The sequence below is a fragment of the Ancylobacter sp. FA202 genome, from assembly GCF_000380205.1.
Lineage (GTDB): Bacteria > Pseudomonadota > Alphaproteobacteria > Rhizobiales > Xanthobacteraceae > Ancylobacter.
This window is the reverse complement of the sequence record NZ_KB904818.1, coordinates 3,920,864-3,975,794: the sequence shown is the minus strand read 5'-3', so window position 1 is coordinate 3,975,794 and position 54,931 is coordinate 3,920,864. Positions and strand designations below refer to the sequence as shown.

At 67.4% G+C, this 54,931-nt stretch carries 57 protein-coding genes and 1 pseudogene (2 of these 58 cut by a window edge); 31 read left to right on the top strand and 27 right to left on the bottom strand.

Annotation, left to right across the window (positions count from 1 at the left end; translation table 11 throughout):
• The 7 genes from A3M1_RS0118325 to A3M1_RS0118295 form a co-directional block, all read left to right on the top strand.
• Positions 1-160, top strand: partial view of an ABC transporter permease gene (locus tag A3M1_RS0118325; protein ID WP_018390451.1) — the final stretch only. 677 nt of this gene lie to the left of the window's left edge; 160 of the gene's 837 nt are visible here — the last part of the coding sequence; the start codon falls outside the window, past its left edge; the stop codon is at positions 158-160.
• The gene (locus tag A3M1_RS0118320; RefSeq protein WP_018390450.1) at positions 157-1,008 is read left to right on the top strand and encodes an ABC transporter ATP-binding protein; all 852 of its coding nucleotides are present in this window, start codon (positions 157-159) and stop codon (positions 1,006-1,008) included. Before A3M1_RS0118325 ends, A3M1_RS0118320 begins: the two co-directional genes overlap by 4 nt.
• A 23-nt stretch (positions 1,009-1,031) precedes the next feature.
• Positions 1,032-2,351 (top strand): M20 family metallopeptidase, encoded by a 1,320-nt coding sequence (locus tag A3M1_RS0118315; RefSeq protein WP_018390449.1) that lies wholly within the window; start codon positions 1,032-1,034, stop codon positions 2,349-2,351.
• Between the two features lie 71 nt (positions 2,352-2,422).
• On the top strand, positions 2,423-3,442 hold the full coding sequence (locus A3M1_RS0118310) for an NrtA/SsuA/CpmA family ABC transporter substrate-binding protein (RefSeq protein ID WP_018390448.1): 1,020 nt from the start codon (positions 2,423-2,425) through the stop codon (positions 3,440-3,442).
• 11 nt (positions 3,443-3,453) lie between these two features.
• Positions 3,454-4,251, top strand: a complete 798-nt coding sequence (locus A3M1_RS0118305; protein ID WP_018390447.1) for an ABC transporter ATP-binding protein — start codon at positions 3,454-3,456, stop codon at positions 4,249-4,251.
• Positions 4,238-5,011 (top strand): ABC transporter permease, encoded by a 774-nt coding sequence (locus A3M1_RS0118300; RefSeq protein ID WP_026221383.1) that lies wholly within the window; start codon positions 4,238-4,240, stop codon positions 5,009-5,011. Before A3M1_RS0118305 ends, A3M1_RS0118300 begins: the two co-directional genes overlap by 14 nt.
• Entirely contained in the window at positions 5,008-5,400 is a 393-nt protein-coding gene (locus tag A3M1_RS0118295; RefSeq protein ID WP_018390445.1) for a RidA family protein, read from the top strand. Before A3M1_RS0118300 ends, A3M1_RS0118295 begins: the two co-directional genes overlap by 4 nt.
• Before the next feature lie 85 nt (positions 5,401-5,485).
• Here the strand turns inward: A3M1_RS0118295 and A3M1_RS0118290 are convergent, their stop codons facing one another.
• From A3M1_RS0118290 to A3M1_RS0118275, 4 genes are all read right to left on the bottom strand, one after another.
• Positions 5,486-6,268 carry a MetQ/NlpA family ABC transporter substrate-binding protein gene (locus A3M1_RS0118290; protein ID WP_018390444.1) on the bottom strand — a complete coding sequence of 261 codons (783 nt, stop codon included), beginning with the start codon at positions 6,266-6,268 and terminating at the stop codon, positions 5,486-5,488.
• Positions 6,269-6,291: 23 nt separating this feature from the next.
• A complete protein-coding gene (locus A3M1_RS0118285; RefSeq protein WP_018390443.1) occupies positions 6,292-6,969 on the bottom strand; it encodes a methionine ABC transporter permease in 678 nt (225 codons plus the stop codon).
• A complete protein-coding gene (locus A3M1_RS0118280) occupies positions 6,962-8,152 on the bottom strand; it encodes a methionine ABC transporter ATP-binding protein (RefSeq protein ID WP_018390442.1) in 1,191 nt (396 codons plus the stop codon). Before A3M1_RS0118280 ends, A3M1_RS0118285 begins: the two co-directional genes overlap by 8 nt.
• 90 nt (positions 8,153-8,242) lie before the next feature.
• Positions 8,243-8,473: a hypothetical protein gene (locus A3M1_RS0118275; RefSeq protein WP_018390441.1), complete on the bottom strand. Its 231-nt coding sequence runs from the start codon at positions 8,471-8,473 to the stop codon at positions 8,243-8,245.
• A 440-nt stretch (positions 8,474-8,913) separates the two neighbouring features.
• Between A3M1_RS0118275 and A3M1_RS0118270 the strand changes: the two genes are divergently transcribed.
• Both A3M1_RS0118270 and A3M1_RS0118265 read left to right on the top strand, forming a co-directional pair.
• Positions 8,914-9,714: a MetQ/NlpA family ABC transporter substrate-binding protein gene (locus A3M1_RS0118270; protein WP_018390440.1), complete on the top strand. Its 801-nt coding sequence runs from the start codon at positions 8,914-8,916 to the stop codon at positions 9,712-9,714.
• A 116-nt stretch (positions 9,715-9,830) separates the two neighbouring features.
• Positions 9,831-10,616, top strand: coding sequence for a hypothetical protein (locus tag A3M1_RS0118265; RefSeq protein ID WP_018390439.1), 786 nt, complete (start codon positions 9,831-9,833; stop codon positions 10,614-10,616).
• A gap of 86 nt (positions 10,617-10,702) precedes the next feature.
• Here the strand turns inward: A3M1_RS0118265 and A3M1_RS0118260 are convergent, their stop codons facing one another.
• From A3M1_RS0118260 to A3M1_RS0118220, 9 genes are all read right to left on the bottom strand, one after another.
• A complete protein-coding gene (locus A3M1_RS0118260) occupies positions 10,703-11,491 on the bottom strand; it encodes an ABC transporter ATP-binding protein (RefSeq protein ID WP_018390438.1) in 789 nt (262 codons plus the stop codon).
• A 52-nt stretch (positions 11,492-11,543) separates the two neighbouring features.
• On the bottom strand, positions 11,544-12,923 hold the full coding sequence (locus tag A3M1_RS0118255; protein WP_018390437.1) for an ABC transporter substrate-binding protein: 1,380 nt from the start codon (positions 12,921-12,923) through the stop codon (positions 11,544-11,546).
• A 103-nt stretch (positions 12,924-13,026) separates the two neighbouring features.
• Positions 13,027-14,361 carry an ABC transporter substrate-binding protein gene (locus A3M1_RS0118250; RefSeq protein WP_018390436.1) on the bottom strand — a complete coding sequence of 445 codons (1,335 nt, stop codon included), beginning with the start codon at positions 14,359-14,361 and terminating at the stop codon, positions 13,027-13,029.
• 70 nt (positions 14,362-14,431) lie between these two features.
• Positions 14,432-15,484 carry a branched-chain amino acid ABC transporter permease gene (locus tag A3M1_RS0118245; protein WP_018390435.1) on the bottom strand — a complete coding sequence of 351 codons (1,053 nt, stop codon included), beginning with the start codon at positions 15,482-15,484 and terminating at the stop codon, positions 14,432-14,434.
• Between the two features lie 4 nt (positions 15,485-15,488).
• Positions 15,489-16,370 carry a branched-chain amino acid ABC transporter permease gene (locus tag A3M1_RS0118240; protein ID WP_018390434.1) on the bottom strand — a complete coding sequence of 294 codons (882 nt, stop codon included), beginning with the start codon at positions 16,368-16,370 and terminating at the stop codon, positions 15,489-15,491.
• A gap of 7 nt (positions 16,371-16,377) precedes the next feature.
• A complete protein-coding gene (locus tag A3M1_RS0118235) occupies positions 16,378-17,172 on the bottom strand; it encodes an ABC transporter ATP-binding protein (RefSeq protein WP_198291143.1) in 795 nt (264 codons plus the stop codon).
• Between the two features lie 10 nt (positions 17,173-17,182).
• The gene (locus tag A3M1_RS0118230) at positions 17,183-18,151 is read right to left on the bottom strand and encodes an AMP-binding protein (protein WP_018390432.1); all 969 of its coding nucleotides are present in this window, start codon (positions 18,149-18,151) and stop codon (positions 17,183-17,185) included.
• Positions 18,152-18,195: 44 nt separating this feature from the next.
• Positions 18,196-19,314: a dimethylsulfone monooxygenase SfnG gene (sfnG, locus tag A3M1_RS0118225; RefSeq protein WP_018390431.1), complete on the bottom strand. Its 1,119-nt coding sequence runs from the start codon at positions 19,312-19,314 to the stop codon at positions 18,196-18,198.
• A gap of 146 nt (positions 19,315-19,460) precedes the next feature.
• Positions 19,461-20,834, bottom strand: coding sequence for an LLM class flavin-dependent oxidoreductase (locus A3M1_RS0118220; protein WP_018390430.1), 1,374 nt, complete (start codon positions 20,832-20,834; stop codon positions 19,461-19,463).
• A gap of 322 nt (positions 20,835-21,156) precedes the next feature.
• Here A3M1_RS0118220 and A3M1_RS0118215 point away from each other — a divergent pair, with 322 nt between their 5' ends.
• The 6 genes from A3M1_RS0118215 to A3M1_RS0118190 are packed head-to-tail and all read left to right on the top strand — an operon-like array spanning position 21,157 to position 27,793.
• Positions 21,157-22,227, top strand: a complete 1,071-nt coding sequence (locus A3M1_RS0118215; RefSeq protein WP_018390429.1) for a methionine ABC transporter ATP-binding protein — start codon at positions 21,157-21,159, stop codon at positions 22,225-22,227.
• Positions 22,217-22,876 carry a methionine ABC transporter permease gene (locus tag A3M1_RS0118210; RefSeq protein WP_018390428.1) on the top strand — a complete coding sequence of 220 codons (660 nt, stop codon included), beginning with the start codon at positions 22,217-22,219 and terminating at the stop codon, positions 22,874-22,876. Before A3M1_RS0118215 ends, A3M1_RS0118210 begins: the two co-directional genes overlap by 11 nt.
• Positions 22,877-22,896: 20 nt before the next feature.
• Positions 22,897-23,709 (top strand): MetQ/NlpA family ABC transporter substrate-binding protein, encoded by an 813-nt coding sequence (locus A3M1_RS0118205; RefSeq protein ID WP_018964020.1) that lies wholly within the window; start codon positions 22,897-22,899, stop codon positions 23,707-23,709.
• 60 nt (positions 23,710-23,769) lie between these two features.
• Positions 23,770-25,050 carry an SfnB family sulfur acquisition oxidoreductase gene (locus tag A3M1_RS0118200; protein WP_018390426.1) on the top strand — a complete coding sequence of 427 codons (1,281 nt, stop codon included), beginning with the start codon at positions 23,770-23,772 and terminating at the stop codon, positions 25,048-25,050.
• Between the two features lie 44 nt (positions 25,051-25,094).
• Positions 25,095-26,513, top strand: coding sequence for an LLM class flavin-dependent oxidoreductase (locus A3M1_RS0118195; protein ID WP_018390425.1), 1,419 nt, complete (start codon positions 25,095-25,097; stop codon positions 26,511-26,513).
• Positions 26,514-26,539: 26 nt separating this feature from the next.
• A complete protein-coding gene (locus A3M1_RS0118190) occupies positions 26,540-27,793 on the top strand; it encodes an acyl-CoA dehydrogenase family protein (protein WP_018390424.1) in 1,254 nt (417 codons plus the stop codon).
• Positions 27,794-27,868: 75 nt separating this feature from the next.
• Here the strand turns inward: A3M1_RS0118190 and bioD are convergent, their stop codons facing one another.
• From bioD to A3M1_RS0118155, 7 genes are all read right to left on the bottom strand, one after another.
• Entirely contained in the window at positions 27,869-28,507 is a 639-nt protein-coding gene (gene bioD / locus A3M1_RS0118185) for a dethiobiotin synthase (protein WP_018390423.1), read from the bottom strand.
• The gene (gene bioB, locus A3M1_RS0118180; protein WP_018390422.1) at positions 28,504-29,577 is read right to left on the bottom strand and encodes a biotin synthase BioB; all 1,074 of its coding nucleotides are present in this window, start codon (positions 29,575-29,577) and stop codon (positions 28,504-28,506) included. The genes bioD and bioB overlap by 4 nt, the downstream gene beginning before the upstream one ends.
• A complete protein-coding gene (locus A3M1_RS0118175; protein ID WP_018390421.1) occupies positions 29,574-30,140 on the bottom strand; it encodes a biotin transporter BioY in 567 nt (188 codons plus the stop codon). Before A3M1_RS0118175 ends, bioB begins: the two co-directional genes overlap by 4 nt.
• 86 nt (positions 30,141-30,226) lie before the next feature.
• Positions 30,227-30,895 (bottom strand): GntR family transcriptional regulator, encoded by a 669-nt coding sequence (locus tag A3M1_RS0118170; RefSeq protein WP_018390420.1) that lies wholly within the window; start codon positions 30,893-30,895, stop codon positions 30,227-30,229.
• A 118-nt stretch (positions 30,896-31,013) separates the two neighbouring features.
• The gene (locus tag A3M1_RS0118165) at positions 31,014-31,793 is read right to left on the bottom strand and encodes an amino acid ABC transporter ATP-binding protein (RefSeq protein ID WP_018390419.1); all 780 of its coding nucleotides are present in this window, start codon (positions 31,791-31,793) and stop codon (positions 31,014-31,016) included.
• Positions 31,790-32,470, bottom strand: a complete 681-nt coding sequence (locus A3M1_RS0118160) for an amino acid ABC transporter permease (RefSeq protein WP_018390418.1) — start codon at positions 32,468-32,470, stop codon at positions 31,790-31,792. Before A3M1_RS0118160 ends, A3M1_RS0118165 begins: the two co-directional genes overlap by 4 nt.
• Positions 32,471-32,626: 156 nt before the next feature.
• A complete protein-coding gene (locus A3M1_RS0118155; RefSeq protein ID WP_018390417.1) occupies positions 32,627-33,406 on the bottom strand; it encodes an amino acid ABC transporter substrate-binding protein in 780 nt (259 codons plus the stop codon).
• A 255-nt stretch (positions 33,407-33,661) separates the two neighbouring features.
• Between A3M1_RS0118155 and epsC the strand changes: the two genes are divergently transcribed.
• The 14 genes and pseudogenes from epsC to A3M1_RS27130 all read left to right on the top strand — a co-directional run bounded on the left by epsC (position 33,662) and on the right by A3M1_RS27130 (position 47,577).
• The gene (epsC, locus tag A3M1_RS0118150; protein WP_018390416.1) at positions 33,662-34,684 is read left to right on the top strand and encodes a serine O-acetyltransferase EpsC; all 1,023 of its coding nucleotides are present in this window, start codon (positions 33,662-33,664) and stop codon (positions 34,682-34,684) included.
• 11 nt (positions 34,685-34,695) lie between these two features.
• The gene (locus tag A3M1_RS0118145; protein ID WP_018390415.1) at positions 34,696-35,640 is read left to right on the top strand and encodes a family 2A encapsulin nanocompartment shell protein; all 945 of its coding nucleotides are present in this window, start codon (positions 34,696-34,698) and stop codon (positions 35,638-35,640) included.
• Complete coding sequence (locus A3M1_RS0118140; protein ID WP_018390414.1) at positions 35,615-37,600, top strand: family 2A encapsulin nanocompartment cargo protein cysteine desulfurase; 1,986 nt, start codon at positions 35,615-35,617, stop codon at positions 37,598-37,600. The genes A3M1_RS0118145 and A3M1_RS0118140 overlap by 26 nt, the downstream gene beginning before the upstream one ends.
• Positions 37,601-37,756: 156 nt before the next feature.
• Positions 37,757-38,014 carry a hypothetical protein gene (locus A3M1_RS26505; RefSeq protein ID WP_157626324.1) on the top strand — a complete coding sequence of 86 codons (258 nt, stop codon included), beginning with the start codon at positions 37,757-37,759 and terminating at the stop codon, positions 38,012-38,014.
• Positions 37,974-38,228, top strand: a pseudogene (groEL, locus tag A3M1_RS0118130) (chaperonin GroEL); the annotation flags it as partial. The gene A3M1_RS26505 and the pseudogene groEL, both read left to right, overlap by 41 nt.
• Before the next feature lie 63 nt (positions 38,229-38,291).
• Complete coding sequence (locus A3M1_RS0118125; protein WP_245261739.1) at positions 38,292-39,905, top strand: FAD-binding protein; 1,614 nt, start codon at positions 38,292-38,294, stop codon at positions 39,903-39,905.
• A complete protein-coding gene (locus A3M1_RS0118120; protein WP_018390410.1) occupies positions 39,902-40,240 on the top strand; it encodes a 4Fe-4S binding protein in 339 nt (112 codons plus the stop codon). Before A3M1_RS0118125 ends, A3M1_RS0118120 begins: the two co-directional genes overlap by 4 nt.
• 28 nt (positions 40,241-40,268) lie before the next feature.
• A complete protein-coding gene (locus tag A3M1_RS0118115; RefSeq protein WP_018390409.1) occupies positions 40,269-41,303 on the top strand; it encodes an ABC transporter substrate-binding protein in 1,035 nt (344 codons plus the stop codon).
• Positions 41,300-42,079, top strand: coding sequence for an ABC transporter ATP-binding protein (locus A3M1_RS0118110; protein WP_018390408.1), 780 nt, complete (start codon positions 41,300-41,302; stop codon positions 42,077-42,079). Before A3M1_RS0118115 ends, A3M1_RS0118110 begins: the two co-directional genes overlap by 4 nt.
• Positions 42,076-42,951, top strand: coding sequence for an ABC transporter permease (locus tag A3M1_RS0118105; RefSeq protein WP_018390407.1), 876 nt, complete (start codon positions 42,076-42,078; stop codon positions 42,949-42,951). Before A3M1_RS0118110 ends, A3M1_RS0118105 begins: the two co-directional genes overlap by 4 nt.
• Position 42,952: 1 nt before the next feature.
• Positions 42,953-44,623, top strand: a complete 1,671-nt coding sequence (locus A3M1_RS0118100; protein WP_245261738.1) for an amidohydrolase — start codon at positions 42,953-42,955, stop codon at positions 44,621-44,623.
• 59 nt (positions 44,624-44,682) lie between these two features.
• Positions 44,683-45,924: an SfnB family sulfur acquisition oxidoreductase gene (locus tag A3M1_RS0118095; RefSeq protein WP_198291142.1), complete on the top strand. Its 1,242-nt coding sequence runs from the start codon at positions 44,683-44,685 to the stop codon at positions 45,922-45,924.
• 11 nt (positions 45,925-45,935) lie between these two features.
• Positions 45,936-47,204, top strand: coding sequence for an SfnB family sulfur acquisition oxidoreductase (locus tag A3M1_RS0118090; protein ID WP_018390404.1), 1,269 nt, complete (start codon positions 45,936-45,938; stop codon positions 47,202-47,204).
• On the top strand, positions 47,101-47,577 hold the full coding sequence (locus A3M1_RS27130; protein ID WP_371258760.1) for a YeeE/YedE thiosulfate transporter family protein: 477 nt from the start codon (positions 47,101-47,103) through the stop codon (positions 47,575-47,577). The genes A3M1_RS0118090 and A3M1_RS27130 overlap by 104 nt, the downstream gene beginning before the upstream one ends.
• A gap of 54 nt (positions 47,578-47,631) precedes the next feature.
• On the opposite strand, the gene A3M1_RS0118080 is transcribed toward A3M1_RS27130, so the two are convergent.
• From A3M1_RS0118080 to A3M1_RS0118050, 7 genes are read right to left on the bottom strand one after another with little or no spacing between them, the layout of a single operon-like run.
• A complete protein-coding gene (locus A3M1_RS0118080; RefSeq protein WP_018390402.1) occupies positions 47,632-48,591 on the bottom strand; it encodes a sulfonate ABC transporter substrate-binding protein in 960 nt (319 codons plus the stop codon).
• 28 nt (positions 48,592-48,619) lie between these two features.
• On the bottom strand, positions 48,620-49,477 hold the full coding sequence (locus A3M1_RS0118075) for an ABC transporter permease (protein ID WP_018390401.1): 858 nt from the start codon (positions 49,475-49,477) through the stop codon (positions 48,620-48,622).
• A complete protein-coding gene (locus tag A3M1_RS0118070) occupies positions 49,474-50,286 on the bottom strand; it encodes an ABC transporter ATP-binding protein (protein ID WP_018390400.1) in 813 nt (270 codons plus the stop codon). The genes A3M1_RS0118075 and A3M1_RS0118070 overlap by 4 nt, the downstream gene beginning before the upstream one ends.
• Positions 50,287-50,290: 4 nt before the next feature.
• On the bottom strand, positions 50,291-51,298 hold the full coding sequence (locus tag A3M1_RS0118065; protein ID WP_018390399.1) for an ABC transporter substrate-binding protein: 1,008 nt from the start codon (positions 51,296-51,298) through the stop codon (positions 50,291-50,293).
• Positions 51,299-51,331: 33 nt separating this feature from the next.
• A complete protein-coding gene (locus A3M1_RS0118060) occupies positions 51,332-52,105 on the bottom strand; it encodes an ATP-binding cassette domain-containing protein (RefSeq protein ID WP_018390398.1) in 774 nt (257 codons plus the stop codon).
• Positions 52,102-52,959 carry an ABC transporter permease subunit gene (locus tag A3M1_RS0118055; RefSeq protein WP_018390397.1) on the bottom strand — a complete coding sequence of 286 codons (858 nt, stop codon included), beginning with the start codon at positions 52,957-52,959 and terminating at the stop codon, positions 52,102-52,104. Before A3M1_RS0118055 ends, A3M1_RS0118060 begins: the two co-directional genes overlap by 4 nt.
• Positions 52,959-53,543 (bottom strand): NAD(P)H-dependent oxidoreductase, encoded by a 585-nt coding sequence (locus A3M1_RS0118050; protein ID WP_018390396.1) that lies wholly within the window; start codon positions 53,541-53,543, stop codon positions 52,959-52,961. Before A3M1_RS0118050 ends, A3M1_RS0118055 begins: the two co-directional genes overlap by 1 nt.
• Positions 53,544-53,642: 99 nt before the next feature.
• On the opposite strand from A3M1_RS0118050, the gene A3M1_RS0118045 reads away from it, so the two are divergent.
• Both A3M1_RS0118045 and ssuD read left to right on the top strand, forming a co-directional pair.
• Positions 53,643-54,092, top strand: coding sequence for an Rrf2 family transcriptional regulator (locus A3M1_RS0118045; RefSeq protein WP_018390395.1), 450 nt, complete (start codon positions 53,643-53,645; stop codon positions 54,090-54,092).
• 166 nt (positions 54,093-54,258) lie between these two features.
• Positions 54,259-54,931 carry the 5' portion of an FMNH2-dependent alkanesulfonate monooxygenase gene (gene ssuD, locus A3M1_RS0118040; protein ID WP_018390394.1) on the top strand. The gene runs 515 nt beyond the window's last position, so the window shows 673 of its 1,188 coding nt (coding positions 1-673); its start codon is at positions 54,259-54,261; its stop codon lies off the right edge, out of view.

Below are 54,931 nucleotides of genomic sequence, written 5' to 3'. Positions count from 1 at the left end.
CGGCTACTACACATGGGAATCCTACACGCTCCAGAATTACCCCGACATCGTGGTCGGCATGGTGCTGATCGGGCTGATGGGCATGGGTTCCAGCGCCCTGCTGCGCCGCGCCGGGGCCCGGCTCACGCCGTGGCACTCGACCGACGAGGCCCGCCGGTGAGCGGGCACGAGCGGCGCGCGCATGGCCACGCCGAACAGGGCCGGATCGACGCGGAGGGCGTCTTCATCCGGCTGGGCCAGGGGGCGGAGGCGTTTGAAGCCGTGCAGGACGTGTCCTTCACGGTGCCGGCGGGCGAATTTGTCTGCGTTCTCGGGCCCTCGGGCTGCGGAAAGTCGACGCTGCTCGGCGCCCTCGCCGGCCATATCGCCCCCGCCCACGGCGCGCTCACCCTTGATGGCGCGGCCATTTCCGGCCCGCATCCCGACCGGGGCATCGTGTTCCAGCACCACACGCTGTTTCCGTGGAAGAACGTGCGCGACAACATCGCCTTCGGCCCCAAGATGCGCGGCATCCCGAAAGCGGAGCGGCATCGACAGGCCGACGAGATTCTCGAACTGATCGGCCTGGGCGGGTTCGCCGGGCGCTATCCCAAGCAGCTCTCCGGCGGCATGCAGCAGCGCGTGGAGATTGCCCGCGTGCTGGTCAACCATCCGCGCCTGCTGCTGATGGACGAACCCTTCGGGGCGCTCGACGCGCTGACGCGGATGATGATGCAGGAGCTGCTGCTCGACATCTGGACCCGCCTGCGCACGACGATCGTCTTCATCACGCATGACATCGACGAAGCGCTGTTCCTGGCCGACCGGGTGCTGGTGATGAGCCCGCGTCCGGGCCGCATCGTCGAGGATATCACCGTGCCCTTCGAGCGACCGCGGCGCGCCGAGATTGTCGCCGAACCGCCGTTCGGCCGCCTCAAGCGGCATTGCCTCGATCTGCTGCGCCCCCGGCCGGGAACCGACACGCTTCCCCGCCTCAGCCCCCTCGGCGCGCCCCCGCACGCACGCTGAGCCCCTGTCTCAGGACCGACATCATGAACGCTGCCGTCGCCGCCCCCCTGTCCGAACGCGAAGAGCGCATACTCGCCCGCATCACCGAGGAGGCGTGGCTCGCCCTTGCGGTCGAGCTGGTCGGCATCGGCCAGCCGGCCGCCGAAAACCCGCTCGACCCCGATCTCCCCGGCGCGCAGGAGGAGGCGATCGCGCTGCATGTCGCCGGCCAGCTGCAGCTGCTTGGCTTCGCGGTGACGCGGCCGACCAAGACCCCCGGGCGGCCGAATGTGATCGGTGTCTGGCCGGGCGAGGACGGCGGCAAGGTGCTGATCGTCAACGACCATCTCGACACCTACCCCGCCGGCGATCCGGCGGCATGGACCCGCACCGGCGGGCAGCCTTTCCAGGCGACGCGGGACGGCGACCGGCTCTACGGTCGCGGCACGTCCGACACGCGCGGCAATGTCGCCGCCATCCTGCTCGCCCTGAAGGCGATCCGCGCCGAGGGCCTGCACTTTCCGGCGACGCTGAAGGCGGTGTTTACCAGCGACGAGGAGCGCCACGGCACGGACGGCGCGATCTACCTGCTTGATGAGCTCGGCCTGACGGCGGATTACGAGATCACGGTCGAGCCCACCGCCTGGACCGGACCGGAAGGCGACTGGGGGGTGGATATCGGCGTCGCCAATGCCGGCAATTGCCTTGTCGAAGTGACGACCACGGGCGTGAAGACCCATCTCTGGCGTCCCGACACCGGCATCAATGCGCTGGTCAAGCTGGCGGACCTCATCAAGCGGCTGGAGACGCTGGAATTCACGCACATACCGCCGCGCCTTTATGGCGGGACGCCGCCCCGCGTCGCGGTGGTGCGCGCGCGCGGCGGCATCGAGGGCGAGCTGCAGTTCACGCCGGACAAAGCGAGCGCGATCCTCGCCATTGTCGGCCTTGTGCCCGGGCAGACGGCGGACAGCGTGCTTGGCGACATTCGCGCCGCGATCAGCGAGCTGAAGCGCGCCGACAATGCCTTCGAGGCGGAAGCGCGCCTGCTGCCGGGCTCGCTCTTCGTGGCGGCTACGGAAGAACTGCCGGCGGATGCCGAGCCGGCCCGCTCAGTCGCGGACGCCTACCGCCGCGTGACCGGCAAGGCGCCGCGCTTCTATCGCAAGAATGCCTACAACGACACGATCCGCTTTGCGCATAAAGGCATCAATGCCGTGACCTTCGGCCCCGGCGAGGATGGCTGGCCACCGGTCAACGAATTCATCCATATCAGCAAATCCGTCGCCGCCACGAAGGTCCTCGCGCTGGCGATCCTGGATATCCTTCAGAAGGAAGACAACGGATCCGCAAGAGGCAATTAGTTTGCCGTCAGCGTCGCTTTAAATAGTCTATTATTTTTGTATAAATACATTGAATTACTGGAGTTTGAACTATGAGCAAGCCGAAGTTCTTCGTTTCACTTGCACGCCTGGCGACTGTTGCCATCATGGCAAGCGCACTCGGCAGCGCGGCCGAGGCGAAGCTGCGCATTGCGTGGCAGACGGGCGACGTGCAGACCATCCTGCAATATGCCGATGGCGCCGGCCTGTTCCGTGAGGCTGGCCTCGACTATTCGCTGCATGCCTTCCCGGCCGGGCCGGCGATCCTTCCGGCGCTGGCAGCTAGGGAAGTGGACATTGGCTGGTTCGGCGAATTCCCGACGATCACCGGCTACGCCAATGGCATCCCGCTGGCGGTGTTTCTCATCGACCAGTCCTTTTCCGAGCATGTGCGTCTGGTCGCCAGCCCGGAATCCGGGATCAAGACGCTCGCCGACCTGAAGGGCAAGAAGATCGGCGTGACCTTCGGCTCCACCAGCCATCACCACATCCTGGTCGCACTCGCGCAGGGCGGGCTGAAGGCGGAAGAGGTGACGCTGGTGAACCTCGCGCCGGCGCAGATTCCCGCCGCCTATACGGCCAAGCAGATTGACGCCGCCTTCACCTGGGAGCCGAACATCGCCAAGCTTGAAGAGCAGGGCGGCGTCCGCATCGCCACAACGGCGAGCCTCAACAATTCCACCTATGGCGTCTGGGCCGGCCGCACCGAGTACCTCGCCGCCAACAAGGACGAGGTGCAGAAATTCCTCGCCGTGTGGGACAAGGCGGTTGATCGCCTCGGAGCGGCGCCGGATGAGGTGCTGCAGTATGAGGCGAAGCGGCTGGAAAAGAGCCCGGCAGAAATCCGCGCGCTGGTCGCCCGCCAGAAGATCGTGCGCCCGAGCTACAAGGAGCAGCTGACCGACGCCTATCTCGGCACGCCCGGCAAGCCGCAGGACGGCGCGTTCGTCAAGCATGCCGCCGAGATCGGTGCGTTCCTGCTGTCGCTGGAACGCATCAAGGCGCTGCCCGCGAGCTGGGCGGGGCTCGTCGACCAGCAGCCGCTGATCGACTACCTCAAGGCCCACCCCTGAGCCGCCCGGCTATGGCCCCAGCGCCCCTTCTTGAGGCCGTGGATGTCTCCTTCACCTATGGAGCCTCCACGGTTCTCGATCGCGTCTCCTTCACGCTCGGCAGCTCCGAGGTGGTCTCGCTGCTCGGCCCCTCAGGCTGCGGCAAGACCACGTTGCTGAACCTCATCGCCGGGTTCCGGCAGCCAAGCTCCGGGCGCCTTCTGTTCGACGGCGCGCCCATCACGGCACCGGGGCCGGAGCGGGCGGTCGTGTTTCAGAGCGGGGCGCTGTTCGACTGGCTCACCGCCCGGCAGAATATCGAGTTCAGCCTCAGCTGCCGTGGCGTCGCCAAGGCCGAGCGCCGCGACGTCAGCGAGCATGTGCTCGAACTGGTCGGGTTGAAGGGCGCCGGCGGCCTCTATCCCTATGAGATGTCCGGCGGGATGCGCCAGCGCGTCGGCGTCGGGCGCGTCATCGCCGCCCGCCCGCGCATCATGCTGATGGACGAGCCCTTCGCGGCGGTCGACGTGCAGACCCGCGAGGCGCTGCAGGAGGAACTGCTGCGCATCCACGCGGCGACGAGATGCACCATCGTGTTCGTCACCCACAGTATCGAGGAAGCGGTGTTCCTGTCGAACCGCGTCTTCGTCCTCGCCAAGCGCGGCGGCACGTTCGACGCCGCGTTCGATGTGGCGCTGCCGGCGCCGCGCTGGGATGGGCTCAACCGGCTGGACCCGGAATTCCTGCGGCTGCGCGAGCGCATTTACCTCACCATGAAGGCCGGCTCGCCGGCGGCCACGACGGGAGCGCGTGCCCATGCCCTCACCTAGGTCCCATCTCGCCCTGGTGCTGGCGTCCCCGCTGATGCTTCTCCTCGCCTGGGACGGTGCGACGCGCTTCAGTCTGGTCGAGCAGATCTTGCTGCCCGCACCGGCGACCATCGGTGCCGCGCTGTGGGACGTTCTCACACGCGGCTATGCCGGGGTGAGCGTGTTCGTGCATATCGGCACGAGCCTCTGGCGCGTGCTGACGGCCTTCCTGCTGGCGGCCTTCGTGGGGGTCAGCCTCGGCCTGCTGCGCGGGCTCTATCCCCGGATAGATGCCGTCTGCCTGGTGCCGTTCGAACTGATCCGGCCCATCCCTCCCCTCGCCTTCATCCCGTTGTTCATCCTGTGGTTCGGCATTGGCGAGGTCTCGAAGGTGCTCATCATCTTCTACTACGCCATGCTGGTGGTGATGCTGAACACGCAGGCGGGCGTGGCGAGCTGCCCGGAGGACAAGATCCGCGCCGCCCGCTCGCTCGGGGCCTCGCCCTGGCAGGTGTTCTGGCGCGTCGTGTTCCCCGCCTCGCTCCCGCATGTGGTGGTGGGGCTACGTGTGGCACTGGCCGCCGCGCTCTCCATCCTCGTCGCCTCCGAACTGCTGGGTGGCGATCGCGGGCTCGGCTTCGTCATCTCGGACGCCTCGACCTTCTTCAAGACCGCCGATGTCTTCGTCGGCATCGTCCTCATCGGCCTGATCGGCCTGATCGCCGACCGCGCCCTCACCTTCACCGCACGCCGCATCGTCCATTGGGAGGGCAAGACATGAGTGAGAGCCGCATCATCAACCCTGTGCCGGCGCTGGGGCCGGCCTTCGAGGGATGGGTTTCTCCCGGCGTGCGGGTGGGCAACCTGGTCTTCGTCGCCGGCCTCATCGGTACCGACCCCGCGACCGGAAAGGTGGTCGAGGGCACCGAGGCGCAGATCCGGCGCATCTTCGCCAATATCGATCTCGTGCTCCGCGCCCATGGCAGCGAGCTCCAGCATGTGGCGCGCCTGACCATGTATTTCACCGACCGACCGCGGCAATGGCCGATCCTTGACCGGGTAAGGCGCGAGCTTTTCCCGACGCACCCGCCGGCGACGACGGGCGTCGGCATCACCCTTCTGGAACAGGGAGCGGAGGTCGAGCTGGAGGCGACGGCAGTCGTGCCCTGAGCGGCATCACCGCATGACGAAAGGCACGACGCGCGGATCAGCTGCGGCGAGAACCGCCGCAGCGTTATAGAACAGCGTGCCCGGCTCACCAGGACGGCAGGACCGCGCCCTTGAACGTATCGAGGATGAAAGCCTTCACCTCCGGCGAGCGATAGGATTCGACCAGCGTCGCCACCCAGGGCTTGCCGGCGTCCCCTGCCCGTACCGCGATCAGGTTCACATAGGGGCCCTTGGCATCTTCCTTGAGGATCGGGTCCTTCACCGGGTCGAGGCCGGCCGAGACCGCGTAGTTGGTGTTGATGGCGGCGACATCGACATCGTCGAGCGCGCGCGGTGTCTGCGCGGCTTCCAGCTCGATGAACTTCAGCTTCTTCGGGTTGGCGACGATGTCGAGCGGGGTTGGCTTGAAGCCGACGCCGTCCTTGAGCGTGATCACGCCCTTGTCCTGCAGGAGCAGAAGTGAGCGCCCCCCATTGGTCGGGTCGTTCTGGATCGCGATGGTCGCTCCATCAGGCACCTGATCCCACGCCTTCCACTTCCTGGAATAGACGCCGAGGGGGAAGTTCACGGTGAGCGCGACCGGTTCGATCCTGTAGCCGCGGTCCTTCTTCTGATTGTCGAGATAGGGTTGGTTCTGGAATGAGTTGGCCTCGATCTCGCCGGCGTCGAGTGCCTGGTTCGGAACCACATAGTCCGAAAACTCGATGATCTTGATGTCGAGGCCCTTCGCCGCGGCGATCGGCTTGACCGCCTCCAGGATCTGCGCGTGCGGACCGGGTGTTACCGCGATGCGGATGGTCTCGGCCGATGAGGTCCCGGCGGCGAACAGGGTGAGGGCAATGGCGAGGAGAGAGGAACGCAACACCATGGAGAATCTCCGGAAAAGGACCGTCAGAGCCGCCGCACGCGGCGGTTCACCCGGCGGGCGAGGGATTCGCCCAGGGATTGGACGGCTTGAACGAGAATGATGAGGACGATGACGACGAGCAGCATCACTTCGGGCATGAAACGCTGATAGCCGTAGCGGATGCCGAGATCGCCCAGCCCGCCGCCGCCGACCGCGCCGACCATGGCGGAGTTCGAGAGCAGGCTGACAATGGCCAGCGTGACGCCGAGGATGAGGCCCGGAAGGGCTTCGGGAATCAACACTTTCCGCACAATCTGCAGGGGCGTCGCGCCCATGGCCAGCGAAGCTTCCACCAGCCCCTGATCGACCTCGCGAATGGCCGCCTCGACGATACGCGCGATGAAGGGCGTGGCGGCGATGGACAGTGGCACGATGGCCGCCGTGGTGCCGATCGAGGTGCCGGCGATGAGGCGTGTCAGGGGAATGATGGCGACGACGAGGATGATGAAGGGCGTCGAGCGCGTGGCGTTCACGACCAGCCCGAGCACGCGGTTCACCGCCACGGCCTCGAACAGCTCGCCCTTGCCGCTCGTGGCGAGAAAGATGCCGAGCGGCAGGCCGGCAAGCGTGCCGATCAGTGCCGCCAGGGCGACCATATACAGCGTCTCAAGCGTCGAGCCGAGGATCAGGTCGAGGATGGCGGGCGAGATCCAGTCAAACATGGCCGACCACCTCCGTTGTGGCACCCGCGGCTTCCAGCCGGGCGCGCAAGGGGCCCTCGGCCCAGGCGCCGACCGGCACGCCGACATAGAGAAGAGCGAAAGGCAGCGCGCCGATGCTGTCGATCTGGCCCCCCAGCAGGGCGATGTCGATGCCGAGCTCGCGGGCAAGCTGCGTCACCAACGGCTGGCTGGCGGGATCGCCGGTGAGCGTGAGGCGAAGCACCGTCTGGCTGGCGCCGGTCGCTTCCGCCCGCAGCCGGCCGGCCAGCGTCGCGGGGATCTCCCGGCCGGGCAGGCTGCCGATGAAGGAGCGCGCCGTCGCTGTGCTCGGATGGGCGAACACGTCGGAGACGCGGCCTTCCTCGATGATGCGGCCGGCCTCGATGACGCCCACGCGGTGGCAGATTTCCTTGATCACCGTCATTTCGTGGGTGATCAGCACGATGGTGACGCCGAGCCGCGCGTTCACCTGCGCCAGCAGGCGCAGGATGGAGCGGGTGGTCTCCGGGTCGAGCGCGCTGGTCGCCTCGTCCGAGAGCAGCACGCGCGGGTCGGTGGCCAGCGCCCGGGCGATGCCGACCCGCTGCTTCTGCCCGCCGGAGAGTTCGATGGGATAGCGGTCCTTCTTGTCGGAGAGACCGACGAGCTCCAGCAGGTCCAGCACCTTTTCGCGGGTGGCCGCGCGCGACACGCCCGCCAACTCCAGCGGCAGCGCGACATTGTCGAAGGCGCTGCGCGAGGAGAGCAGGTTGAAATGCTGGAAGATCATGCCGATCCGCCGGCGCTGGTCGCGCAGCCCGGCCTCGGTCAGGCGGTTGATGGCGACGCCGTCGACGACCACCTCGCCGCTGGTCGGCCGCTCCAGACCGTTGATGGCGCGGATGAGAGTCGACTTGCCAGCGCCCGAGCGGCCGATCACGCCATAGATCTCGCCCTGCGGGATGGCGATGGAAACGTTCTTCAGCGCCTCGACCGGGGCATCGCTCCCCCGCGCGGGAAACACCTTCGAGACGTCATCCAGGACGATGGCGGCACCGCCGGCCACGGGACCCGCAGAAGCGCGGCCGTCCGGTGCCTCTGCCCTCCCCGTCCCGGCCGGCGGGCCGGCAAAAGACCCCGCCGCCGCGTGGTCGCGGAACAGCGGGGTGTCGAAGGCGGCTGTAGCGGTGTCGTTCAGCATCATCTCGAAAGTTGGTTGGTTCGCATGGTCAGGATGCGCTTGCCGGATGGAGCCGGGTTCGCGTGACGTGGAAGCTCCAATGCCGCCCGCGCCTCAGGCGGCGCGGCGCAGGACCGGCGCCCAGCCCCGCTCCGCGAGGCGCCGGCGCTCGCGGTCGAGCCTGGTGCGCACGGCACTAACCGTCAGTCCGTCGCGGCGCAGAATGAGCGCAACGAGGGGATCGGCGAGTATGTCGTCAAGGGTAGGCTCTGCTGTATAGGAGGCGGCAACAGCAGCGGCGGTCGACAGGCGCGCATCGGCACCCGCAGCAAAAACGGAACTCATCTCATTCATCCCGGAATCGGGCACAGGCGAACCGCCAGGTGCCGGATGGAAACATCAAACGCGAAGGGGGATTAGCGGCTCAGGGCCGTACGAGATGTCGACAACACATGGTCATGGCTCAGCTCCTCAAGCTCATTGCCCGACCACGAAGTCGCTCCGTGGCGCTTTAGCGTTGGTGACGCGGTGCAAGCTGCCGGGTGTCAAATTCCGCGACGGGCGACCCGCAAAAGCCAGCCCGCAGAGGTGTTGTAGCGTCAACATCGCTAATTGTCAATTAAGTTGATAGACTACTCAATGCGCGCTCACATTGCACATTTCATGCGCAGTACGCCTGCAAAATGCGCATAATGAGTATTCCATTTAGTTAGTAGACTACCGCCGCCGACAGGCCTCTCCTGAGGCCCGGCGCGCTGACGCCACGTCCCTTCGAGGAGTGAACCATGAACCTTTCAAAGCACTGGCTGGGCGCCGCCCTTGGTGCCGCGCTCGCCGCGGTTAGCCTTCTCCCGGCGCACGCCGCTGACAAGATCAAGCTCGGCGTGATTGGTGGCGACGAGGAAGAAATTGCCGAAGTCGTCAAGAAGGTCGCCGCGAAGGACGGCCTCGACATCCAGATCATCGCCTTCTCCGACTACACCCTGCCGAACGAGGCGCTCTCGCGCGGCGATCTCGATGCCAACGCCTTCCAGCACAAGCCCTATCTCGAGTCGCAGATCGCCGCCCGGGGCTACAAGATCGTGCCGGCCGGCTTCACCATCGTCGAGCCGATCGGCTTCTATTCGGTGAAGGTGAAGAACTTCAAGGATCTGCCGGAAGGCGCCCAGATCGGCATTCCCAACGACCCCTCCAATGGCGGACGCGCCCTCAACCTGCTGGCGGCGAACGGGCTGATCACACTGGCAACCGGCAAGGGCCTGCTGCCCACCGTGCTTGATGTCACCGACAATCCGAAGAAGGTGAAGTTTCGCGAGCTCGACGCCGCGCTGCTGCCGAAGCAGCTTCCCGACCTCGACGGCGCGGTGATCAACACCAATTACGCGCTCGGCGCCAAGCTCGACCCGCGCAAGGACGCGCTGGTGCAGGAAAACCGCACCAACAATCCCTATGGCAATTTCGTCGCGGTGCGCGCCGGCGACGAAACCAAGCCGGTCATCGTCACGCTGGTGAAGGCCTATCAGTCGCCGGAGGTGAAGGACTTCCTCGACACCCGCTTCAAGGGCGCGGTGCTTCCCGCCTGGTGAGATCGGGACCGCGCCCGTGTGGCGCCGGCACCATCAATGCCGAAGCAGGGCCGAGCGGGCATGACCCGCCCGGCCTTTCGGCCATGTGAACACCACAAACAACAGGCGAAACCGGAATGCAGCCACTGGGCCGTGCCGCCACTGATGAATTCGGTCGGGTACGCTTCGTCCTCACCGACATGGACGAGACCTTGACCTTCAACGGACGCCTCGGCGCGGCGACCTATGACGCGCTGGAGCGCCTCGAGCGCGCCGGCGTGACGGTGATTCCGGTCACAGCCGCGCCGGCCGGCTGGTGCGACCAGATGGCCCGCATGTGGCCGGTGGATGGGGTCATCGGCGAGAACGGCGGGTTGCATTTTTACCGCAACACGAATGGCCATGGCCTGACGCGCCGTTTCTGGCATGACGAGAGCGCGCGCGCGGGAGTTGCCGGTGAACTCGCCCGCATCGGCGAAGAGGTGCGGGCGCAGTTGCCCTTCGCCCGGTTTGCCGACGACCAGCCGTTTCGCCTCACCAGCCTCGCCTTCGTCCAGCCGGACGGGGCGGATGAACGCGCGGCGCTGGTCGCGTGCCTGCGCGAGGCCGGCGCCTCGACCACGGTCAACAATCTGTGGGTGCTCGGCTGGATCGGCGCCTATGACAAGCTCGTCATGGCGCGCCGGGTGCTCGCGCAGAGCTATGGGCTCGACATCGACGCGGACAATGAAGCGGTGCTCTATGTCGGCGATTCCACCAATGACGCGCCGATGTTCGCCTTCTTCCGCCAGAGCGTCGGCGTGAGCACGGTCGTTGAATACCTCCACGAAATTCCATCGCTACCCGCCTGGATCACCGAGGGACCTGGCGGCAGCGGCTTTGTCGAGGCGGCCGATGCCGTGCTTCGCGCGCGCGGCGGCTGATCCCCTCCTTCGGCCCTGGCAGGACGGCAAGCGACGGGTGATCCGCAGCGGCGGCGAGGAGTTCCCCGCCGCAAGTCTCTTAGCCCTCAGACACTGGCCAGCCCGAGATAGATCTCGTGCAGGTCGTCGCGTTCCCGCAGATCGGCGGCGGTTGCGGTGAGCACGACCTTTCCTCCATCCAGCACATAGCCGCGATGGGCGTGGCGCAGCGAGACCGCTATGTTCTGTTCGGCCACGAGGAAGGTCGTGCCCTTGGTGCGATTCAGCCCGGCAATGATCTCGAAGATCTCCTCGACGATGATCGGCGCCAGCCCCATGGAAGGCTCGTCGAGCAGCACCAGTTCCGGGCGCGTCAGCAAGGCGCGTCCGATAGCGAGCATCTGCTGCTCGCCGCCGGAGGTCAGGCCGGCGGGGGTTTTTCGCTTGGTCCTGAGGCGCGGGAAATAGCCATAGATTTCGTCCAGGTCCCGCTCCGTCTCCCGGCGCCCGAGGCGGCGCAGGAAGGTGCCGGTGCGCAGATTCTCCTCGACCGTGAGATGGCCGAAGACATGACGGCCCTCCAGCACATGCACGATCCCGCGCGTGGCGAGCAGGTTGGGTGCCACGCCGGTGATGTCCTCGCCGCGAAAGAGCACCGAGCCGCGGCTTACAAGCGCGCGGTCGGCGACCAACAGGCCGGAGGTGGCCTTCAGCGTCGTGCTCTTGCCGGCACCGTTGGCGCCGAGCAGGGCGACGATCTCACCGGGCGCGACGGTGAGTGAAATGTCGGCGACGCCGAGAATGGCGGCGTCGTAGACCACTTCGATGCCACGCAACTCGACCAGCGGCGCGAGGCCGGCGCCGGTTGCGACAGGCGGAGGGGTTTGGGTCGACATGCGGCGTGCTCCCGGAATGGGCCGGACGCGCATGACGCGCCCGGCGGCTGCGTCACTGCTGCTTCGACAGGTCTTGCGACAGATCGCGCGGGGTGATGCCCTTCTCCTTGGCATAGGCGGCCGACTTGGCGTCAATGAGCGGACGCAGCAGCGCGCGATCGGCCTGTACCCAGTCGCTGACCGGGGTCCATTTGGTGCCGTCCCATTGCTGGACGCGCGCGGCGCCGCCGCCCTCGTGATCGGCCGGAGTGAGCTGGAGCTCCTGCACGAGGCCATAGAAGCCGTTTTCCTTCAGCCGGGCATTGTCCAGCTTGAGGTGCTCCAGCGCCCACTGGCCTTCCGTGCCGGTGATCGGCCGGTTGCCGAACTTCTTCTGCGCGATGCGGACCGCCTCGACGAAGATGAGCGCGTCGGTCAGGCCGGAATTGTAGTAGACGCTGCCGAACGTGGAGGTATCGCGCAGATCGCTTTTGCCGGTGTCGATGATCGCCTTCTTCAGCCGTTGATGGATGTCGAAGCTGGCCCCGGCCGGATAGGGCGTCAGCGCCAGATAGCCCTTGGCGGCCTCGCCAGCCGGCAGTACGTCCTCCTCGGAACTCGCCCAAACGTCGCCAATGATGCGGTCAGCGGGGAAGCCGAAGCGGACCGCCGTCTTGATGGCGACCGGGGTAGAGACGCCCCAGGTGCGCAGGAACACCCAGTCGGGCTTGGCCTCGCGCACCTGCCGCCACTGGGACGACTGTTCGTTGCCGGGGTCCGCGACGGGGATCTGGATGTTCTCGAAGCCGTAGGTCTTGGCGAGCAGCTCCAGCGGCTCCAGCGTCTCGCGGCCATAGGCGCTGTCGTGGTAGACGGTGGCGATCTTCTTGCCCTTCAGCTTGTCGAGGCCACCCTCGCGCTCGGCGATGTAGTTCACCAGCGCGGAAGCCTCGCTGTAGAAGGTGAGGATGACCGGAAAGATATAGGGGAAGACGCGCCCGTCGGTCGCCTCGGTGCGGCCATAGGCAAGGGTGATGAGCGGGATCTTGTCCTGCGCCGCGCGGTCGGTCAGCGCATAGGCGGCGGGTGCCCCGTTCGGCAGGTAGATGGCGACGGGCGCGCCGTTGAGCCCGTGCTTCTGCCGCTCGTAGCACTCGATGCCCTTGTCGGCGGTCCATTCCGTCTCGCATTCCTGCCAGACGATCTTGACGCCGTTAATGCCGCCCTCGACCTCGTTGACGTAGCGCAGATAGTCGATCATCGCCGCCCAGATCTGCACTCCCGCCGAGGCATAGGGCCCGACGCGGTAGCTGGCGATCGGGAAGAACTGTTTGTCGGAATCCGGACCGGGGTGGGTGTCGACAGCAAAGGCGGACGTTGCGAGGCAGGTGACGAGGCCGACCGGCAGGGCGACACGCCGCAAGGCGCGCAGGGCTGCGGAAGCGGGGTTCATAGGAGGACTCCGATCAAGCGGGAGAGAAGGTCGCGGCGGACCTTGGCCACGGTTCGGCTGGAATGGCCGGGGAGAGCGGGACCCCCCGCCCTCCCCGCACGCATCAGTTCTCAGCCGTAGGGCTGCGCGGCGTGATGTTGTGCTCCTTGGCGTAGGCGGCGGCCTTCGCCTCGACCAGCGGGCGCAGCGTGTCGCGGTCGGCCTGGATCCAGTCGGTCACCAGCACCCATTTGTCGCCATCCCACTGCTGGATGCGGGCCGCGCCGCCGCCTTCATGATCGGCGGGGGTGAGCTTGATCGGCTGCAGCAGGCCGTAGAAGCCGATTTCCTTCAGCCGGGCGTCGTCGATCGTCAGGTGCTCGAAGCCCCAGCGACCTTCCTCGCCATTGAGCGGCTTGTTGCCGAATTTGGCCTGCCCCGCGCGCAGCGCCTCGACGGCGAGCACGGCGTTGATGAGGCCGATATTGTAATAGACCGCGCCGAAGAACTTCGTGTCGCGCAGGTCGCTCTTGCCGGTATCGAGAATGGTCTTGCGCAGGCGATCATGGATCTCGAAGCCGGCGCCGCCGGGATAGGGGGCAAGCGCCTGATAGCCCTTGGCGGCGGTGCCTGCAGGGATCACGTCGGCCTCCGAGCCGGCCCAGACATCGCCGATGATGCGATCGGCAGGGATGCCGAAGCGCTGCGCGGTCTTGATGGCGACGGGGGTGGAGACGCCCCAGGTGCGCAGGAACACCCAGTCCGGCTTGATCTCGCGCACCTGGCGCCACTGCGGCGACTGCTCATTACCCGGGTCGGCGACCGGGATCTGGAAATTCTCGAAGCCGTACTTCTTGGCGAGCAGCTCCACCGCCGCCTGAGTCTCGCGGCCATAGGCGCTGTCATGATAGACGGTGACGATCTTCTTGCCCTTCAGCTTGTCGAAGCCGCCTTCCTTCTGGGCGATGTAGTTGATGCCGACCGAGGCCTGGCTAAAATAGTTGAACAGCAGCGGGAAGGCGTAGGGGAAGACGGTGCCGTCGGTGGATTCCGTGCGCCCGCCGGCGGGGTCGATCAGCGGGATCTTGTCCGCCGCGCCCTTCTCGATCAGCGCGTAGGACGCCGGCGTGCCATGAGTGAAGAAGAAGGCGACGGGCGCGCCGTCCTTGCCGTTCTTCACGCGCTCATAGACCTCGACCGTGCGGTCCGGGCTCCACTCGGTCTCGAACTCCTCGACCTTGAGCTTCACCCCGTTCACGCCACCCTCAACCTCGTTGATGTAGCGGAAATAGTCGAGAGTGCCGGCCCACCACAGCGTGCCGGAGGATGCGTAGGGGCCGACGCGGTAGGTCGGCAGCGGCACATATTGTTCCTTGCTGTCGGCGAAGGCCGCCGGGGGAACCAGCGCGGTGGTCGCGACACTCGCGGCCAGAAGCGCGGTCAGGACGAGGCGTTTCATCGTGGTCTCCAAGAGGGTTTTGCGGGGGGCGGATCGTGTTCTCGTCCCGAAACGGTCACGTCCTGTTTGCCTAGAAGCGGAGCGGCCAGCTCGACAGCCGTTCGCCGAGGGTGCGGAAAAGGCGCGCCAGCCCGTCCGGCTCCTTGATCAGGAAGCCGATGATGAGCACGCCGAAGAGCGCCTTCTGGATGTTCTGGAGCAGGCCGGCATCGACATGCCCGGCAAAGAACGCCTGAGCGAGATGGTCGATCGCCAGAGGCAGGAGGCTGATGAAGGCCGCGCCAATGAAATTGCCAGCGATCGATCCCATGCCGCCGATGATGATGATGAACAGGATCTGGAAGGAGCGGGAGATGCCGAAGCTCTGCACGCTGGCCGACCCCAGATAGAGGAAGGCCCAGAGCGCGCCGGCCACGCCGAGATAGAAGGACGAGACGGCGAAGGCGAGCACCTTGGAGCGATAGACACGAATGCCGATGACGGCGGCCGCCGTGTCCATGTCGCGCACGGCCATCCAGCTCCGCCCGGTCTGGCTGCGGACGAGATTGACCGCGATCCAGGTGAGCAGCACCACGACGGTGAGCGTCACATAATAGCGCCCGACCGCGGTGCCGATGTCGTAACCGAAGGCTTCCAGACGCGGCAGGGTGATGGTGCCGGACGATCCGTAATTGTAGAACCACGGAAATTTCTGGAAGAGCCACTCGAAAAAGAACTGCGCCGCTAGACTGCTCACCATCAGGTAGAAGCCCTTGATGCGGTCGCTCGGCAGGCCGAACAGAAGGCCGGCACCGGCCGTGACCAGCCCGGCGAAGAGCACCGCGAGCGGCAGCGGCACGCCGCCATGGACGACGAAACCGAAGGTGGCGAAGGCGCCCACCGCCATGAAGCCGCCCGAGCCAAGCGAGGTCTGTCCGGCATAGCCGGTGAGGAGATTGAGCCCGAGGCCCGCGAGTGAGAGGACGAGGAACGGCACCAGGATCGCGCCCAGCCAGTAGTCGCTGCCCAGAAGAGGAACGGCGACGAAGGCCAGCAGAAGCAGCAGCGGCAGGCGCAGACCGAAGCGACGCTCGGGAAGTACGGTGGGAGCGAGGCGAGCTGTCTGAGAAAGGACGTGGCTCATGGCGTCACACCCGCTCCAGCGCCCGCTCGCCGAACAGGCCAGCGGGGCGGATGTAGAGGAAGGCGATGGCGAGGAAATAGGGGAACCAGGGGGTGATGCCGCCGCCGATATACGGACCGACATAGGTCTCGGCGAGGTTCTCCGCCGCACCGACGATCAGCCCACCGGCAATGGCACCGCCGATCGAGGTGAAGCCGCCGATGATGAGCACCGGTAGGGCCTTCAGAACGACCAGCGAGAGCGAGAACTGGATGCCCTGCCGCGCGCCCCACAGCATGCCGGCGACGAGACCGACAATGCCGGCGACGGCCCAGACAATCTGCCAGATCCGGTTGAGATTGATGCCGATGGACAGCGCCGCCCGCGTGTCGTCCGCCACGGCCCGCAACGAGATGCCGATGCGCGTATTGTTGAACAGCAGCGCCAGAACCAGCGCCAGCGTCACCGCCGTCGCCGCCGCCACGAGGTCGAACTGGCTGATCAGTACGTCGCCGATGAAGATCGGCACATCCTCGATGCCAAGGTCGAGCGCGTGGACCTGCGCACCCATCAGCCCCTGCGCGGCGCCCTCGATCACATAGGACAGGCCCAGCGTCGCCATGAACAGCGTCATCGGGCTGCGATTGGCGAGCGGGCGCAGCACCGTGCGCTCGATGAGGATCGCCCCGAGGATGAGGATGGCGATGGTCACGGCAAGCGCGGCGGCAAAAGGCAGGCCCTTTTCCAGCAGCGTGACGAAGGTCAGGGCGGCGAAGAGCAGCATGGAGCCCTGCGCGAAGTTGAACACGCCGCTGGCCTTGTAGATCAGCACGAAACCGATCGCGACAAGGGAGTACATCGTGCCCGCAAGCAGGCCGCCGATGAGGGTTTCAAGGAACAGATTCATCACACCCTCAATGGACAGTGCCGAGATAGGCGGAGATGACATCGGCATTGCTGCGGATTTCTTCCGGCGTGCCGTCGCCGATCTTGCGGCCATAATCGAGGACGACGATGTGATCGGAGAGGTTCATGACGATGCCGACATCATGCTCGATGAGAACGACGGTGATGCCGAGGTCGCGATTGATATCGCGGACGAACTCGCTCATTTCCGCCTTTTCCTGCGCGTTCATGCCGGCCAGCGGCTCGTCGAGCAGCAGCAGCGTCGGCGAGGAGACCAGGGCGCGGGCGAGCTCAATGCGCTTCTGAATGCCATAGGCGAGCCCGCCAACGATCAGGTCGCGGTAGGGCTGGAGATCCAGGAATTCGAGGATCGTCTCGGCCCGTGCGCGCAACTCCCTCTCTTCGCGCCGGGCGCCCGGAAGGCGCAGCGCCTGGGTGAGAAAGCCGGAGCGCGTATGGCGCGCCAGCCCTGCCAGGACATTGTCGAGGGTCGACATCTTCCGGAACAGCGCATTGTTCTGGAAGGTCCGGGCGACGCCGCGCCGGGCGGCCTCCGACGGCTCGATCTGCCGGAAATGCTCACCCCGGAACACGACCTCGCCGGAATCGGGGACATAGACCCCGTTGAGGACGTTCAGCAGCGAACTCTTGCCGGCGCCATTGGGCCCGATCAGCGCGCAGATCTCGCCACGGGCGACAGCGAAAGACAGGTCCGAGAGAGCCTTCACGCCCCGGAAGGACAGCGAGACGCCGCGCACGTCGAGCAGTGGCGCCGTGGTTTCCGATCGCCTTGGGGAGCCCATCGTCGTGACCTCAGACCGTCGCGTCTACCCGCCGCGCCGTGAGGGCGGCGGCGCGCGTGGGCGCGGCGACAGGAAGATGGGGATGTTCGAGCCCGGCCAGACCAAGCACGGCGAGGCGGCGCCGGTTGACCAGATGGGCGACGAAGCCCGACGAATGCTCGGCCCAATCGGTCAGCCGGCGCACGAGGCTGCCCTGCGCGCCGCGGCGGGCCCGGTCCTCCTCGATGAGGCGACCGCGGCGGGCAGCCGAGAGAAGGAGAGCGGCGGGTTGCCGTTCGCGGCGGTCGCGCAATGCCGAGGCTCCGGTCTCCGGGAAGGCGACGGTGAGGCCCTCGTCCAGCACCGCATCGATGATACTGGCGAGCCCGCCCTGCCAATGCGTTGTCTCATCCACCCAGACGACCCCGCCGGCGGCCGGCTCGGGACGGCTGAGGGCGGCCGGCGCCAGCGCATCGGCCGGATCGCGCAAGGGCACGACGGTCCAGGCCTCGTTGCCGTGGATGAAGGGACGCGTGACGAAGAGCGGCACAGCCGCCGCCGGGCGCGTCTCGAGCCAGGCGCCGATGGCGCGGCGCCCTTGCACGAAGGCGTGTGTCGGGGCGATCGTGGCAAGCGCGCGGCCAAGTTCCTCGCCGGCCTGCTCCGGATCGAGGGCATAGACCTTCCCGCCCAACGTCAACGCCGCCAAGGCGAGGAGGACCAGATCGGGATCATAGGGCCCGCTCACCGCCAGCCGGATCTCGCGGCCTCGCTGCGGCGCGTCCTGCGCCCGCAGCACCGCTTCGAGGCGGGCGGTTTCCTGGCGGACATAAGCCCAGGTGAAGCTGAACCAACGCCCGTGACGCTTGTGCAGGAAGGCGGGCCTTCCCGGGTGGCGGGCGGCCTGCTGGCGGATTGCCTCCCCCACCTCGGCACCGCGCAGCGATGCCGAAGGTTCGGCGGCGGCAAGGAACGACCGGCGCTCGACATAGCTGTTCATCGGTGTCTCCGGAGCACGTGCGGATGCGGGACGGTTGAATGCGGTCATGCCGTTACAGCGCGGCGGCGTGCCGTCTCGGCTTCAAACTCGCGGACCAGCGGCACAACGCGGGCGCCGAAATACTCGACCTCTTCCTGAAAATGCAGGAAGCCGGCGAGCACCAGATCAATGCCGTTGTGCTTCAATTCGACGATGCGGCGCGCGACCTGCTCGGGCGTGCCGATCAGATTGGTCTTGAACCCGTCATTGGGCTGGACGAGATCAGCGGCGGTGGATTTCGCCCAATTGCCGATGCCGTCACCCGTTGCCTGACCGGCCTGCTTCACCGCCTCGGCAAAGCCGGCCACGGCGGCGGGATCCGCCTTGGCAAGGATTTCCGCGTGAACCCCGCGGGCCTCGGCCTCGGTTTCGCGGGCGATGATGAAGGCGTTGGCGCCGACGCGCAGCTGCCGGCCGAAGCCCGCAGCGCCGGTCTTCACCTGCTGCGCCTGCGTGCGCAGTTCGTCAACGGAACCGCCATTGGTGAAGTACCAGTCGGAATTCTCCGCCGCCATGCGGCGGGCGGCGGTGGAGGAACCGCCCTGGAAGATCAGGGGATGCGGCTTGAAGCTCGGCTTGGGATTCAGATGCCAGTTGTCGATGTTGTAGTAGTCGCCGTGGAAGCTGAAATCGTCCTGCGTCCACGCGCCCTTCAGCACCTTGATGAATTCGGTCGAGCGACGGTATCGCTCGTCATGTTCCAGCCAGGGGGCGCCTAGCACGTCGAATTCGTGCTTGAACCAGCCGCTGACGATATTGAGATGCCAGCGTCCCTTGGAAATGTGGTCGGCGGTCGCGCCGAGCTTGGCCACCACGGCGGGGTGCCAGAAGCCCGTCATGATCGCGACGATGACGTTGAGCCGCTCCGTCGCGTTCAGCAGCGACATGGCGAAGGTGCTCGCCTCGTGCTGCCCGTCTGCGCGATAGCCGCCGACGAAGCGCGTGGCGGACAGGGCGAAGTCGAAGCCCGCCTTCTCTGCCGCCCGCGCCAGCTGGACATTGTAATCGAAGTCCCAGTTCGTGCGCTGCTCGACCTTGCTCACGACCTGTCCGCCGGACAGGTTCGAAATCCAGTACGCGAAGCGAACGGGCTCATGCAGATAGGGCGCGAGGGGGTCAGTCATGGAGGTTATCCGAAACAGTCTAATTACTCTATAGATTGACTAGAATAATTAGATTGGCAAGCGGTATCCATAGGCGCGATCCACGTTTTTGGCCTCCGCGTCGTCCGCCTCGGCGCCTGACGCAGCGGCCGCAAGGCGTTTCACGTTCAGGCGCGCACGGACCGGAAGGTGGCCGCCGGGTGCGGGAGGGCGAGGCGGGCCTGCCCCGCGCCGAACAGTTTTTCGCGCAGCGTGCCTTCCTGATAGGCCGTCTTATAGCGCCCGCGCCGGGCGAGCTCGGGCACGAGCAGATCGACCACGGTCTCGAAGCTCTCGGGCATGACGACGTAGCAGAGGTTCAATCCGTCGACGCCGGTCGCGTCCACCCAGGCCTCCACCGCGTCCGCAACGCGCTGCGGCCCGCCGGTGATGACCGGTCCTATCCCGCCAATACCGACATGCTCGGCGACTTCTCGGACCGTCCAGACCCTGTCGGTATCCGCGCGGGTGATGTTGTCCATCGCGGTACGGCCCGCCTCGCTCTCGACATGCCGAACCTGCGCGTCGAGCGGCAGCCGCGAGAAATCGACGCCGGTCCAGCCGGACATCAGGGCCAGCGCTCCCTCATGGCTGACATAGGCGCGGTACTCGTCGAGCTTGGCGGCCGCCGCCGCGTCGGTCTCATCAAGGATGAGCGTCATCATGCTGAAGACCTTGATGGCGTCGGGCGAACGCCCCTCGGCGCGCGCCGCCTCCCGGATCGCCGCCACGCGGGGCGCGATCACTGCCGCCGAGGGACCGGAGACGAACACGCATTCCGCATGCCGGCCGGCAAAGCGCCGCCCGCGCGGCGAACTGCCCGCCTGGTAGAGCACGGGCGTGCGCTGGGGCGAGGGCTCAGCGAGGTGGATGGCGTCGAGGCGATAATGCGCGCCAGCGTGACGAATCGGCCGGACCTTCGCCGGATCGGTGAAGATTCCGGCGTCACGATCCCGGCGCACGGCGTCATCGTCCCAGCTCTCCTCCCATAGCCGGTAGACGAGCTCCATGTACTCGTCGGCGATGTCATAGCGGTCGTCATGGGCGACCTGCCGCTCCCGACCCGCGGCACGGGCCGCGCTGTCGAGATAGCCGGTCACGATATTCCAGCCGATGCGCCCCTTGGTCAGGTGATCGAGCGTGGACAGGCGCCGGGCGAAGGGAAAGGGCGGCTCATAGGTCAGGGTCGAGGTGATGCCGAAGCCCAGATGCTCCGTCACCGACGCCATCGCCGGAACCAGCAGCATGGGATCGTTCGCCGGCACCTGTATGGCGGTGCGCAATGCCGTATCCGGCGCGCCGCCATAAACGTCGTACACGCCCAGCACATCCGCCAGGAAGATGCCGTCAAACCTGCCGCGCTCCAAGGTCCGGGCGAGATCGAGCCAATAGGACAGTTCCGTGTAGTGCGCGGAGCGATCGCGGGGATGCCGCCATAGCCCCGGTGACTGATGGCCGACGCAGTTCATGGCAAAGGCGTTCAGCAGAATCTCTCGGTTCACGTCTCAGTTCCCGCATTGAAAGCCTCCTGGAGAGGCACGACGGATGGCGAAGGGCAGTGCCGGCGCGGTCCGTGGGCGCCACGCATCATGCCCTATTGACACCGCTAATAGTTTATAGATTTAGTAGACCAATGGATACGAGATTAACGGCCATGGTTTCTGCCGCTGCGCCTGCCGACCGCACCGGGCCGGCCCGCGCGATCCGGTCGCACGGCCGGGCCCGGTGCCGCCTGACGGGCCTATGCCGCTGTGACGCCGGCCACCACTTCCCCCGTCGCTGGTCCGCGATCCGCGCCACGTCCCTCGCTGTGACACCCGTGCCATGACGATCATTTCGCTGACCAACGTCACCAAGACCTATGGCGGCAGCGGGCGCTCAGTGCCCGCCTTGCGCGGTGTCGATCTCGCCGTCCAGAGCGGGGAGGTGTTTGGCATCATCGGCGCGTCCGGCGCCGGCAAATCGACCTTGGTGCGGCTCATCAACCTGCTGGAGCGGCCGGAAACGGGGACCCTCACGGTCAATGGCCGCGCAACGGCCGGCGTCGGCGGGCGGGAACTTCTGAAGCTGCGCCGCGAGATCGGCATGGTGTTCCAGCACTTCAACCTGCTCAGCGCCAAGACGGTGGCGGAAAACGTCGCCTTTCCCCTCCAGCTCGCCGGTGTGCGAAGTCGTGCGGCCATTGCCGCCCGGGTCGACGCATTGCTGACCCGCGTGGGCCTGTCCGCCCATGCCGACAAATATCCGCGCCAGCTCTCCGGCGGCCAGAAACAGCGTGTCGGCATCGCCCGCGCCTTGGCCTGCCGCCCCGCCATCCTGCTGTGCGACGAGGCGACAAGCGCGCTGGACCCTGAAACGACGCGCTCGGTGCTGCGGCTGCTGTCCGAGATCAATCAGGAACTCGGCCTGACCATCGTGCTGATCACCCACACGATGGATGTCGTGCGGCAGATCTGCCACCGGGTTGCGGTGCTTGACGCCGGCCGGATCGTCGAGACCGGGCCGGTGGAGGCGGTGTTTCTGCACCCGCGCCATCCCGCGACCCTGGCGCTGGTGCGTGAGGCGGTACGCGAGGAGAAGGCTGCGGGCAACGCGCTGCGGACCGCCGGCGACGTGTTCCGGCTGACCTTCCGGGGTGCCGCCACCTACAGCCCGATCCTTGGCCATATAGCGCGCGAGCACGGCGTCGATTTCGCCATTCTCGGCGGGCAGATCGGCACGATCCGCGACGAGCCCTTCGCGCAGCTCACCATCGCCTTCAGCGGCGGCGATGTGCGCAGCGCCCTCGCCCGTCTCGACGCCGCCGGCGTCGACGTGGAGGAGCTGACGCCGGCTGATGCGACGCTGGGCGCCCAGGCTGACGTTGTCTCCCGGGAGCTCGCCGATGTCGCTTGATCGCATCGACTGGCCGCAGATCGGGTTTGCCGCACTCGATACTCTCGCCATGCTGGGCGGCGCGCTGTTCTTCACCGTGCTGTTCGGCCTGCCGCTCGGCGTGCTGCTGTTCCTCACCGGCCGGGGCCAGCTTCTCCAGCAGGGCGCGGTCTATGCCGTCCTGTCCTTCGTGCTGAACATCCTGCGGTCGGTGCCGTTCATCATCCTGCTGATCGTGCTGATGCCGGTGACGACCCTCATCACCGGCACCTCGCTCGGGGTGCGCGGCGTCATTCCCCCGCTGGTGGTCGGCACCACGGCCTTCTTTGCCCGGCTGGTCGAAACGGCGCTGCGCGAGGTCGACCACGGTGTCATCGATGCCTCGCAGGCCATGGGCGGGACCATCGGCCAGATCGTGTTCCGCGCCCTGTTACCCGAGGCGCTGCCCGGCATCCTCGCCGGGATCACCGTTACCGCCATCGTGCTCGTCGACTACACGGCGATGTCGGGCGCCATCGGCGGCGGTGGCATAGGCGACCTCGCCATTCGCTACGGATATCAGCGCTTCCAGACCGAGGTGATGATCGTGACGGTCGTCCTGCTGATCATCCTCGTCCAGCTCCTTCAGGCGGCCGGCAACCGGCTCGTCCTCCACTTTTCCCGGAAATGATCCAGCCACGGATGCGTGCCATGACCCTTTTGAAGACTTTTTCCTCCGCCGTGCTTTCACTCGCCCTTCTTGGAGGCTCCGCCTTTGCCGGCGAAAAGCTGGTGGTCGGCGCGACTGCGGTTCCGCACGCGGAAATTCTTGAATTCGTGAAGCCCATCGTCGCCAAGGAAGGGCTTGAGCTCGATATCCGGGTGTTCTCCGACTACATCCAGCCCAATGCCCAGCTCGTCTCCAAGCAGCTTGATGCGAACTACTATCAGTATCGTCCCTTCCTCAATGACTACAACCGCGAGCGCGGCACCGACCTCGTGGCGATCGTGCCGGTCCATATCGAACCGTTTGTCGCCTACTCACAGAAAATCACCTCGGTCGACCAGTTGCAGGACGGCGCCACCGTCGCCATTCCCAACGACCCGGTGAATGGCGGACGTGGCCTTCTGCTGCTGCAGAAGCTTGGCCTCATCAAGCTGAAGGGCAAGGCCGAACTCGATTCGCCGGAAGACCCGCTGCCGAGCCAGAAGGACATTCTGGAGAACCCGAAGAACCTGAAAATCGTCGAGCTCGAATCGGCAATCCTGCCGCGGGCTCTCAGCCAGGTCGATCTCGCGGCACTGAACGGCAACTACGTGCTTGAAGCCAAGCTCGACCTCGCCAAGTCGCTCTACATCGAGCGCGGCCAGGACGGAAAGAACGTCTGGGGCGAATACCTCGTGACCCGTCCCGAGAACAAGGACGATGCCGCGATCAAGATCCTCGCCAAGGCGCTCAACAGCGAGGCCACGCGCCAGTTCATCCAGGATCGCTATCAGGGGCAGGTCTACGCGGCCTTCTGATGCGACGGGCGGCGCCCGGCCGGTGCCCGCCCTCTTCTCTTGTCACCGGATACCGACATCATGAGCACCGACGCCGTTGCCCTCGCCGTCCGATCCCCGTCGCCTGCCCCTGCCGAGCCGGCGCGCGGCGCGCCGGAATGGGCACCGGCCCGCCCCGCGCGCCCCGCCCATGTCATCGCCGACGACGCCGAGGCGATCGCGGTGGCACGCAGCCTCGCCCCGCTTTTCGCCCGCGACGCGCTGGAGCGCGACCGTGACCGGACATTGCCGTTTGACGAGGTGGACGCCTTCTCGCAGAGCGGGCTGTGGGGGATCACCATCCCCAGGGCTTATGGCGGTGCGGGGGTCTCGCAGCGCACGCTTGCCCGGGTTTTTGCCGAGCTGGCGGCAGGCGATGCCTCGCTGACCCAGATCGCTCAGAACAGCTTCGAGATCATCGACGTGATCCGCCTCTCCGCCAGCGAGGCGCAGAAGCGCGAACTGTTCGCTCTGGTGCTGGCCGGCTTCCGGCTCGGCAACGCCTTCTCCGAGTTCAAGGGCAGGAATGTCGAGGACTTCGCCACGAAGCTGGTGAAGCGGGGCGACGATTACGTCGTGTCGGGCGAGAAGTTCTATTCCACCGGCGCGCTCTTCGCGCATCTCGTGCCCATCGTCGCGCTGGGCGAGGACGGCCATGTCTATGTCGCTGTGGCCGACCGCGACACGCCGGGCCTGACCGTGATCGACGACTGGTCTGCCTTTGGGCAGCGCACCACCGCGAGCGGCACGGTTCTCCTGAACGATGTGGTGATCCCCGCCGCGCGCGTGCTGCCGGCGCATGTCGTTTATGAGAACCCGAGCGCCGTCGGCCCGCAGAGTCAGCTCCTGCACGCCGCCATCGACGCCGGCATCGCGCGCGGCGCCTTCAATGCGACGCTCGACTTCATCCGCAGCCAGGCGCGCCCCTGGATCGACAGCGGCAAGGACAGCGCGAGCGAGGACCCCTACACGATCAGCGCCATTGGCGACCTCGCCATCCGGCTCAATGCGGCCGAGGCGCTGCTCGACCGGGCGGGCGCCCAACTCGACGCCACCCTCGCCGAGACGACGCTGGAGAGCATCGCGCTGGCCAAGGTGGCGACCGCCGAGGCGAAGGTGCTGACCACGGACGCCGCGCTGCTCGCGACCTCCAAGCTGTTCGAGCTCGGCGGCACCCGCTCGACGCTGGGCTGCCACGGGCTCGACCGGCTCTGGCGCGACGCGCGCACCCACACGCTGCACGACCCGGTGCGCTGGAAGTACCACGCGGTCGGTCAGTTCTACCTGAACGGCGTCCACCCCCCGCTTCATTCCTGGATCTGAGCCAGCCGCGCCCTCGCGCCCGCCGTGCTGCCGGAGAAACCGACATGTCCCGCCATATCCGCTTCAACGCCTTCGACATGAACTGCGTCGCCCACCAGTCGCCCGGCTTGTGGGCGCACCCGCGCGACCGATCCTGGAAATACAAGGATCTCGACTATTGGCAGGATTTGGCGCGCACCCTTGAGCGCGGCATCTTTGACGGCATCTTCATCGCCGATGTCGTCGGCTATTACGACGTCTACAAGGGCTCGAACTGGCACGCGATCCGCGAGGCCGCGCAGATCCCCGTCAACGATCCGCTCCAGCTCGCCGCGCCGATCGCGCTCGCCACCGAGCATCTGGGCATCGGCATCACCGCCTCCACCTCCTTCGAGCACCCCTACACCTTCGCCCGCCGCATCGCGACCGCCGACCACCACAGCAAGGGCCGCGTCGGCTGGAACATCGTCACCTCCTATCTCGAGAGCGGGGCGAAAAACATCGGCCAGGGCGGCCTGCGCCGGCACGACAATCGCTACGAGGTGGCGAATGAATATGTCGAGGTGCTCTACAAGCTGCTGGAAGGCTCCTGGGAAGAGGGCGCCGTTGTGCGCGATCGCGAAAACCGTCTCTTCACCGATCCCGCCAAGGTGCATGAAATCGGCCATAAGGGCCGCTTCTTCGACGTGCCCGGCTACGGGCTGACCGAACCCTCGCCGCAGCGCACGCCGGTGCTCTACCAGGCCGGCGCCTCCGGGGCCGGCAAGGCCTTCGCCGCCCAGCACGCCGAATGCGTGTTCGTCGGCGCGCCGACCAAGCCGCTGCTCAAGGCCTATGTCGCCGATATCCGCCGGCAGGCGGCCGAGGCCGGGCGCGACCCGCGCAAGCTCTACATCTACAACCTCGTCACGCTCATCGTGGATGAGACCGACGCCAAGGCGCAGCAGCGCTTCGAGGAGTATGCACGCTACGTCTCCTATGACGGCTCGCTGGTGTTCATGTCCGGCTGGAGCGGGCTCGATTTCGGCCAGTACGCCCCCACCGACCTTTTGAAGAAGGTCGAGACCAACGCCATCGTTTCCATGGTCGAGAATTTCGGCGGCAAGGACCAGAAATGGACCGTCGAGGAATTGGCGAAATGGGGCGGCATTGGCGGCGTCGGCCCGGTCTTCGTCGGCTCGCCCGCGACCATCGCCGATATCATGCAGGAATGGGTCGAGGAGACCGATGTCGACGGTTTCAACCTCGCCTACGCGGTGACGCCGGAGACCTTCGAATCCATCGTCGATCTCGTCGTGCCGGAACTGCAGAAGCGCGGGGTCTACCCCACGACCTATCGGCCGGGCACGCTGCGCGAGAAGCTGTTCGGCGAGGGCCCCTACCTGCCCGCCACCCACCCGGCCCATGGCTATCGCGACATCGAGGCGGTGAAGCGCCGCGAGGCCGAGGCGCGCGCGCATGCGGGCGTCGCGGCGGCCGAATGACCCGAGCCACTTCAGAAGGTGACACCATGAGCCAGATCGATTCCGCCTGGGGCGCCGGCCCGAGCGACCGCTACGAGGCGCTGGCCGAGCGCTTCCGCCCCGTCTTTGCCCGCATTGCCGCGACGGCGATCGAGCGTGAGCTCAAGCGCGAGCTTGCCTTTGAGCCGATCCGCTGGCTGAAGGAGGCCGGATTCACGGCCGTGCGTCTGCCCGTCGAGGCCGGCGGCCAGGGCGCGAGCCTGCCGGAGCTCGCCAATCTCCTCATCGAACTATCCGAGGCGGATTCAAACGTCACCCAGGCGCTGCGCGTGCATTTCGGCGTGCTCGAGGACGTGCTGAACACGAGGGACGAGGCGCGGCGCGCCCGCTGGTTCGCACGGATCGCCGCCGGAGAGACCACCGGCAGTGCCTGGACCGAGGCGGCCGGCGGCACGCTTGAAACCTTCGGAACACGGCTTTCAGAGAAGAACGGGCAGCTCGTTCTCAACGGAGCCAAGTACTACACGACAGGCTCGCTCTACGCCGATTGGATCGATGTTGGCGTGACCGGCCCCGAGGGTGAGGAACTCTCTGTTTTCGTGCGCGCCGACGCCCCGGGCGTGACCATCGTCGATGATTGGGACGGCTTCGGACAGGTGCTTTCGGTCAGCGGCAGCACGACCTTCACCGATGTGCCCGTGGCCCGCGAGGAGGTGGTTCCCGACGCCGAGCGCTGGCGCTACAGCGCGGCCTTCTACCAGCTCTATCATCTCGCGACGATCGCCGGCATCGGCCGCGCCATTACCCGCGATGTCGCGCGGGCGGTGGCGGCGCGCAACCGCACCTATACCCACGCCAACGGCCCGCGCTCGGCGCAGGATCCGCAGGTTCTCGCCGTGGTCGGGCGCGCGCGCGGCGCCGCCTATTCCGCCGCCGCCATCGCGCTGCAGGCGGCCGCCTCGCTTGAGCGCGCCTTTGCGGCGCATTTCGCCGGCGACGAAGCAGCGGAGGAGCGCGCCAATGCCATCGCGGAGCTGGAGACCGCGCAGGCGCAGACCGTGGTGACGAACCTCATCCTCGATGCCTCCACCACGCTGTTCGATGCGCTCGGCGCCTCGGCGACGCGCAAGCCGCTCGGGCTCGACCGGCACTGGCGCAATGTGCGCACCCTCTCCTCCCACAATCCGCGCGTCTACAAGGACCGCATCATCGGCGACTTCGCGGTGAACGGGACGCTGCCGCCCTATCAGTGGCGGATCGGAACGCCCGTCGCCGAACCCGAGCGGCAGGCGGCGGAGTAGGCCGCGAGGCCTTTGGTCAGCCCAATTCCTCAAGAAGCGAAACGGGAGATCGAGAGGCCACCGCTGCGGGATGCGTCAGCACGCACGCATCGCCTGCGCGATGCGTGCGGAGATTGGCTTCATTTCCGCCCGGAGGCGGCCCGGTGTCAGCGGCTCCAGCCATGGCAGACGGCCCAGTACGCAGACCGCGCCCAACGCCGCGATGATCGCCTCGCTTTCCGGAGCGGCGTCGCCGACGAACACCACGCCGAGAACCGGCACGTCGCACCGACGCAACGCCTCCAGCGACAGCAGCGTGTGGTTGATGGTGCCGAGCCGCGTGCGGGCGCAGAGCACGACAGGCACTTGCCAGCGTGCGAACAGGTCGAGGAACGTCCGAGTGCCGGTTAGAGGCACCATCAGCCCTCCCGCGCCTTCGATCACGAGGGTATCGGTGCATTGTGGGATGGCGAGACGGTCCAGGTCGATCGTCATGCCATCAAGTGCAGCCGCGTGATGGGGCGAGGCCGGCGTGCGCAGCCGGTAGGCTTCCGCCAGCACGCGCGACGCATCGAGCCCACCCAGGCGGCGCGCCGTCTCGCTGTCGGTCTCGCCATCGAGCCCCGCCTGAACCGGCTTCCAATAGGCGGCGCCGAGGAGCCCGGCGAGCCCGGCCGCGACCACGGTCTTGCCGACGCCGGTATCGGTGCCCGTGACCACCAGAGCCTGCGTCACGACGCGACCTCGGACGAGATGGCGCCCCAGCTACAGCCGGCCGCCGCAGAAAGAGAGCCTGCGCCATCGCGGACCGCTTCGGTGGCGATGCTTTCACCGGCGAAGGCCATGCCAAGTCGCGCCAGCAGATCCATGTCACGGTCGCGGGCGGGATTGCCGGCGGTGAGCAGCACATCGCCGGTAAAGACGGAATTGGCGCCGGCGAGGAAACACAGCGCCTGCGCTTCGTCGCTCAGGGCCTGCCGGCCCGCCGCGAGGCGGACCACGCTGCGCGGCAGGAGGAGCCGGGCCAGGGCGACCAGCCGGACGAAGTCGAGGGCGCCGGCCGGGCGCGCCTTCGCCATCACCGGCACCCCATCAATGGGGTGCCACATATTGAGCGGCACGCTTTCGGGATGCGGGTCGAGGGTCGCCAGCATCACCAGCATGGAAATCCGGTCGTGGACGCTCTCTCCCATGCCGACAATGCCGCCGCAGCAGAGCTTGATGCCTCCGGCGCGCACCTGCTCCAGGGTCTCCAGCCGGTCGTCCAGCGTCCTTGTGGTGACGATCTGCGGGTAGAAGGCGCGGGAAGTGTCGATGTTATGGTTGTAATAATCGAGGCCGGCCGCTGCGAGCCGGTCGACCTGCGGGCGCGTCAGCATGCCAAGCGTCACGCAGGTTTCGAGGCCGAGCGCCCGGACACCCTCGATCATCGCGCAGACCGCCTCCATGTCGCGGTCCTTCGGCGCCCGCCAGGCCGCCCCCATGCAGAAGCGCGTGGCGCCGCCGGCCTTAGCCTGACGCGCCGCCTCCAGCACGCGCTCGACCTCCATCAGCCGGCTTGCGCGCACCCCCGTTTTCCAATGGGCGCTTTGCGCGCAGTAGCCGCAATCCTCCGGGCACCCGCCGGTCTTGATCGACAGCAGCGTCGCGCTGTTGATGCGCGTCGGGTCGAAATGGCGGCGATGGGTCTCTTGTGCGCGGAACAGCAGATCGGGAAGCGGCAGGTCGTAGAGGGCGCGGGCCTCGGCCTCTGTCCAGTCCGTGCGCAGCTCCGCGCCGTCCTCCGAAGCGACCGCGCCACTCATCGGCCGAGCGCTCCGAGCCAGCGGGCGGGCACCAGCACACTGCCCAACGCGACCATGGCGATATTGATGAGGTCGCCCAGGATGAAGGGCGTGAAGCCCAAAGGGATGATCTTGTCGGCGGGGATATAGAGGCCGAGCCAGGGCAGGCCGATGGCATAGGTGACGGAAAGGCCGGCAAGCATGGCAAGGCTGCGCCCCACCACTCCGCGCCCGGCCGCCAGCGCGCCGGTCAGCCCGCTCGCGGCGAGATAGCCGAGAAGATAGCCGCCCGTCGGCCCCACCATATAGGCGAGACCGATGCCGCGCTCGGGCGTGCCCGAGAAGACCGGCAGGCCGGCGGCGCCCAAGGCGAGATAGCTGAGGAAGGTGAGCGTGGCGAGGCGCGGGCCGGCGGCCACGGCGATCGTCATCACCGCCAGCGTGTGCAGGGTCATTGGCACAGGCCAGGAGGGAACGCGCAGCTTGGCACAGAGGGTGATGAAGGCGACGCCGATCAGGACAAGGGCGGCATGGCGGAGAGTGGTGCGCAGGCTTGGACGGCCCGTGGCGAAGGCAGCGATCATCTCGGCTCCATATTATAGATAATTTTTCTAACTATCTACTATGAATCCATAGGCGCTTGAGATTCGCAACCACTTCATAGATAATTTCAGCCGACAATCGCGAAAGCATCGCGCCTGCGGCCATTGGCGGCGGCGACCGGGCGATGGCCGATCCACTGGACATGCCGGGCCAGCGTCGAGCCCGCGAGCTCGACATCGCCTCGACGCAGCGCCGCGAGGATGGCGCGGTGATCGTGATCGGTCCGCGCCTCCCAGTCCGAGCGCCAGGCCGAGAACAGGAACCGGGCGCTTGCCGCATGCAGATCGTCGATCGCCGCGAGCAGGCGCGGCATGCCGCAGGGGGCGACGATGAGCCGGTGGAAGCGCCGGTTAGCCTCCTCCCAGCTCCGCACGTCGCGGGAATTGTCGCCTGCGCGGGTCGCCTCCTCCGCCGCGTTCAGGATGGCCGGCGTGAGATGCGGCGCGGCATGGCGCAGGGCGAGCACCTCGAGGGCGGCCCGCATCTCCGCCACCTCCTTCACCTCGGCGAGGTCGAAGGCGGCGACCCGCACGCCGCGCCGCGGCTCGCTCACGGCGAGCCCCTGCGCTTCCAGCCGCCGGAACGCCTCGCGCACCGGCACATGGCTCGCCCCGAATTCCTCGGCGATATGGTCCTGGCGCAGCCGCGAACCCGGCTCTATGTCACCGGCGATGATACGGTCCGCCAGGGCACGGCTGATGCGGGCGGCCAGGGTCTCTTCGGATTTCACGCTCATCTTTTATAGATAATTTGATGCGAGCGGCGTGTCGACCATCTACGTCCCTGCGAGCGACCGACATGGCTTCGGGCGTGGACCCGCGTGCGAGGCGCGTCCGCTTCAGTGTCCTCCGGCTTCACGCCTCCGCCTTAGCCGTTGGCCAACCCGCCGGAACATCGTTGCCAAGGCTTGAGATGAAGCGTTGTGTCCGTTCCTTGCGCGGGTGCGTGAACAGCTCGGCCGACGGGCCCGCCTCCACAACCTCCCCGGCTTCCAGCATGAACGCCTCATGGGCGACGCTCGCCGCCAGGCGCAGATCATGCGTGGCGATCATCATCGTGGTGCCCTCGCGGGCCAGCTGCGCGAGCACCTCCACCACTTCAAGCGCGAGCTCGGGGTCCAGAGCGGATGTTGGTTCGTCGCAGAGCAGCACGCGCGGCGATGAGGCGAGCGCGCGAGCGATGGCGACACGCTGTTGCTGTCCACCCGAAAGCTGCGCCGGCCACGCCTGCGCCTTCTCGGCCAGGCCGACCTTGTCGAGCAGTTCGAGAGCGCGTTGGCGCGCCTTTGCCTCCGGCCATTTCAGCACGACGAGGAGGCTTTCCATGACATTGCCGAGGGCGGTTCGGTGCGGAAAGAGCTGAAAGTTCTGGAACACCATCCCGGTCTGCCGCCGCACGCGGCGAATGGCGGCAGGGCTCGGCTTCTGGCCGGTGAAATGCAGCGTCTCCTTGTCCAGCACGAGCGTACCCGCTTCGGGAACCTCCAGCAGGTTCACGCAGCGCAGAAGGGTGCTCTTGCCAGAGCCGGACGGGCCGATCAGCGCCGTCACCGACCCCTCGGCAACGCTGATGCTGACCCGCTTCAGCACGGGAACGCCGCCGAAGCTCTTCTCGATCGCGCTCAGATGAATCATGTGGAGGGCTCCAGCGCGCCGGCGGAGCGGGCGAAGCGCAGCTCAAGCCGGTCCTGCAGGATGGAAAGGACCGAGCTCAGCGCGAGGTAGATCAGCGCGGCTTCAATGTAGATGATGAGCGGCTCATAGGTCACGGCGACGATGCGCTGCGCCTGCTGGAACAACTCAGGCACGGTGATGGCCGCCGCGAGCGAAGTGTCCTTCACCAGCGAAATGAAGGTGTTCGACAGAGGCGGCACGGCGACCCGCGTCGCCTGTGGCAGCACGGTACGGCGCAGCGCCTGCGACCAGTTCATGCCGATGGAGTAGCTCGCTTCCCACTGCCCCTTGGGAATCGAGGCAATGACCGCGCGGATGATCTCCGAGCTGTAGGCCCCGACATTGATGGTGAAGCCGATCAGCGCCGCCGGGAACGCGTCCAGCAGGATGCCGGCGCTCGGCAGGCCGTAAAAGATCACGAACAGCTGCACCAGCAGCGGCGTGCCCCGGATGATCCAGACATAGAAGCGCGCGAGGGCGGCCAGCGGCGCTGGCCCGTAAAGCCTCGCCAGCGCAGTGAAAAAGCCCAGCGTCAGCCCAAGCACGAAGGACAGCAGCGTGAGCGGCACGGTGAAGATCAGCGCGGCCCAGAGCAGCGGGCCGAGTGATTGCAGCATCAGGTCGAGCCAGTGAGGCACGCGATCCTCCGCATAAACCGTCGCGCGGATGCCCGCGCAGAAAGATGGGACCGCCGGGGCCGGTCCACATCAGGATCGGGCGAAGGACGCGCTCGCCCATGAGTCCTCGCGAGAGCCCGCTGCGGGGGCGTCCGCGTGGAGCGCCTTCAGGCGCCCTTACTTGGAGACGTCAGCCCCGAAATAGGTGTTGGAAATCCTGGCATAGGTTCCGTCCGCCTTGATCTCATCGAGCGCCTTGTTGATGGCGGCGACAAGCTCGGGATTTCCCTTGCGCACGATGACGCCGGAATATTCCGCGTCCTTCTGCTCGGCAGCGATCTTCACCGGTGCGTCCGGCTTGTGCTTCTTGAAGTCGAGGAAAGACAGGCTGTCATTGATGGTGGCGTCGGCCCGGCTGTTGAGAACGAGCTGGATCGACTGGTCGAAGCCATCCGTCCCCACGAGTGTGGCACCGTTCTGTTCCGCCAGCTTACCGAAATTGCTGGTCAGCGACTGGGCGGCCTTCTTGCCCTTGAGGTCTGCGAAACTCTTGATCGCGTCGTTGCCGTCCTTGACGATCAGCACCGCCTTGGAGGCGATGTAGGGCTGCGAGAAGTCGTACTTCACCTTTCGCGCCTCGGTGATGCCGACCTGGTTGATGACGGCGTCGTAGCGGCCGGCGTCCAGCCCGGCGATCAGCCCGTCCCACTTGCCTTCAAGGAACTCGGCCTTGACGCCCAGCTTGGCGGCGATCGCCTGGCCGATCTCGACATCGAAGCCCACCAGCTTGTTGGCCGTGTCGTGGAAGGTGAAGGGCGGGTAAGTGCCTTCGGTGCCGATCTTGATGACACCCGCCTGCCGGACCGTCGCGAGAACGTCGGCGCGGGCAAGCTGCGGCGCGGCCAACTGGATCGCCGCGGCGAGGCCAGCGGCGAGGATGGCGGTGGCGAATTTCATGTGACTTCTCCCCGGCAAAGGCTGCCGTAATGTGGGCGAACCAGCGACGGCTTGTCCGTGCCGGGTCACCCTTGGCTCATACTTATGAAGACTGGGGGCAGGCGGCCGCGCTGCAACCCCGGGAACGACAAATTCGCACTCTCAACCGCATTCGTAAAGTCTACAAATTCGCTAGACAAATGGTATTTCTCGTGCGACCCCTTGCCAGGACGGGACGACGCAGCGACGTCGACCGGGAAGCCGCCGGGGGCAGGAATGGTGTTTCGCAATGGCAGCGCGGAGGTAGGCGAGCTGCGCCGAGCGGCGTCTGGCGACGCGGTCGGGGACCAAGCTGAATCCGTGCAGCCCGACTGGAATCTGGATTCGGTCGTGGCGGGGCTGAAGCTCTCCCGCGATGTCAGCCACAACATCCGCCACCGTCGGCGGCTGCGCCCGCCGCCGGCGCGCGAGGCCATCGCCCGCGCCGTACAGGGCTTCGCCGCCGCTCTCTTCCCCGCCCATTACGGCGAGCCCGGCCTCACGCGCGAGACCATCGACTATTATGTCGGCGCCACGCTCAACGAGGCCCTGACCCGACTGGCCGAGCAGGTGGCGCGCAGCCTTCCCTTCTCGCTGCAGGAAGACCGCAGCGAGGCCGAATTCCGCCGACAGGCGTTCGGGATCACCAGCGCGTTCGCCGCCGAACTGCCGGCTATTCGCGGCCTGCTGGTGAGCGATCTGCATGCCGCCTATGACGGCGATCCGGCCGCGACGGGCTATTCTGAGATTCTGCTGGTCTATCCGGGCCTCACCGCCATTCTGCACCATCGCTTCGCCCATGCGCTGCATCGGCTCGGCGCCGGCTTTCTGGCGCGCTTCATCTCCGACATCGCCCATTCCCGCACCGGCATCGACATTCATCCGGGTGCGCAGATCGGCGGCAGCTTCTTCATCGACCACGGCACGGGCGTCGTCATCGGCGAGACGGCGGAGATCGGCGCGCGCGTGCGGCTCTACCAGGCGGTGACGCTGGGCGCGCGGAGCTTTCCGGCCGATGAGCACGGCGCGCTCATCAAGGGCAATCCGCGCCACCCGATCATCGAGGACGACGTCGTCATCTATGCCGGCGCCACCGTGCTCGGGCGCGTCACCATCGGCCGCGGCTCCAGCATCGGCGGCAATGTCTGGCTCACCCATTCGGTGCCGCCGGGCAGCCACATCACTCAGGCCCAGACCCGCTCGACCGGCGGCGAGGGCACTGCCCACACCGGGCCCGCGCGGCCTGGTGCTTCATCCTGACGGGGACTAGAATGACCGAAGAACCTGCCATTCGCCGTACACTCAGCGAGGCTGCCGCCCGGCAACTCGCCAATGCCACCAAGACCCGCGCCCAATGGTCGGGCATCACGCCGCGCTGGCTGGTGTCCTTCCTGCCCTGGACGCCGGTCGAGGCCGGCATCTACCGGCTCAACCGGGTCAAGGAGGCCGGCGATGGCGAGGCCGACGTTCAATGCTCGCCGCGCCGCGATCAGGATTCAGACCTGCCGGAGACCTTTGTCGACTATGACGAGGCGCCGCGCGAATACTCGCTCAATGCGGTCTCCACCGTTCTCGATGTGCAGACCCGAGTCTCCGACCTCTACTCGCACCCCTACGACCAGATCCAGGAGCAGCTACGCCTGCTCATCGAGAAGGTGAAGGAGAAGCAGGAGAGCGAGCTCATCAACAACGCCGAATATGGCCTTCTCGCCAACTCGGCCCCCTCGCAGCGGATCAAGACCCGCACCGGCGCGCCGACTCCCGACGATCTCGACGAGCTCATCACCAAGGTGTGGAAGGAGCCGGCCTTCTTCCTCGCTCATCCCCGCGCGATCGCGGCCTTCGGACGCGAATGCACCCGTCGCGGTGTGCCGCCGCCCACGGTGACGCTGTTCGGCACCCCGTTCCTGACCTGGCGCGGCCTGCCGCTGGTGCCCTCGGACAAGCTGTTCGTGGACGAGAACGGCAGGACCAAGATTCTGCTGCTACGTACCGGCGAGAAGAAGCAGGGCGTGGTCGGTCTGTTCCAGCCCGGCGTGCCGGGCGAAGTGGCGCCGAGCCTTTCGGTCCGGTTCATGGGCATCAACCGCAAGGCGATCGCCTCGTATCTCATCTCGCTCTACTGCTCGGCTGCCGTGCTCACGCACGACGCGCTGGCGGTGCTCGAGGATGTCGAGGTGGGGAAGTATCATGCCTATCCTGACACCTACGCCTGATTTCGCCCCGGAATCGGGGGCGGCGGCGCCATCGGCGGGCACGCCGCTGGCGCTGGAGCTTCCTGCCGTCGGTACCGCGCCTGGCGGGGCAGCTCCCGGCTGGCCCGATGCCGGGCTGATCCAGCAGATCGCCAATGCCCTCTTCCACGTGGCCCCGGACCAGGCCGCAACGGCACCACATGTCGTCCCCCTGCCCTCCTCGCCGCCGAATCCGGGCCAACTGCCCGGCACGTCGGTGCTGACGACGGCCGCGCCGCATATTCCGGTGCAGCCGCCGGTAGGGCTGCCCGAACTGCCGCCGGTAACCATCCCTTCGGTGGTGCCCACGCCGAGCATTCCCGCCCCAAGCGCGCCAACCGCTGTCGCGGTTCCCGGCACGCCGGGCCTGCCGCAGCCGGGCGGCTCGCCGGGGCTGTTTGTGCCCGCCTTTCCGGCGCCGTTCGATTTCGGCCAGTTGCCGGCCGGCCTCGGCAATGTCGTCGCGTTCGACACGCGCCGTTCCTCGACCGGCGGCGACGTGCCGGCGGTTCCCGGCAACGTCGCCCAGCCAAGCGCCAACGGATTCTACTTCCTGCGCGAGGGCGAATCCCTCGCACCGGCGGACGTGCCGGCGCCGGGCGGCTTTCCAGCTCTCCCGGCCGAACCCGTCCATCCGTCAGAACGGAGTCTGGATTTCAGCACCATCTCCGCTGGACTGCGCCCTGAACTGGTGCCGGACCTCGGTTCGTCGACCCGACCGTTTGACCCTTATACGGTCAAGCGCGACTTCCCCATCCTGCAGCAGAACGTGCACGGCAAGCCGCTGATCTGGCTCGACAATGCCGCCACGACGCAGAAGCCGCAGGCGGTGATCGACCGGCTGAGCCGGTTCTACGAGCACGAGAACTCCAACATCCACCGCGCCGCCCACACGCTGGCGGCACGGGCGACCGATGCCTATGAGGCGGCGCGCGAAAAGGTGCGTCGCTTCCTCAATGCCGGCTCCACGAAGGACATCATCTTCGTGCGCGGCACCACCGAGGCGATCAACTTCATCGCCCAGACCTATGGCCGCCGGCATGTGAAGGAGGGCGACGAGATCGTCGTTACCCATCTGGAGCATCACGCCAATATCGTGCCCTGGCAGCAGCTCGCTGCCGAGAAGGGTGCCCGGCTACGGGTGGCGCCGGTGGACGACACCGGCCAGGTGATCGTCGAGGAGTTCGAGAAGCTGATCAACCCGCGCACCCGGCTGGTCTCGGTGACGCAGGTCTCGAATGCGCTCGGCACGGTGGTACCCGTGAAGGAACTGGTCGCGATCGCCCATCGCCACGGCGTCCGGGCGGTCGTGGACGGGGCGCAGTCGGTTTCCCACATGGCGGTGGACGTCCAGGCCATCGACGCCGACTTCTTCGTCTTCTCCGGCCACAAAGTGTTCGGTCCCACGGGCATTGGCGTGGTCTACGGCAAGCCCGAGGTTCTCAAGGACCTTCCGCCCTGGCAGGGCGGCGGCAACATGATCGCCGACGTCACCTTCGAGAAGACCATCTATCACGGCCCACCGGAGCGCTTCGAGGCCGGCACGGGCAACATCGCCGATGCGGTGGGGCTCGGGGCAGCGATCGACTATGTCGAGGCCATCGGCATGGAGGTGATCTCCCGCTACGAGCACGAACTGCTGGTCTACGGAACGGAGCGCCTGCTCACCGTGCCGGGACTCACGCTCATCGGCACGGCGAAGGAGAAGGCCAGCGTGCTCTCCTTCGTGCTTGATGGCTGCCGCACCCAGGACGTCGGCGTGGCGCTCGACCGCGAGGGCATCGCGGTGCGGGCAGGCCATCACTGCGCCCAGCCGATCCTGCGCCGCTTCGGGCTGGAGAGCACGGTGCGTCCTTCGCTCGCCTTCTACAATACGAAGGACGATATCGACGCGCTGGAGGTCGCCCTCAAGCGCATCCAGAGCGGACGGGGACGGCGGTGATTCAAACCCGCCCGGCATGTCGCCGGGCGGGCACCACCCTCGCCCAAGCACGCCGTGGTGCATAGGCACCCTGCCGCCGGACGGCGCCCGGAGATGTGAGCGGCAACGGTCGATCTTTTTATTGATTTAATCTACCGATTTAATATTCTACTTTTCATGATCGAGCCGCCGAGTTCCCACATTGCCATCGTCGTCGTTGCAGGCCGTCGCGCGGGCCTGGCGTCCCGTCTTGAGAGCGGCTTCCGCTTTCATGCCTCGAACCACCAGTTCGACGCCATGGACGGCCAGGATTTCGCGACGATCGAGCAGATACAAGCGGCCGCGCGCGGCACGCTGGCCGCACTGCGGCTGGACTTCAGCCTGCGGACATCCTGCCAGCGTGGAGGGCTCCATCGTGGTCGGCAAGATTCTTGACAACAGGTCGGCGACGTTCGGCTTCGACGCGCAGAACGAGACCTATGTCGACCTGATCGCCGCCGGCATCGTCGATCCCGCCAAGGTCGTGCGCACAGCGCTGCAGGACGCGGCCTCCGTCGCCGGCCTGCTGGTGACCACAGAGGCGCTGATCGCCGAGCTGCCGCGCGACAAGCCGACCCTGCCCGCACCGGGCGGCGGTGTGGACTTCTGATCGAGGACTGTCCCCCCAGCCCGGCCGGGCGGGTTTCTCTTTATCGCCCCCGGAGCGCACCCCATGAGTCTGAAGCCAGAAATGTCGACCCACCGCGCGGCGCTCGATCTCGATGCGGACGTGCTGGTTCTCGGCGGCGGCCCCGCCGGAACCTGGGCGGGGCTGGCGGCGGCGCGCGCCGGCGCCCGCGTGGTGCTGGCGGACAAGGGGTTCTGCGGCACGTCGGGCGCGACGGCGCCTTCCGGCACCGGCGTGTGGTACGTGCCGCCGGACCCGGAGCGGCGGCACGCGGCGTTTCTGGCGCGCCAGGTGCTCGGCGGAAACCTCGCTGACCGGAAGTGGTCCATGCGGGTTCTCGACCGCACGCATCAGAGTGTGGATGAGCTCGCCGCGCGCGGCTATCCCTTTCCGCTGAATGATGAAGGCGCCCCGGCGCGCGGCTCGCTGCAGGGCCCGGAATATATGCGGCTGATGCGCAAGCTGGTGAAGGGCGCTGGCGTGCGCATTCTCGATCACAGCCCGGCGGTGGAACTTCTCGTCGACGCGGACGGCACGGTCGCCGGCGCCCGTGGCCTGCGTCGCCAGCAGGGCGACGACTGGGCGGTGCGGGCAGGCGCGGTCGTGATCGCCACCGGCGGCTGTGCCTTTCTCAGCCGCGCGCTGGGCTGCAACGTGCTCACCGGCGATGGTCTGCTCATGGCGGCGGAGCTGGGCGCCGAGCTCTCGGGCATGGAATTCTCCAACGCCTATGGCATCTCGCCCACCTTCGCCTCTGTCACCAAGACCCTGCTCTATAAATGGGCGACGTTCACCGAGCCTGGCGGCGCAACGATCCCCGGTGCGGCCTCGCAGGGTGGGCGCTCGGTCATCGCCCGCTGGCTCGCGCGCGGACCGGTCTATGCCCAGCTGGACAAGGCCGAGCCGGGCCTGCATGCCTCCATGCGCGAGGCGCAGCCGAACTTCTTCGTGCCCTTCGACCGCATGGGCATCGACCCGTTCACCCAGCGTTTTCCGGTGACGCTGCGGCTGGAAGGCACGGTGCGGGGCACCGGAGGCCTGCGCATCGTAGATGAGAGCTGCGCCACCACCGTTCCCGGCCTTTTCGCTGCAGGCGACGCGGCGACGCGCGAACTGATCTGCGGCGGCTTCACCGGCGGCGGCAGCCACAACGCCGCCTGGGCGATCTCCTCGGGCCAATGGGCCGGCGCCGGCGCCGCCACACACGGTACCCGCCAGCGTGGCGCACGGCGCGCGGCGGCACCGGCCGGTACGGTCGGGCTGCGCGCGGGCAACGGACGGACTTTCGATCCGCAGGAAGTGACACGCCGCGTGCAGGCCGAGGTGTTCCCGTTCGACATCAACTATTTCCGCTCCGGCGACACGCTACAGGCCGCGCTCGGCCGGCTTGACGGGCTCTGGCAGTCGCTGCGCGCGGCCGATGCCGCCAGCGCGGCCGACCTCGTGAAGGCGCGCGAGGCGGCGGCGATGACGGCGGTGGCGCGCTGGATGTACCGCAGCGCGCTCGCCCGCACCGAAACGCGGGGTATGCACCGGCGCGCCGACCATCCCGAGGCCGACCCGGCGCAGCTGCGCCACATCTTCAGCGGCGGCCTCGATGAGGCCTGGGCGGCGCCCGCCGCGCCGCTGGCGCGGCCGCAGACGGAGCTGGCGGCATGATCGAGCTCGTCAGCGCCGAACGCTGCACCGGCTGCAACATCTGCGTCGCTGTTTGCCCGACGAATGTCTTCGATCCCGCGCCCAAGGCGATCGCGGGGGCCCTGCCCAGTATCGCGCGCGGCGCGGACTGCCAGACCTGCTTCATGTGCGAGCTCTACTGCCCCGAGGACGCACTCTACGTCGCGCCGGACGCCGACCACCCCGTCAAGGTCGATGAAGCGGCGCTGATCGATGCCGGGCTTGTCGGCTCCTACCGCGCCGCCATCGGCTGGTCGCCGCAAACCGCGGCGCGCCGCCGGCTCGATTCCACCTTCCGCCTCCTCAAGGGCCTCTAGCCGGCCCGCTTCAGCAAGGACAAACACCATGGCCTCCCCCCTCGACACGCTGTCCCTCGATCGGCGCCAGTTGCTGGCCGGCATCGGCGCGGGCGGAGCGGCGTTGTTCACGCCCTCCATCCTGCGGGCGCAGGCTGCGATCCCGGTCAAGGTGGCCTATGGCAGCGTCGGCTACACCTGGGCGGTGCCTTATGTGGCGGAGGCCGCCGGCTACTGGAAGGAGCAGAATGTCGAGCTGACGACGGCTTCCTTCGATTCCGGCCGCGACGCCCTGCAGGCGTTGCTCACCGGCTCGGCCGACTTCTCCGCCTCCACCGACACGCCACTGGTCTTCGCCGCACTGAACGGCCTCAAGCCGCTCGCGGTCATCAACTATTCCCGCTACTCGCGCGACATGCGGATCGCGGTGCGCAACGATGTGGGTATCGACCCGAAGAACCCCGCCAGCCTCAAGGGTCGCAAGATCGGCACGCCCGTCGGCACCTCCGGCCAGTATCTGCTGGCCAAATACCTTGAACTCGCAGGGCTGAAGCCGGACGACGTCACCGTGGTGAACGTCGCGCCCGGCAATCTCGCAACCACGCTGACGCGCGGCGATATTGACGGCTTCGCCTGGAGCAGCCAGGCGGTCGCGGTTGCCGACAAGCAGACCGGCGGCAAGGTCGTGGAGATGACGCTGGAAGGGATAGAGCCCTATTTCCAGAGCCACCAGCTTTTCCTCACGACGGAAAAGGTGCTGAAGGAGAAGCCCGAGGCAGTGACCGCCGCGCTGAAGGCGATCAACGCCGCCGAGCAGCGCATCAACACCGATCCGAACTGGCCCGCCCTGATCGCCGAGCGCATCAAGACGCCGGCCGAGCAGATCCGCCAGGCGACCTCAACCTTCGCCTTCAAGCTCGGCTTCGACCAGCGCTTCCTCGACGATCTGGTCAATGAAGCAAACTGGGCCATTGCCGCCGGCCTCGGCAAGACGCCGCAGGGCGACCTGCGCACCCTGCTGCGCGGGCTGATCGCCGAGGGCCCGACCAAGGCGCTCTATCCCGACCGGGTCACCCTGTCGTGAGCGCGGACGCCGTGCTCATCGCGGCCGAGCGCGTCTCGCAGGTCTATGCGGCGCGCGACGGCACGCCGAACTGGGCGCTGCGCGATGTGTCGCTGCAGATCCGCCGCGGCGAGTTCGTCTGCCTGATCGGCCCGTCCGGCTGCGGCAAGACCACGCTGCTGCATCTGATTGCCGGCTTCGTCACGCCGACCGCCGGCACGGTGTCCTTCGCCGGGGCGCCCATAACCGGCCCCGGCCCGGAACGTGGCGTCGTGTTCCAGGAGTATGCGCTGTTCGCCTGGATGACAGCCCGGCAGAATGTCGAATTCGGCCTGCGCACGCGCGGCGTGCCGCGCGCCGAGCGTCGCCGGCAGGCCCTGCGGGCGCTGGAGCGGGTCGGCCTGCAGCACGCCGCCGACCGCTACCCGCATGAACTCTCCGGCGGCATGCGCCAGCGCGTCGCGGTGGCGCGGGCGCTGGTCGTCGAGCCGGAAGTGCTGCTGATGGACGAGCCCTTCGCCGCGGTCGACGCCATGACACGCCAGACGCTGCAGGAAGACCTGCTGCGTCTGTGGGAGGAGACCGGCGTTTCCGTCGTCTTCGTCACTCATAATGTCGACGAAGCGGCCTTCCTCGCCCAGCGCGTCGTCGTGATGGGCGCCCATCCCGGCACCATCCGCGCCGACCTCACCCTCGACGCCCCGCATCCGCGCGAACGGGGCTCGGCACGCTTCGCCGAGCTCTATGCGGAGATCGCGGGCGCGCTGGCGGGGCACCATGGGAGGAAGGCGGCATGAGCATCGCCTCCTCCGAGACCACCGATCAGCGGACGAGCCGGAACGCCCCGGCACCGGCGGACAGCTTCGAGACGACGTTCAAGGCGGCCCATCGCCGCCGCCTGCGCCAGGCGACACTCTGGCGTGCCGCGCTGAACGTCGCCGGACTCGCGCTGTTCGTCATCGCCTGGGAGTTGATCCCGCGCTACTCCACCTGGATCAACGAGGTGCTGTTTCCGCCGCCCTCACAGGTATTCGCGACCTTCGTGCCGCTGCTGTTCTCCGGTCAGATCCTCGACAATATCCGGGTCAGCCTCGTGCGGGCGGCATCCGGCTTCGGCCTCGCCCTTGGGCTGGGGATCGGGGCCGGGGTGCTGACCGCGCGCCTCGCCTGGCTGCAATATCTTCTGGAACCGCTTCTGCACGGCTTTCGGTCCATCCCGGCCATCGCGCTGATTCCACTCTGCATCCTGTGGTTCGGCATCGGCGAGGTCTCGAAGACCGCGCTCATTGCCTGGGGCGCCTTCTTCCCGCTGTGGATCACCACCTTCATCGGCGTGCGCGACGTGAACCCGATCTATCTGCGTTCCGCCGCCTGCCTGGGCGCGGGTCGCCTCACCACGCTGTTCCTCGTGGTGCTGCCGGCTGCCCTGCCCTTCATCCTCACCGGCATCCGTCAGGCGCTCTCGGTGTCGCTGGTGGTGCTGGTGGCGGCGGAGATGTCGGGCGCCTCTTCGGGCATCGCCCACATGATGTCGGAAGGCCACCAGCTCTTCCGCGTCGACATCATGTTCATCGGCCTCGCCGTGCTCGGCGCCGTCGGCTTCCTGGTCGACCGCGCCTTCGTCGCTATCGCTCGCCGCCTTTTCCCCTGGTACCAGATCACGTCCTGACATGACCGACCGATTGGCAACAACGGTGCTGCGCAATGCGCATGTCATCACCTTCGACCCAACCCGTCCGCGTGCCTCCGCCCTTGCTTTTCGGGGTGGAAGACTCATCGCGGTCGGCGGCGATGACGTGCTCGAGGTCGCCGGACCGGAAGCCGACATCCGTGACCTTGGCGGGGCGACCATCATTCCCGGCATAAATGATACCCACGCCCACATGGAACGCGAGGGCCTCAAGCACCTGCGTCCGTCTCTCGCCGGCGTGCGGAACGTCGAGGACATACTGGCGCGCGTGCGTTCGGCCGCGCGGACCACGCCGCCGGGCTCCTGGATCGTCACCATGCCGGTCGGAACCCCGCCGTTCTTCTTCGACGGACCAGAGACGCTGGAGGAAGGTCGAGTCCCCGACCGGTATGAACTGGATTCCGCCGCGCCCAACCACCCCGTCTACCTTCAGGGCGTGTTCGGCAACTGGGGGCGGCCGCCGGGCTATACCGCCCTCAACAGCCGGGCGCTGGCGCTCAACGGCATCACGCGCGACACGGTGCCCCGCATCGCCGGCGTGGAGATTCTCAAGGACTCTGCAGGCGAGCCCACCGGCGTCATCATCGAGCGCAATAACCGCCCAACGGTCGAATTCGACATTCTTCCCGCCATACCGCGCTTCGGCTTCGAGGACCGGGTGGAGGGCGTGCGGCTCTCGCAGAAGCTCTACAACGCCAAGGGCACGACCAGCATCTATGAGGGGCACGGCTCGGCGGCGGAGACCATTTCTGTCTATCGCCATCTTTGGGAACGTGGCGAGTTGTCGGTGCGCGTCGGGCTCGTGGTTTCGCCGAGCTGGTCGGATCTCGCGGAAGCAAAGCGGATCATGCGCGACTGGCTGGCGAGCGCACGCGGCTCCGGCCTTGGCGATGGCTGGCTGCGCGTGTCCGGCATTCACATTGCCTATGGCGGAGACGCCGCGACGGCCTGCTGCGCGCGGGCGCATCTGCCCGACACCGGCTGGTCCGGCTTCGTCGAGCAGGCGGTGACGCCGGCCGACTTCCGCGAGGCCGCCTTTCTCGCCGCCGAGCACGAGCTGCGCCTGCACACGATTGTCAGTGACAAGCTGCACGAGATCGTACCGGTGCTGGAAGCGGTGAACGAGCGACACCCGCTGAACGGCCGGCGCTGGGTGATCGAGCATGTGGGACGCACCAACGCGGCGGACCTTGCCGCGCTCGCCCGGCTCGGCGTGTTGGTAACGACCATACCGACCTATTTCCTCTGGAAGGGCGGCGGGCGCTATCTGGCGGAGGCGGAGAATGGCGACTGGATCGTGCCGCACCGCCACATCCTCGACGCCGGCATTCCGCTCGCCATCGCCACCGACAACATTCCCTATGATCCGTTCTTCACCCTGTGGGTCGCCTGCGCCCGGCAGGAACGGCAGGGCGGGCGCGTCATCGGGCCGGACCAGCGGCTCGATGCCGAGACCGCGCTCGGCCTGTTCACCGTGGCCGGCGCCCGGCTCACCTTCGACGAGACGTGGAAGGGACCGCTGAAGCCCGGCTTCGCCGCCGACCTTGTCGTTCTGTCGCACGACCCCACGGCGCTTCCGCCCGAGGGCCTGCGCTCGATCTCCGCGCGCCTGACCATCGTCAACGGCCGCATCGTTCACGACGCGATCTGAGCAAACCGGGCAAACCCGTTCATTCACCCCACCTGGTCATGTCCCTGGAACGCCTACCAATGTCGCAATTTCCGGCTGCACAGGCTCCTGCATCGCCAGAGCGGCGCCCACCACAGCCTTCTCGGCCGCATCTGATTGCCTCGGATGCGGAAGCCGTCGAGGTCGCGCGAACCCTAGCGGCCCGCTTGGCAGAGGGGGCCTCGCTGCGCGATAGCAGGCGGCTCCTACCTTGGGAGGAAATCGAACTGTTCACCGCCAGCGGGCTCGGCGGCATCACCGTGCCGCGCGCCTTTGGCGGAGCGGATGTCTCGCATGAAACCGTCGCGCAGGTGTTCGCCACCTTGGCCGCCGCCGATGCCTCGGTGGCGCAGATCCCGCAGAACCAGTTCGGCGTGCTGGCGCTGCTGCGCGAGGCGGCAAGCCCGGCGCAGCAGGCGCGCATCTATGCCGACATCCTCGCCGGCCATCGCATCGGCAATGCCGGTCCCGAACGCCATGGCCGCGCCATCACCCATGTGACGACGCAGCTTTCCCGCACGACCAACGGGCTCGTCCTCAGCGGGCGTCGCTATTACTCGACCGGGGCGATCTTCGCCCACTGGATTCCCACCCGCGCGGTGGACGAGGATGGCCGGCCGGTTCTCGCCTGGGTGCGGCGCGACGCGCCGGGCGTGCAGGTCGTCGACGACTGGCAGGGCTTCGGCCAGACCACTACCGCCAGCGGCACGGTTCTGTTCGAGGCCGCCCCGGTCGACGAGGAACTGCTGATCGACCTCTCCCCGCTCGCGGGACGGCCCGGGCTTGGCGGGCCACGCTCGCAGCACATCCAGGCGGCCATCGACGCCGGTATCGCCGCCGGAGCGGTCGAGGCGGCGCTGGATTTCGTGCGCACCAAGACCCGCGCCTACCCGTTCACCGTCGCCAGCGTGACGGAAGACCCCTACATCCTCGGCGAAATCGGCCGGTTGGAGATAGACCTGCACGCGGCGCAGGAGGTTCTGGCGCGGGCCGGCCGCGCACTCGACCGGATCGCCGCCGCGCCGGTCACGGCAGAAAGCTCGGCCGAGGCGTCGGTCGCAGTGGCCGAGGCGAAGATCCTCACCACCGAAATCGCGCTGGAAGCCGCCGAGCGACTGACGGAGCTGGCGGGCTCGTCCTCGACCCGAGAGGCCTACAATCTCGGGCGCTACTGGCGCGATGCGCGGGTGCACACCCTGCACGATCCGGTGCGGTGGAAATACCACCTGCTTTGCAATTACACGCTGAATGGCGCGCTGCCGCCGCGGCACCAGTGGAATTGAGGATCCCCGGCATGAGCGTCGTCGCCCCCCCACCGGCCGCCACCGCATGCGCACCCGATGCGGCTGCCTTCACACGCATCGCCCCGCCGCCGCGCCCGGTGGCCCGTCTTGCCGGGGATGAGGAGGCGCTCGCCGTCGCGCGTGAACTCGCCGTCGACTTCGCCGCCGGGGCTGCCACGCGCGACCTCGAGCGGCGGCTGCCCTGGGAGGAGATGGAGCGGTTCACCCAGTCGGGTCTCTGGGCGATCACCGTTCCGCGCGAGTATGGCGGGCCGGGCGTCAAGGCCGCAACCGTGGCGCAGGTGACGGCTCTGATATCGGCCGCCGACGGCTCGCTCGGCCAGATTCCGCAGAACCATTATTACGCGCTGGAGGTGTTGCGGAACGGCGGCACCGAGGCGCAGAAGCGGTTCTTCTATGAGCGTGTTCTGGCGGGCGAGCGCTTCGGCAACGCGCTCGCGGAGATCGGCGCGCGGGATTACCACCGACGCACGCGCCTCGTGCGCGATCCCGGCGGATGGTATGTGGAGGGCCGGAAGTTCTACTGCACCGGTTCGCTTTTCGCCCACCGCATTCCCACCATGGTGAACGCCGAGGAGGACGGCCGGGAGGTCGCCTATCTCGTCTTTATCCCGCGCGAGGCGCCCGGCGTCACGCTGATCGACGACTGGGACGGGTTTGGCCAGCGCGTCACCGGTTCCGGCTCGATCCTGTTCGACCGGGTGCAGGTGGAGCCGGAGTGGGTCGTGCCCTTCCAGGCCTCGCTGGACCGGCCGACCGCCATCGGTCCCTTCGCCCAGATCATCCATGCTGGCATCGATCTCGGCATCGGCCGTGGCGCCTTCGAGGCGACGTTGCCCTTCGTGCGCGAGCGGGCCCGCGCCTGGATCGACGCGGGGGTCGCGCGGGCGAGCGAGGATCCACTCACGCTGTACGCTTTGGGCGAGGTGCGCGTGCGCCTTGCCGCCGCCGATGCGCTGATCGAGCGCGCCGGGCGCTATGTCGATCTCGCCCAGGCGGCGCCTGACGAGGCGAATGTCGCGGCCGCCTCCGTCGCGGTCGCCGAGGCGCGCGCGGCGAGCCACCGCGCCGGGCTGCTTGCGGCCAACAAGCTGCTGGAGCTCGGCGGCACCTCGGCGACCGGCCGCGCGGATGATCTCGACCGCTACTGGCGCAATGTGCGCACCCACACGCTGCATGATCCCGTGCGCTGGAAGTACCACTGGATCGGCGCCTACCACCTCAATGGCCGCGTCCCGCCGCGGCACGGCGCGCTGTGATTGCCGCGACGCCGATCCGGCTCAACACATTGATTTGAAAGCTCGGCCACACCCAGGGCGATCGAAGGCAACTGGGACGACACGCGGTATTGCTGAAGCGTTGCGCATTGTCTCAGCAGCCTTACGCGGTCCGCCCCATGGCCTGCCCCGCCGCCCGCAATGGCGTGACATTGCCGCCGGGCTCGCCGGTGGCGTTTTGATGGGATGGGGAGGGATGACCGCGCTCGGTTGCACCGTCGGCGTGCTGCTCTCAGGCATTCACGCCGGCGCGCTGTCGGGCTGGGTATTCCTCGTGGCGGCCTTTGCCGGGCTGTTGATCGGCCTGCCGCTCCGCCGCTGGATTTCTGGGGTGCGCCCGGTCGACGCAAGGTGAGGCGAGGCGCAAGGACGGGCACGCAAAGGCGCGTCCGTCCCCGCCTGCGAAGGCTCAGAGCCCGGCGCGCAGCACCGCGTCCGCCACCACAATCTTCTTCGGCACGAGGCCAAGCTCGAAGAAGGTGTTGGCGATCAGCTGCTGGTCGGCGATCACCTCGTCGGTCAGCGGCTTCACGCCGAAGCTCTGGCGTCCGATGGCGATGGAGAGGATCGGCGCGGGAATGCCGGTGGTCGGCGCCAGCTCGGCGACGGCGGCGGCCGGGTCCTTCTGGATCCACGCATTGGTCTCGTCGATGGCGCCGATCAGCGCCGCAATGACCTTGGGGTTGGCTTCGGCGAAGGAGCGCGAGCCGAGATAGAACTGGTAATTGGGCACGATGCCCTCGGCCGTGGTCAGCACGCGGGCCTTGCTCGCCACCTCGGCCGACGCCAGGAACGGGTCCCAGATCACCCAGGCATCGATCGCGCCTTTCTCGAAGGCGGCGCGTCCGTCGGCGGGCGGCAGGAACTTCACGGTAATGTCGGAATAGGCAAGGCCGGCCTTCTCCAGCGCCTTCACCAGCAGAAAATGCACGTTCGATCCCTTGTTGAGACCGACCGTCTTGCCCTTCAGATCCTTGACCGTCTGGATCGGGCTGTTCTGCGGCACCAGGATCGCCTCACCCTTCGGCGCCGGCGGCTCATTGGCGAAGTAGACGAGATTGTCGCTCGCCGCCTGGGCGAAGATCGGCGGGGTCTCGCCGGTCTGGCCGATGTCGATGGCACCGGCGTTCAGCGCCTCCAGCATCTGCGGGCCGGCGGCGAACTCCGCCCATTTCACCGACACGCCCAGCGGCTCCAGCTTCTTCTCCAGAATGCCGCGCCCCTTCAGCAGCACCAGCGTTCCATATTTCTGGAAGCCGACGCGCACCTCCGTAGCGGCGGCGAAGGCGGGGCGCAGGCCGGGAGCCGCCAGCGCGGCGGAGAGGCCGGCGGCGCCGGCGAGGAGGGTACGTCGGGTCAGGCGTGTCATGGCGAAAGCCCCTATGGAGGAAAATGTATCAGCGCAGCGCGCCCCAGCGGCGCACCGTGGCGCTCTCCAGCCCGCGAAAGGCGACCGCCTCGACCAGCAGGCCGATGAGGATCACGGTGGCGAGGCCGGCGAAGACGCGATCGGTGAAGAGTTCGTTGCGGGCGCGGAAGATGAACCAGCCGAGCCCGCCGGAGGACGAGCTGACGCCGAACACCAGCTCGGCCGCGATCAGCGTGCGCCAGGCAAAGGCCCAGCCGACGCGCAGGCCGGAAATCAGTGAGGGCAAGGCGGCCGGCACGAGGATATGGCGGACATAGGCGGGACCCGTCAGGCCGTAATTGCGGCCGACAAGGCGCAGCGTCTCGGGCACCGCCTCGAAGCCCTGCAAGGCGGCGAGGGCGAAGGGCCAGATGACGGCGTTGACGAGCACGAACAGCAGGCTCTTCTCGCCGAGGCCGAACCAGAGCAGGGCGAGCGGCAGCAGGGCGATGGCCGGCAGCGGGTTGAACATTGCCGCCACCGTTTGCACCGCATCGCGCACGAAGCTGTTGGACACGGCCAGCGATACCAGCGCGAAGCCGATCAGGATCGCGATCACATAGCCCTTGAGCAGCACGGCCAGCGAACCGGCGGCGGCAAGCAGCAGCCCCTCGTCACGGCTCGCCGTCACGAACGCCTGGAACGTCTCGCCGAAGCTCGGCAGCATCAGCGGGTTGGCCTGCCAGCGGGCAGCGATTTCCCAGCCGAGCGCCAAAAACGCCAGCACGATAAGGCGCCGGAACGCCAGCGAACGGAATAGGCGCGCCAGGCGATTGCGGGGTGGCGGGAGCGCGGCCGGCGCGTCCGCCGTGCGTTCATCGGGCAGCCGGTGCAGAACCTCGCTCATCGCCCGCGCTCCGTGGCGCCGAAAAGCGTGGCGTGGACCTCCTGCACCGCCTTCTCGAAACGCTGCGTGCCGATGTCGGCGGCGTCGAACCCCGCCGTCTCAAAGCGCGCCAACGTGCGTCCGGGATGGGCGCTGAGCAAATGCAGCCTTGTGCCCAGCAGCACCGCCTCGTCGATGGCGTGGGTGACGAAGAGCAGGGTCAGCGCCCGCTCCTGCGCGATGTCCAAAAGGTCGCGCTGCATCTGCAGGCGGGTGAGCGCATCGAGCGCGGCGAAAGGCTCGTCCATCAGCAGCACCGCCGGCTCCATCGCCAGCGCCCGGGCGATAGCCGCGCGCTGCTTCATGCCGCCGGACAGTGTGTGCGGAAATTGGTCGAGCGCGCGCGTCAGCCCCACCCGCGCCAGCGCTGCTGCAGCCTTCTCGCGGGCCGCCGCCACCGAGAGCTTGCCGGCGACGCGCAGCGGAAACGCGACATTGTCCAGCACGCTCTTCCAGGGGAGCAGCTGGTCGAACTCCTGAAACACCACGATCCGGTCCGGGCCGGGGCCGATCACCGGCCTGCCGTTCAGCAGCACCGCGCCGGATGACGGCTTCAGAAAGCCGGCGGCCGCCTTCAATATCGAGGACTTGCCACACCCGGACGGCCCCAGCAGCACCAGCCGCTCGCCTTCCTCAAGCGTGAAGTCGACGCCTTCGACCGCCCGCACGGGGCCGCGCTCGCCCTCATAATCGAGGGTAAGCTGACGGGCCTCCAGCACCGGGCAGAGCGCGGCCCGCGCCGCCGGCGCGTGAGGCGTGGGGGCCAGCATCGGCTCAGCTTCCGGACTGGCCGTGAAGCTCGGGGAAGGTGTAGTCCTTCCAGCTTCCGGGTTTCGTCTTGATGGCACCGGTCCGGTAGAGAAAGTCGCCGAACACTTCGGTCTTGCCGGGCACCAGCGTGAATTCGACCTCGGGGTTCGAGATCACTTCCTCGACGAAGGCGGGATCGAGCTTGGACTGCTCGATCTTAATATAGGTCGCCGCGCCGAGCTTACGGTCCTTGGCGGCAATCGCGGTCGCCTCCTCGAACGCCCGGAAGAAGGCGAGATAGGTTTTCGGGTTCTCGTCGCGCCATTTCACCGTGGTGTAGGCGACCGTCGGGGTGAACGGCCCGCCGAGAATGTCGTAGGACGACCACACTTTGTGGATCTTCGGGTTCTTCAGCGCCTGTTCCTGGAACGGCGAATTGGAGACGTGGCCGGTGATTTCGGTGGAGCCGGACAGCAGCGCCGCCGTGGCGTCGGGATGCGGCAGCGAGACCTGGATGGAATCGAGCTTGCCGTGGTTGCCCGGGCCGAACTCCTTCTCCGTCGCGATCTGCAGCTCGCGCGCCTGCACCGAGACGAGAGCCGCCGGCGTGGCGATGCGGTCATTCGGCCCGAAATCCTTCAGCGATTTGATGTCGGGCCTGTTGGTGAGCAGGTAGTTCGGCGTGGCGCCGAAGGCCCCGATGATCTTCACCGCGCCCTTGGTGCGGTCCCACAGCGTGAAGAACGGGCCGATGCCGGCGGAAGCGATGTCGACCGAGCCGGAGAGCAGGGCATCGTTGACGGCATTGCCGCCCGAGAGCTTGGCCCACTCGACCGTGATGTCGAGCCCCAGCTCCTTGCCGTGCTTTTCGATCAGGTTCTGGTCGCGCAGGATGTGGAAGGGAATGTAGAGCGTGCCGAATTGCTGGGAAATGCGGATCAGGCCCTCCGCCGAGGCCGGAGCGATGGTGGCGGCACCGAGGAGCGCGGCCAGGACGGCACGGCGGGCGAAGGAGCGGAACGCAGCTGTCATGTGGGCCTCCGGCGCGGAAAGGGATAAAGCGGGTCAGCCGCCGAGCAGGCGGCTCAGAATCTGACCTTCGAGGGCGGCGAGTTCGGGTGAGCCGCGCCGGCGTGGGCGGGACAGCGGCACGTCGAGATCGAGCGCGATCCGGCCCTGGTCGATCAGGATCACCCGGTCGGCGAGGGCGAGGGCCTCGGCAACATCATGGGTCACCAGCACGGCGGTGAAGCCCTGCTCCCGCCAGATGCGTTCGACCAGTGCCTGCATCTCGATGCGGGTAAGCGCGTCGAGCGCGCCGAGCGGCTCGTCGAGCGCCAGCACGCGCGGCCCGCTGGCCAAAGCGCGGGCGAGGGCCACGCGCTGGCGCTGGCCGCCCGAGAGCACCGCCGGCCACTCGCCGGCGCGCTCGGCCAGCCCGACCTCGGCGAGAAGCGCGCGGGCGCGGGCATGGCGCTCCTCGCCCTGCAGCCGCGCGGGGGCACCGACCTCGACATTGGCCAGCACGCGCTGCCAGGGCAGCAGGCGAGGTTCCTGGAACATGATCCGCACGGCGGCGTCGTCGCGGGCGCCTGTGAACCCGATCGTGCCGCTAGTGGGCGTGTCGAGACCGGCGAGCAGGCGCAGAAGCGTGCTCTTGCCGCAGCCGCTCTTGCCGATAATGGCGACGAACTGGCCGGCCGGAATGTCGAGATCGACATTTTCCAGCACGCGCTTGGCACCGAAATGGCGCGACAGCCGCCGGATCGACACGCCGAGGCCGCCACTGGCCGGGGCCGTCGCACCGGAAAAGGCGGCGGGCGAGGCGGGCGCGTTCATGGCGCGCTCCCGGGCTTCTGGAAGGCGGGATGCCATTGCAGGCAGGCGCGCTCCAGCTGGCGGGTGAGCACGTCGGCGAGCTTGCCGAGCAGCGCATAGATCAGGATCGCCAGCACGACGATATCGACCAGCAGGAACTCGCGCGCCTGCATCGCCATATAGCCGAGGCCCGAAGAGGCGGCGATGGTCTCGGCCACGATCAGCGTCAGCCACATGATGCCGAGGGCAAAGCGCAGCCCGACAAAGATCGAGGGCAGCGCGCCCGGCAGGATGATGCGGCGGAACAGGGTGAACGGGCTCATGCCATAGACCCGGCCCATCTCGATCAGCTGCGGGTCGACGCTGCGCACGCCGTGCAGCGTGTTGATGTAGACGGGGAAGAACACGCCGAGCGAGACGAGGAAGAGCTTGGCCTCCTCATCGATGCCGAACCACAGAATGACAAGCGGGATCAGCGCGAGGTGCGGCACGTTGCGGATCATCTGCAACGTGGTGTCGGTGTAGCGGAAGGTGAGGTCCCACAGGCCATTGGCGATGCCGAGGACGAAGCCGATGAGGCCACCGACGGCGAGACCGGCCAAAGCGCGCAGCGTGCTCACGCCCATATTGTGCAGCAGCTCGCCGGATTTCAGCGCCTGCCAGCCGGCCCCCGCCACCGCCGAAGGAGCCGGCAGCACATTCGGCGCGATGATGCCGGCGCGGGAGAGCGCTTCCCACAGAACGACCAGCAGCAGCGGCAGCACCCAGCCGGCGAGCCGGCCCTCCAGCCCCGCCAGGCGACGGCGCAGCGGCACGGTTTTTCGCGCGGTGGGGAGCCGGTCGGCGGCGGGCGAGCGGGTCTCGGCGAGCGACATCAGGCGGCCGCCCCGGCGAGACGGGTGCGCAGGCGCACCCGCCCTTCGGCGGCATGCACGGCCTCTTCCACCAGCCGGTCCAGCCGCTGCTGGGCCGGCTCGGCGACGATGCGGCCATCGACCAGCTCGCGCTCGGTGAGGAAAAGCCCGGTGCCGAGCGGCTGCGCCTGGAAGAAGGCGAAGAGCGGGCGCAGCTGGTGCTCGATCGCCAGCGCGTGGCGCTCGCTGCCGCCCGTCGCCAGCAGGGCCACCGGCGTGCCGATCAGGCTGCGATAACCCACCAGATCGATGAAATGCTTGAACAGGCCGGAATAGGAGCCCTTGTAGACCGGCGATCCGACGATCAGCAGGTCCGCCTGCTCCACGGCCCGCAAGGCCTCCTCTTCCGGGGTGCCGGCGTCGGCGCGCGAACGCAGCTGGCCTATATCAGGCAGCGCGGCGACATCGATGATGCGGGAGTGAGGCACGAGCCCGGCCCGGCCGCTGGCGCGCGCCACGGCGTCCACGGCAAGCGCGACAAGCGACAGCGTGCGCGAGGGGGAGGACAGGCCTCCGCTCAATCCGACGATGGTAAACTGGTTCATAGGCCCTTCCCTCTTTGGCCGGGAAGGCAATGCGTGGCATAATCAAGCCCTATTGTCTACATTGAATATAGATTATTAGTTTGGTGACGGGGCGGGCGGATGCTGACCAACAAGGGCAAATACGGTTTGAAGGCGATGGTGCATCTGGCCGCGCTGGACGCCGGCACGACGACGATGGGCGCCGAGATCGCGCGGGCGGAAAACATCCCGAAGAAGTTTCTCGACGCCATCCTGCTGGACCTGCGCAATGCCGGCATCGTGCGCAGCAAGAAGGGGCCCGGCGGCGGCTATTGCCTGGCGCGGGCGCCGAAGGAAATCCGCGTCGGCCACATCATCCGCACGCTCGACGGCCCGCTGGCGCCGATCGGCTGCGCCAGCCAGAGCGCCTATGTGCCCTGCCAGGACTGCGAAAACCTCGCCTCCTGCGAGGTGCGGATCGTGATGACGCGGGTGCGGGACGCCCTCTCCGATATCCTCGACCGGATGACGCTGGAGGAAATGGTCAGCTTCGGGCGCACCCGGCATCCCGACCTGATGTATCACATCTAGCGTTTGTGCTTTTCTCAAAGCTCCGGCCATCCGTGTGAAAACGGATTGCGTCGGCACGGCCCATTAGTCTATAAATTTTAGCGACAAACTTCTTAACGGTGTGGCCCTCCCCGCCCCCGCTGCGGGGCGATCCGCACGCCGCCCGATTGAACCAACAGGACGCACCATGTCTCTCCCCAGCTCCGCACCCGCCGCCAGCGACGGTCTCAACGTGCTCTGGTTCCTGCCCACCCATGGCGACGGGCGCTATCTCGGCACCTCGGTCGGCGCCCGGGAGACCGATATCGACTATCTCCGCCAGGTGGCGCAGGCCGCCGACCGGCTGGGCTATTACGGCGTGCTGATCCCGACCGGAAAGAGCTGCGAGGATAGCTGGCTGGTCGCCTCGGCGCTCGCCCCGGTCACCAAGCGCCTGCGCTATCTCGTGGCGGTGCGGCCGGGCCTCGCCTCCCCCACCCTCTATGCCCGGATGACGGCGACGCTCGACCGCATCTCCGACGGGCGCCTGCTGATCAACATCGTCACCGGCGGCGATCCGGTGGAGAATGCCGGCGACGGCATCTTCCTCAATCATGATGAGCGCTACGAGGTGACGGACGAGTTCCTCACCGTCTATCGCCGCCTGCTGGCCGGCGAGCGCGTGACCTATTTCGGCAAGCACATCAAGGTCGACGACGCGCACCTGCTGTTCCCGCCGCAGCAGGAGAACGGCCCGGCGCTGTATTTCGGCGGCTCCTCGGAGGCGGCGAACAAGGTGGCGGCCGAGCATGTCGACAAATACCTCACCTGGGGCGAGCCGCCGGCGGCGGTGGAGGCGAAGATCAAGCAGGTACGGGCGC

Bases quoted from the DNA above. Each gene is read 5' to 3' on its own strand.
- A3M1_RS0118255 (WP_018390437.1), bottom strand. From the start codon at position 12,923: ATGAACCCCGCTTCCGCAGCCCTGCGCGCCTTGCGGCGTGTCGCCCTG.
- A3M1_RS26505 (WP_157626324.1), top strand. From the start codon at position 37,757: ATGATCGAGCCGCCGAGTTCCCACATTGCCATCGTCGTCGTTGCAGGC.
- A3M1_RS0118230 (WP_018390432.1), bottom strand. From the start codon at position 18,151: ATGAACAGCTATGTCGAGCGCCGGTCGTTCCTTGCCGCCGCCGAACCT.
- A3M1_RS0118120 (WP_018390410.1), top strand. From the start codon at position 39,902: ATGATCGAGCTCGTCAGCGCCGAACGCTGCACCGGCTGCAACATCTGC.
- A3M1_RS0118240 (WP_018390434.1), bottom strand. From the start codon at position 16,370: ATGAATCTGTTCCTTGAAACCCTCATCGGCGGCCTGCTTGCGGGCACG.
- A3M1_RS0118290 (WP_018390444.1), bottom strand. From the start codon at position 6,268: ATGGTGTTGCGTTCCTCTCTCCTCGCCATTGCCCTCACCCTGTTCGCC.
- A3M1_RS0118145 (WP_018390415.1), top strand. From the start codon at position 34,696: ATGACCGAAGAACCTGCCATTCGCCGTACACTCAGCGAGGCTGCCGCC.
- A3M1_RS0118195 (WP_018390425.1), top strand. From the start codon at position 25,095: ATGTCCCGCCATATCCGCTTCAACGCCTTCGACATGAACTGCGTCGCC.
- A3M1_RS0118075 (WP_018390401.1), bottom strand. From the start codon at position 49,477: ATGAGCGAGGTTCTGCACCGGCTGCCCGATGAACGCACGGCGGACGCG.
- A3M1_RS0118100 (WP_245261738.1), top strand. From the start codon at position 42,953: ATGACCGACCGATTGGCAACAACGGTGCTGCGCAATGCGCATGTCATC.
- A3M1_RS0118070 (WP_018390400.1), bottom strand. From the start codon at position 50,286: ATGCTGGCCCCCACGCCTCACGCGCCGGCGGCGCGGGCCGCGCTCTGC.
- A3M1_RS0118295 (WP_018390445.1), top strand. From the start codon at position 5,008: ATGAGTGAGAGCCGCATCATCAACCCTGTGCCGGCGCTGGGGCCGGCC.
- A3M1_RS0118305 (WP_018390447.1), top strand. From the start codon at position 3,454: ATGGCCCCAGCGCCCCTTCTTGAGGCCGTGGATGTCTCCTTCACCTAT.
- A3M1_RS0118170 (WP_018390420.1), bottom strand. From the start codon at position 30,895: ATGAGCGTGAAATCCGAAGAGACCCTGGCCGCCCGCATCAGCCGTGCC.
- A3M1_RS0118280 (WP_018390442.1), bottom strand. From the start codon at position 8,152: ATGATGCTGAACGACACCGCTACAGCCGCCTTCGACACCCCGCTGTTC.
- A3M1_RS0118190 (WP_018390424.1), top strand. From the start codon at position 26,540: ATGAGCCAGATCGATTCCGCCTGGGGCGCCGGCCCGAGCGACCGCTAC.
- A3M1_RS0118055 (WP_018390397.1), bottom strand. From the start codon at position 52,959: ATGTCGCTCGCCGAGACCCGCTCGCCCGCCGCCGACCGGCTCCCCACC.
- A3M1_RS0118315 (WP_018390449.1), top strand. From the start codon at position 1,032: ATGAACGCTGCCGTCGCCGCCCCCCTGTCCGAACGCGAAGAGCGCATA.
- A3M1_RS0118250 (WP_018390436.1), bottom strand. From the start codon at position 14,361: ATGAAACGCCTCGTCCTGACCGCGCTTCTGGCCGCGAGTGTCGCGACC.
- A3M1_RS0118105 (WP_018390407.1), top strand. From the start codon at position 42,076: ATGAGCATCGCCTCCTCCGAGACCACCGATCAGCGGACGAGCCGGAAC.
- A3M1_RS0118270 (WP_018390440.1), top strand. From the start codon at position 8,914: ATGAACCTTTCAAAGCACTGGCTGGGCGCCGCCCTTGGTGCCGCGCTC.
- A3M1_RS0118165 (WP_018390419.1), bottom strand. From the start codon at position 31,793: ATGATTCATCTGAGCGCGATCGAGAAGAGCTTCGGCGGCGTTCCCGTG.
- A3M1_RS0118205 (WP_018964020.1), top strand. From the start codon at position 22,897: ATGACCCTTTTGAAGACTTTTTCCTCCGCCGTGCTTTCACTCGCCCTT.
- A3M1_RS27130 (WP_371258760.1), top strand. From the start codon at position 47,101: ATGTGCGCACCCACACGCTGCATGATCCCGTGCGCTGGAAGTACCACT.
- A3M1_RS0118265 (WP_018390439.1), top strand. From the start codon at position 9,831: ATGCAGCCACTGGGCCGTGCCGCCACTGATGAATTCGGTCGGGTACGC.
- A3M1_RS0118175 (WP_018390421.1), bottom strand. From the start codon at position 30,140: ATGATCGCTGCCTTCGCCACGGGCCGTCCAAGCCTGCGCACCACTCTC.
- A3M1_RS0118285 (WP_018390443.1), bottom strand. From the start codon at position 6,969: ATGTTTGACTGGATCTCGCCCGCCATCCTCGACCTGATCCTCGGCTCG.
- A3M1_RS0118065 (WP_018390399.1), bottom strand. From the start codon at position 51,298: ATGACAGCTGCGTTCCGCTCCTTCGCCCGCCGTGCCGTCCTGGCCGCG.
- A3M1_RS0118080 (WP_018390402.1), bottom strand. From the start codon at position 48,591: ATGACACGCCTGACCCGACGTACCCTCCTCGCCGGCGCCGCCGGCCTC.
- A3M1_RS0118310 (WP_018390448.1), top strand. From the start codon at position 2,423: ATGAGCAAGCCGAAGTTCTTCGTTTCACTTGCACGCCTGGCGACTGTT.
- A3M1_RS0118090 (WP_018390404.1), top strand. From the start codon at position 45,936: ATGAGCGTCGTCGCCCCCCCACCGGCCGCCACCGCATGCGCACCCGAT.
- A3M1_RS0118260 (WP_018390438.1), bottom strand. From the start codon at position 11,491: ATGTCGACCCAAACCCCTCCGCCTGTCGCAACCGGCGCCGGCCTCGCG.
- A3M1_RS0118275 (WP_018390441.1), bottom strand. From the start codon at position 8,473: ATGAGTTCCGTTTTTGCTGCGGGTGCCGATGCGCGCCTGTCGACCGCC.
- A3M1_RS0118215 (WP_018390429.1), top strand. From the start codon at position 21,157: ATGACGATCATTTCGCTGACCAACGTCACCAAGACCTATGGCGGCAGC.
- A3M1_RS0118235 (WP_198291143.1), bottom strand. From the start codon at position 17,172: ATGGGCTCCCCAAGGCGATCGGAAACCACGGCGCCACTGCTCGACGTG.
- A3M1_RS0118045 (WP_018390395.1), top strand. From the start codon at position 53,643: ATGCTGACCAACAAGGGCAAATACGGTTTGAAGGCGATGGTGCATCTG.
- A3M1_RS0118300 (WP_026221383.1), top strand. From the start codon at position 4,238: ATGCCCTCACCTAGGTCCCATCTCGCCCTGGTGCTGGCGTCCCCGCTG.
- A3M1_RS0118125 (WP_245261739.1), top strand. From the start codon at position 38,292: ATGAGTCTGAAGCCAGAAATGTCGACCCACCGCGCGGCGCTCGATCTC.
- A3M1_RS0118200 (WP_018390426.1), top strand. From the start codon at position 23,770: ATGAGCACCGACGCCGTTGCCCTCGCCGTCCGATCCCCGTCGCCTGCC.
- sfnG (WP_018390431.1), bottom strand. From the start codon at position 19,314: ATGACTGACCCCCTCGCGCCCTATCTGCATGAGCCCGTTCGCTTCGCG.
- A3M1_RS0118050 (WP_018390396.1), bottom strand. From the start codon at position 53,543: ATGAACCAGTTTACCATCGTCGGATTGAGCGGAGGCCTGTCCTCCCCC.
- A3M1_RS0118060 (WP_018390398.1), bottom strand. From the start codon at position 52,105: ATGAACGCGCCCGCCTCGCCCGCCGCCTTTTCCGGTGCGACGGCCCCG.
- bioB (WP_018390422.1), bottom strand. From the start codon at position 29,577: ATGAGTGGCGCGGTCGCTTCGGAGGACGGCGCGGAGCTGCGCACGGAC.
- A3M1_RS0118115 (WP_018390409.1), top strand. From the start codon at position 40,269: ATGGCCTCCCCCCTCGACACGCTGTCCCTCGATCGGCGCCAGTTGCTG.
- A3M1_RS0118245 (WP_018390435.1), bottom strand. From the start codon at position 15,484: ATGAGCCACGTCCTTTCTCAGACAGCTCGCCTCGCTCCCACCGTACTT.
- A3M1_RS0118095 (WP_198291142.1), top strand. From the start codon at position 44,683: ATGTCGCAATTTCCGGCTGCACAGGCTCCTGCATCGCCAGAGCGGCGC.
- epsC (WP_018390416.1), top strand. From the start codon at position 33,662: ATGGTGTTTCGCAATGGCAGCGCGGAGGTAGGCGAGCTGCGCCGAGCG.
- A3M1_RS0118140 (WP_018390414.1), top strand. From the start codon at position 35,615: ATGCCTATCCTGACACCTACGCCTGATTTCGCCCCGGAATCGGGGGCG.
- A3M1_RS0118210 (WP_018390428.1), top strand. From the start codon at position 22,217: ATGTCGCTTGATCGCATCGACTGGCCGCAGATCGGGTTTGCCGCACTC.
- A3M1_RS0118155 (WP_018390417.1), bottom strand. From the start codon at position 33,406: ATGAAATTCGCCACCGCCATCCTCGCCGCTGGCCTCGCCGCGGCGATC.